Annotated in this window: 50 protein-coding genes, 1 other RNA gene, 1 pseudogene and 2 other annotated features; of the genes and pseudogenes, 46 read left to right on the top strand and 6 right to left on the bottom strand. The window is 38.0% G+C overall.

Translation table 11 applies throughout. The features are described from left to right. The first annotated feature begins 529 nt into the window (after positions 1-529). From ABD814_RS04475 to pheA, 17 genes and pseudogenes are all read left to right on the top strand, one after another. Positions 530-1,606, top strand: coding sequence for a hypothetical protein (locus ABD814_RS04475; protein ID WP_344910755.1), 1,077 nt, complete (start codon positions 530-532; stop codon positions 1,604-1,606). A gap of 106 nt (positions 1,607-1,712) precedes the next feature. Continuing rightward, positions 1,713-1,853, top strand: a pseudogene (locus ABD814_RS04470) (JAB domain-containing protein); the annotation flags it as partial. A gap of 217 nt (positions 1,854-2,070) precedes the next feature. Further along, positions 2,071-3,111 carry a rod shape-determining protein gene (locus ABD814_RS04465; protein ID WP_344910752.1) on the top strand — a complete coding sequence of 347 codons (1,041 nt, stop codon included), beginning with the start codon at positions 2,071-2,073 and terminating at the stop codon, positions 3,109-3,111. 14 nt (positions 3,112-3,125) lie between these two features. Beyond that, the gene (gene mreC, locus ABD814_RS04460; RefSeq protein ID WP_344910750.1) at positions 3,126-4,007 is read left to right on the top strand and encodes a rod shape-determining protein MreC; all 882 of its coding nucleotides are present in this window, start codon (positions 3,126-3,128) and stop codon (positions 4,005-4,007) included. After that, a complete protein-coding gene (gene mreD, locus ABD814_RS04455; protein WP_344910747.1) occupies positions 4,007-4,549 on the top strand; it encodes a rod shape-determining protein MreD in 543 nt (180 codons plus the stop codon). Before mreC ends, mreD begins: the two co-directional genes overlap by 1 nt. A gap of 42 nt (positions 4,550-4,591) precedes the next feature. After that, positions 4,592-5,272 (top strand): septum site-determining protein MinC, encoded by a 681-nt coding sequence (minC, locus tag ABD814_RS04450; RefSeq protein ID WP_425549052.1) that lies wholly within the window; start codon positions 4,592-4,594, stop codon positions 5,270-5,272. Next, on the top strand, positions 5,265-6,062 hold the full coding sequence (gene minD / locus ABD814_RS04445; protein ID WP_344910743.1) for a septum site-determining protein MinD: 798 nt from the start codon (positions 5,265-5,267) through the stop codon (positions 6,060-6,062). Before minC ends, minD begins: the two co-directional genes overlap by 8 nt. A 125-nt stretch (positions 6,063-6,187) precedes the next feature. Next, entirely contained in the window at positions 6,188-6,904 is a 717-nt protein-coding gene (locus ABD814_RS04440) for a peptidoglycan DD-metalloendopeptidase family protein (protein ID WP_344910740.1), read from the top strand. Beyond that, on the top strand, positions 6,891-7,745 hold the full coding sequence (locus ABD814_RS04435) for a site-2 protease family protein (RefSeq protein WP_344910738.1): 855 nt from the start codon (positions 6,891-6,893) through the stop codon (positions 7,743-7,745). Before ABD814_RS04440 ends, ABD814_RS04435 begins: the two co-directional genes overlap by 14 nt. Before the next feature lie 10 nt (positions 7,746-7,755). Then, complete coding sequence (locus tag ABD814_RS04430) at positions 7,756-9,207, top strand: ribonuclease E/G (protein WP_344910734.1); 1,452 nt, start codon at positions 7,756-7,758, stop codon at positions 9,205-9,207. A 40-nt stretch (positions 9,208-9,247) separates the two neighbouring features. Then, positions 9,248-9,317 (top strand) — a sequence feature (ribosomal protein L21 leader region). Positions 9,318-9,332: 15 nt separating this feature from the next. Then, a complete protein-coding gene (rplU, locus tag ABD814_RS04425) occupies positions 9,333-9,641 on the top strand; it encodes a 50S ribosomal protein L21 (protein ID WP_344910731.1) in 309 nt (102 codons plus the stop codon). An 11-nt stretch (positions 9,642-9,652) separates the two neighbouring features. Continuing rightward, the gene (locus ABD814_RS04420; RefSeq protein ID WP_344910728.1) at positions 9,653-9,985 is read left to right on the top strand and encodes a ribosomal-processing cysteine protease Prp; all 333 of its coding nucleotides are present in this window, start codon (positions 9,653-9,655) and stop codon (positions 9,983-9,985) included. A 15-nt stretch (positions 9,986-10,000) separates the two neighbouring features. After that, positions 10,001-10,291: a 50S ribosomal protein L27 gene (gene rpmA / locus ABD814_RS04415; protein ID WP_344910725.1), complete on the top strand. Its 291-nt coding sequence runs from the start codon at positions 10,001-10,003 to the stop codon at positions 10,289-10,291. A 253-nt stretch (positions 10,292-10,544) separates the two neighbouring features. Further along, positions 10,545-11,063 (top strand): Spo0B domain-containing protein, encoded by a 519-nt coding sequence (locus ABD814_RS04410; protein WP_344910722.1) that lies wholly within the window; start codon positions 10,545-10,547, stop codon positions 11,061-11,063. Positions 11,064-11,078: 15 nt separating this feature from the next. Beyond that, complete coding sequence (gene obgE / locus ABD814_RS04405) at positions 11,079-12,359, top strand: GTPase ObgE (protein ID WP_344910719.1); 1,281 nt, start codon at positions 11,079-11,081, stop codon at positions 12,357-12,359. A 34-nt stretch (positions 12,360-12,393) separates the two neighbouring features. Then, the gene (locus tag ABD814_RS04400; RefSeq protein ID WP_344910716.1) at positions 12,394-12,849 is read left to right on the top strand and encodes an ACT domain-containing protein; all 456 of its coding nucleotides are present in this window, start codon (positions 12,394-12,396) and stop codon (positions 12,847-12,849) included. A gap of 21 nt (positions 12,850-12,870) precedes the next feature. Further along, on the top strand, positions 12,871-13,737 hold the full coding sequence (gene pheA, locus ABD814_RS04395) for a prephenate dehydratase (RefSeq protein WP_344910715.1): 867 nt from the start codon (positions 12,871-12,873) through the stop codon (positions 13,735-13,737). Positions 13,738-13,779: 42 nt separating this feature from the next. On the opposite strand, the gene ABD814_RS04390 is transcribed toward pheA, so the two are convergent. Beyond that, positions 13,780-14,319 (bottom strand): transcription repressor NadR, encoded by a 540-nt coding sequence (locus tag ABD814_RS04390; RefSeq protein WP_344910713.1) that lies wholly within the window; start codon positions 14,317-14,319, stop codon positions 13,780-13,782. A gap of 270 nt (positions 14,320-14,589) precedes the next feature. Between ABD814_RS04390 and safA the strand changes: the two genes are divergently transcribed. The 11 genes from safA (at position 14,590) to ABD814_RS04335 (ending at position 25,286) form a co-directional block, all read left to right on the top strand. Continuing rightward, the gene (safA, locus tag ABD814_RS04385; RefSeq protein WP_344910712.1) at positions 14,590-15,423 is read left to right on the top strand and encodes a SafA/ExsA family spore coat assembly protein; all 834 of its coding nucleotides are present in this window, start codon (positions 14,590-14,592) and stop codon (positions 15,421-15,423) included. A 143-nt stretch (positions 15,424-15,566) separates the two neighbouring features. Then, positions 15,567-16,313: an NAD(+) synthase gene (gene nadE / locus ABD814_RS04380; protein WP_344910710.1), complete on the top strand. Its 747-nt coding sequence runs from the start codon at positions 15,567-15,569 to the stop codon at positions 16,311-16,313. A gap of 63 nt (positions 16,314-16,376) precedes the next feature. Then, positions 16,377-17,099 (top strand): YebC/PmpR family DNA-binding transcriptional regulator, encoded by a 723-nt coding sequence (locus tag ABD814_RS04375; protein WP_344910709.1) that lies wholly within the window; start codon positions 16,377-16,379, stop codon positions 17,097-17,099. A 123-nt stretch (positions 17,100-17,222) separates the two neighbouring features. Beyond that, complete coding sequence (locus ABD814_RS04370) at positions 17,223-18,182, top strand: nuclease-related domain-containing protein (protein WP_344910707.1); 960 nt, start codon at positions 17,223-17,225, stop codon at positions 18,180-18,182. Positions 18,183-18,705: 523 nt separating this feature from the next. After that, positions 18,706-19,251, top strand: coding sequence for a BofC C-terminal domain-containing protein (locus ABD814_RS04365; protein ID WP_344910705.1), 546 nt, complete (start codon positions 18,706-18,708; stop codon positions 19,249-19,251). Between the two features lie 105 nt (positions 19,252-19,356). Next, positions 19,357-19,971, top strand: coding sequence for a Holliday junction branch migration protein RuvA (ruvA, locus tag ABD814_RS04360; protein ID WP_344910703.1), 615 nt, complete (start codon positions 19,357-19,359; stop codon positions 19,969-19,971). 14 nt (positions 19,972-19,985) lie between these two features. Further along, complete coding sequence (gene ruvB / locus ABD814_RS04355; protein WP_344910702.1) at positions 19,986-20,993, top strand: Holliday junction branch migration DNA helicase RuvB; 1,008 nt, start codon at positions 19,986-19,988, stop codon at positions 20,991-20,993. Positions 20,994-21,012: 19 nt separating this feature from the next. Beyond that, a complete protein-coding gene (gene queA, locus ABD814_RS04350) occupies positions 21,013-22,041 on the top strand; it encodes a tRNA preQ1(34) S-adenosylmethionine ribosyltransferase-isomerase QueA (protein ID WP_344910700.1) in 1,029 nt (342 codons plus the stop codon). Between the two features lie 25 nt (positions 22,042-22,066). Beyond that, positions 22,067-23,206, top strand: coding sequence for a tRNA guanosine(34) transglycosylase Tgt (gene tgt / locus ABD814_RS04345; protein WP_344910699.1), 1,140 nt, complete (start codon positions 22,067-22,069; stop codon positions 23,204-23,206). Positions 23,207-23,228: 22 nt separating this feature from the next. Further along, the gene (yajC, locus tag ABD814_RS04340; protein WP_344910698.1) at positions 23,229-23,549 is read left to right on the top strand and encodes a preprotein translocase subunit YajC; all 321 of its coding nucleotides are present in this window, start codon (positions 23,229-23,231) and stop codon (positions 23,547-23,549) included. Positions 23,550-23,747: 198 nt separating this feature from the next. After that, on the top strand, positions 23,748-25,286 hold the full coding sequence (locus tag ABD814_RS04335; protein ID WP_344910695.1) for a hypothetical protein: 1,539 nt from the start codon (positions 23,748-23,750) through the stop codon (positions 25,284-25,286). 49 nt (positions 25,287-25,335) lie between these two features. On the opposite strand, the gene ABD814_RS04330 is transcribed toward ABD814_RS04335, so the two are convergent. Next, positions 25,336-25,716: a TIGR04086 family membrane protein gene (locus ABD814_RS04330; protein WP_344910694.1), complete on the bottom strand. Its 381-nt coding sequence runs from the start codon at positions 25,714-25,716 to the stop codon at positions 25,336-25,338. Positions 25,717-25,871: 155 nt separating this feature from the next. Between ABD814_RS04330 and ABD814_RS04325 the strand changes: the two genes are divergently transcribed. Continuing rightward, on the top strand, positions 25,872-26,528 hold the full coding sequence (locus tag ABD814_RS04325; RefSeq protein ID WP_344910692.1) for a DUF421 domain-containing protein: 657 nt from the start codon (positions 25,872-25,874) through the stop codon (positions 26,526-26,528). On the opposite strand, the gene spoVB is transcribed toward ABD814_RS04325, so the two are convergent. Further along, complete coding sequence (gene spoVB, locus ABD814_RS04320) at positions 26,525-28,066, bottom strand: stage V sporulation protein B (RefSeq protein ID WP_344910690.1); 1,542 nt, start codon at positions 28,064-28,066, stop codon at positions 26,525-26,527. The genes ABD814_RS04325 and spoVB overlap by 4 nt on opposite strands. Positions 28,067-28,182: 116 nt before the next feature. On the opposite strand from spoVB, the gene ABD814_RS04315 reads away from it, so the two are divergent. From ABD814_RS04315 to ABD814_RS04270, 10 genes are all read left to right on the top strand, one after another. Then, entirely contained in the window at positions 28,183-28,464 is a 282-nt protein-coding gene (locus ABD814_RS04315) for a post-transcriptional regulator (protein ID WP_344910689.1), read from the top strand. Positions 28,465-28,544: 80 nt separating this feature from the next. Then, positions 28,545-30,800 carry a protein translocase subunit SecD gene (gene secD / locus ABD814_RS04310; RefSeq protein ID WP_344910687.1) on the top strand — a complete coding sequence of 752 codons (2,256 nt, stop codon included), beginning with the start codon at positions 28,545-28,547 and terminating at the stop codon, positions 30,798-30,800. Between the two features lie 84 nt (positions 30,801-30,884). Then, entirely contained in the window at positions 30,885-31,205 is a 321-nt protein-coding gene (locus ABD814_RS04305; protein ID WP_344910686.1) for a LapA family protein, read from the top strand. Between the two features lie 66 nt (positions 31,206-31,271). After that, the gene (gene recJ / locus ABD814_RS04300) at positions 31,272-33,581 is read left to right on the top strand and encodes a single-stranded-DNA-specific exonuclease RecJ (protein WP_344910684.1); all 2,310 of its coding nucleotides are present in this window, start codon (positions 31,272-31,274) and stop codon (positions 33,579-33,581) included. Further along, complete coding sequence (locus tag ABD814_RS04295) at positions 33,571-34,086, top strand: adenine phosphoribosyltransferase (protein WP_344910682.1); 516 nt, start codon at positions 33,571-33,573, stop codon at positions 34,084-34,086. The genes recJ and ABD814_RS04295 overlap by 11 nt, the downstream gene beginning before the upstream one ends. A 263-nt stretch (positions 34,087-34,349) precedes the next feature. Continuing rightward, a complete protein-coding gene (locus tag ABD814_RS04290; RefSeq protein WP_344910679.1) occupies positions 34,350-36,539 on the top strand; it encodes a RelA/SpoT family protein in 2,190 nt (729 codons plus the stop codon). A gap of 15 nt (positions 36,540-36,554) precedes the next feature. Then, positions 36,555-37,001, top strand: coding sequence for a D-aminoacyl-tRNA deacylase (dtd, locus tag ABD814_RS04285; protein ID WP_344910677.1), 447 nt, complete (start codon positions 36,555-36,557; stop codon positions 36,999-37,001). Between the two features lie 169 nt (positions 37,002-37,170). After that, positions 37,171-37,974 carry a phosphate ABC transporter ATP-binding protein PstB gene (gene pstB, locus ABD814_RS04280; protein ID WP_344910675.1) on the top strand — a complete coding sequence of 268 codons (804 nt, stop codon included), beginning with the start codon at positions 37,171-37,173 and terminating at the stop codon, positions 37,972-37,974. Between the two features lie 15 nt (positions 37,975-37,989). Next, positions 37,990-38,649 (top strand): phosphate signaling complex protein PhoU, encoded by a 660-nt coding sequence (phoU, locus tag ABD814_RS04275; RefSeq protein WP_344910672.1) that lies wholly within the window; start codon positions 37,990-37,992, stop codon positions 38,647-38,649. Between the two features lie 219 nt (positions 38,650-38,868). After that, positions 38,869-40,407 carry a glycoside hydrolase family 43 protein gene (locus tag ABD814_RS04270; RefSeq protein WP_344910669.1) on the top strand — a complete coding sequence of 513 codons (1,539 nt, stop codon included), beginning with the start codon at positions 38,869-38,871 and terminating at the stop codon, positions 40,405-40,407. 71 nt (positions 40,408-40,478) lie between these two features. Here ABD814_RS04270 and ABD814_RS04265 read toward each other — a convergent pair whose 3' ends face one another. Next, a complete protein-coding gene (locus tag ABD814_RS04265; RefSeq protein ID WP_344910667.1) occupies positions 40,479-41,567 on the bottom strand; it encodes an N-acetylmuramoyl-L-alanine amidase family protein in 1,089 nt (362 codons plus the stop codon). Between the two features lie 242 nt (positions 41,568-41,809). Then, positions 41,810-42,026, top strand: a binding site (T-box leader). Between the two features lie 70 nt (positions 42,027-42,096). Here ABD814_RS04265 and hisS point away from each other — a divergent pair. The 3 genes from hisS to ssrS all read left to right on the top strand — a co-directional run bounded on the left by hisS (position 42,097) and on the right by ssrS (position 45,405). Continuing rightward, positions 42,097-43,362 (top strand): histidine--tRNA ligase, encoded by a 1,266-nt coding sequence (gene hisS / locus ABD814_RS04260; RefSeq protein ID WP_344910664.1) that lies wholly within the window; start codon positions 42,097-42,099, stop codon positions 43,360-43,362. A gap of 13 nt (positions 43,363-43,375) precedes the next feature. After that, a complete protein-coding gene (aspS, locus tag ABD814_RS04255; RefSeq protein WP_344910662.1) occupies positions 43,376-45,160 on the top strand; it encodes an aspartate--tRNA ligase in 1,785 nt (594 codons plus the stop codon). Positions 45,161-45,221: 61 nt separating this feature from the next. Next, positions 45,222-45,405, top strand: a non-coding RNA gene (gene ssrS / locus ABD814_RS04250) — 6S RNA. A 58-nt stretch (positions 45,406-45,463) separates the two neighbouring features. Here the strand turns inward: ssrS and ABD814_RS04245 are convergent. Together ABD814_RS04245 and ABD814_RS04240 are read right to left on the bottom strand one after the other, a co-directional pair. Next, complete coding sequence (locus ABD814_RS04245) at positions 45,464-46,120, bottom strand: RsfA family transcriptional regulator (protein WP_344910660.1); 657 nt, start codon at positions 46,118-46,120, stop codon at positions 45,464-45,466. A gap of 92 nt (positions 46,121-46,212) precedes the next feature. Then, positions 46,213-47,484, bottom strand: coding sequence for a replication-associated recombination protein A (locus ABD814_RS04240; RefSeq protein WP_344910658.1), 1,272 nt, complete (start codon positions 47,482-47,484; stop codon positions 46,213-46,215). Positions 47,485-47,857: 373 nt separating this feature from the next. Here ABD814_RS04240 and cymR point away from each other — a divergent pair, with 373 nt between their 5' ends. From cymR to ABD814_RS04220, 4 genes are all read left to right on the top strand, one after another. Beyond that, entirely contained in the window at positions 47,858-48,277 is a 420-nt protein-coding gene (gene cymR / locus ABD814_RS04235) for a cysteine metabolism transcriptional regulator CymR (protein ID WP_344910656.1), read from the top strand. Between the two features lie 27 nt (positions 48,278-48,304). Then, positions 48,305-49,450 carry a cysteine desulfurase family protein gene (locus tag ABD814_RS04230; RefSeq protein WP_344910654.1) on the top strand — a complete coding sequence of 382 codons (1,146 nt, stop codon included), beginning with the start codon at positions 48,305-48,307 and terminating at the stop codon, positions 49,448-49,450. Between the two features lie 15 nt (positions 49,451-49,465). Beyond that, the gene (gene mnmA / locus ABD814_RS04225) at positions 49,466-50,575 is read left to right on the top strand and encodes a tRNA 2-thiouridine(34) synthase MnmA (RefSeq protein ID WP_344910652.1); all 1,110 of its coding nucleotides are present in this window, start codon (positions 49,466-49,468) and stop codon (positions 50,573-50,575) included. A gap of 140 nt (positions 50,576-50,715) precedes the next feature. Next, positions 50,716-51,105 (top strand): outer membrane protein assembly factor BamD, encoded by a 390-nt coding sequence (locus ABD814_RS04220; protein ID WP_344910650.1) that lies wholly within the window; start codon positions 50,716-50,718, stop codon positions 51,103-51,105. Positions 51,106-51,191 lie beyond the last annotated feature (86 nt).

Here is a 51,191-nt window from a genome sequence, read left to right as displayed (position 1 = left end):
GATGAAAGTTGCATGCACGGTGTGGAGCAGGGGAAAAGGTGGAGATGACTTCGAAGCCTTACCTATTGCTATCTTCTGGCGTGCGCCTATACTGTGGTTAGTAGGAGTGGTCTTTAATCGACCTAGAATTCCTTATTAAATTCTATGACCAGCATCTGACTTCTAGCGGAAACGTGAGAGAAGGACAATCGCATGATGTGGTTCGGTCAAGTGGTGTATGGTAAAAGCTAAACTGCTTGAATTCTAGACTAATGTTTTTGGGTGGAATTAATCAATAGGATAAAAGTGATCCGCCAGGTTACTTTTATAATAAGGCTTATTCAACAATCCTTAATTTAAGGAAACAGTCGAAAGGAATACCTAACCATCACGCATCTTCTATTAGCTGTAAGGTAGGGATTGCCTAAGTCACTTTTTAAAAGTGATATGGTAACGGAGTCCCCATAGTACTCAACGTTTGCGGTAATTCGTTTAGCATGGGGAAGGGGGACAGGTTGACGAATAGAAACTTAAAAGAGGTGTCATGAATGTGACAAAAAAACCTTTTGATCAATTAGGAATTATGCGTGATCGCATTACAAATCAAAGGCGAATCAAAGATTGCTACAAGTTGCTCAGGCATCAAGAAATCATCAGACATGCTTGTCAGCAATTGACTTGTTCAGAACAAGATCTGATCAACACTTCAACAAAGTTATTTGGCATAATCAACACACCACAACACTCTGCACAGTTAACTTCTACAGAAGACGGGATCCTTCGCGAGACTTGCTTGTTTATGCTCCAAGAGCTATTTATCGCACAACAATTTTTAAAAAATCATCCGCAAACAGTTGGTGATTGTTTAGAGCAAGTGAGGGTGCGGTTTCAAGCTGTAAATTGGGTAGTTGCAATTGAGGTATTGATTGATGATTGGACTGGATTAAAGCATTGTCTTGATTTTTCAATTGCTGATTCACGGTTTAAAGCACTTCTTTTCTATGTATTAGAGAAACTTCAAGTTCAAGATTATCCTCGTTTTCAAAAGCTTTCAAAGGCTGTTTATTTTTCCTACAAATTATTACCTGTCTTAAATTCACGACTTGACTTTAATCTGATTTACGATAATAACCATATTTATTTAGGGTTATCATCGACAAAAGAAACTGTCCGTAGCCTTTCTCATCAATTATACTCCAAGCTAAACAAGCAGGTTGATTGTTACTTCAGTCATTTTTCACAACCACTTCTTTATCAGGGTTACGCGGTTAGACGTGATTTGAAATCGAAAAAAATCTCTATTGATGTACCTCAACAGGCGCTGATTAAGTTGTCGGCACTGTTTCAATATGGTGATTTTCATAATCGTAATCCAAGGGCGAGGGGGGGATTAGTTCATCGACCGATTCCAGCGATTTATTCGATTTATGAGCAGGAACTCAAGCGGGTGGCATTTGATTATCGTTATGCTGATAATTATCGTGTTTTAGGTCATTTGGTTTATTTTGCGCAACTTAGTTTATTAAAGACGGTTGCGTTGAAGCAGGGTTGCACGATGGGACAGGCTAACTATTTATTGAAAACAATGGGTTTTAAACGGCTAATATTAACGAAGAGAAGTGAATGAATTGATCGTGAGACTGTCGTCAACTGTTGAGCCGTATACATCGAAAAGGTGTACGTACGGTTCTGAGGGAGGCTAAAAGTTTAAGCATCTAGGTAGCCGACCCTACGATCCATCACCATCTCAAGAAGATATCCACGTGACAAAAAGGCTTGCGGAGTGTGGGAAAATGATTGGAATCGAACTTTTGGATCATATTATCATCGGTGATAATCGATTTATCTCACTAAAGGAAAAAGGATACGTCTAGCACTATCTATTTTTTCTAAACTCTCGTATAATTAAATGAGCAAGCAATGACAAGTAGCGCCTTACGCTAAGAATTTTCTTGCGTAAGGTGCTTCTTATTATGTTAAACTAATAAAAGAAGTAAAATTAAACAAATTAATTAAAATTCATGATACCTAAGTGAGTCTAAGTATGAATAATGTTGGTGGATTGAGATTCGGATAGAGAGGGCGATCAATATGGCTAAATTTAAGTTTGGGCAAGATTTAGGAATTGATTTAGGAACGGCGAATACCCTAATATACCTCAATGGCAAAGGAATTATTGTCCGAGAACCAACAGTTGTTGCAATCAATCATTCAACTAAAGAAATCGAAGCAGTTGGCAGCCAAGCGCGTAATATGATTGGTCGAACTCCGGGGAATATTTCTGTGATTCGTCCAATGCAAGGTGGCGTGATTGCTGATTATGATACAACGGCAGTGATGATGAAATACTATCTCCGTTTAGCTGATAAGAAACGGTCTGTTTTAGCCCGAAAACCAGATGTGATGGTTTGCGTGCCATCTGGAATTACGATGGTCGAGGGACGAGCAGTAATTGATGCGACAAAGCAAGCTGGGGCAAAAAATGCGTTGCCAATTTCAGAGCCTTTTGCTGCGGCAATTGGCGCTGGTTTACCTGTTTGGGAACCGACGGGTAGTTTAATTGTCGACATTGGTGGTGGAACAACAGAGGTTGCTGTGCTTTCGTTAGGAGGTATTGTCACGAGTCGTTCAATTCGTAAAGCTGGTGATGATATGGATGATGCGATTATTCAGTATGTGCGTAAAAACTATAGTTTAATGATTGGCGCACGAACAGCAGAAGCGATAAAATTGGAAATCGGTTCGGCAAATGGACATCGAGATGTAATGGAAATGGACGTTAGAGGGAGAGATCTTTTAACGGGTCTACCTAAAACGATTACAATGACAGCAACTGAAGTAGCAGAAGCGTTATCTGATACGGTTTACTCGATTGTTAACGCGATTAAAGACGCGTTAGAAAAAACACCTCCAGAACTTGCATCAGATGTCATGGAACGTGGTATTCTGTTATCAGGTGGTGGAGCGTTATTACAAGGATTAGATAAAGTGATTGCTGACCAGACGAATATGCCGACTTTTATTGCGGAACATCCGCTTGAAAATGTCGCAATTGGTACAGGTAAATCACTTGAATATATTGATCATTTTAAATCTCAGTCTAATCGTTTAGCTCAATTTAGTTTTGATTAATTGGAGGATTTGTGATGTCTTTTTTTCGTAGAAAACGTCTGTTTTCAATTCTTTTAGCTTTAATAATATTAGTCGGTCTGATCGGTTTTTCATTAATGAATCGTGATCAGCGAACATCTATTGAAGAGTTTTTTCAGGATTCTTTCGGTTGGGCGCAAATGATTGTTTTAAAACCGATTAATTATCTGACCGATGTTGTCTCAAATATTGATGATATGAAAAATATGTATGATGAAAATCGTGTCCTAAAAGAAAATTTAGGACAATACCAAAAAGTTTTATATGAGGTCCAAGAGCTACGAAAAGAGAATGCAGAGCTTATGCGGGCACTTGAAAAATCTGAAAGTATTCGTGACTACACACCGATCCATGCTACAGTAATTGCAAGAAGTCCTGAGAAATGGTTTAAGCAAGTAACGATTGATAAAGGTATCCAGGATGGTGTGCAAAAGGATATGGCGGTCATTACGGCGGAAGGAATGATTGGGAAGATCCATTCTGCTTCACAGTTTACCTCAAATGTCTTGTTATTAAATGGTTTTGACCGCTCGAATCGGATTGCGGTTAATGTTGATTTAAGTGACAGTGATCAAGATGCTCGGGGGTTTATCCTTGGCTATAGTGAGGAAAGAAATCAGTTGTTGCTTGAATTTACGGAGTATTATGATGAAATTCCTGAAGGTGAATTTGTTTTTTCATCAGGACTTGGTGGTGTTTTTCCAGATGGATTGGAAATTGGTCAAATTGACGAGGTGTCGACTGATCAATATGGATTAACGCAAATTGCTTATGTACAACCTTCGGCAAACCTTGATGATCTTCGTCATGTTATTGTTGTTGATCGTGATATTGAGACGGTCTTTGATGATGATGGGGAAGATGAGGTGGAAAATTGATGTCTAGGATTTATTTGCCCCTCATATTGGCATTATTAATCATACTCCAGGGAGCAACAGCGAATCTGATTCCAGCGAGTTTCGATGCAGCAGGTTGGATTGTTGTTATACATGGATGCTTTTTGTTTTTAGTGCTGATTAAATTGTTTTATGATTTGGAAACAACTTATTACGCTCTTTTGGCAGCTTTATTTGTTGGGCTAATCATTGATATTATTTACACCGACATCATTGGCGTGTATATGTTTAGTTATGCGCTTATGATTTACTTTGTTCATGGTATGCGTAAGATACTGCAAACGAACTTCTACGTCGCCACACTTTTAACAGCTGTCAGTCTCGGTTTGGTCGATTCTTTACTCTATTTCATTTATCACTTTATCGGTGTGACCCAGATGGAGATGTCGGATTATTTTTATTACCGTTTAATGCCGACAGTGGCAATTAATCTGATCTTGTTTTTCGTTTTATATTTATTGTTTAGAAAAACGTTGATCAAATGGTCTGATGAACGATTTGATTTGGAGAAATCAACTAATTAATGCATTCATGGGTGAAGTTATTGGATAGGAGGAACAGACTTGATCGAAAAAAATCATCATATTATAATTAAAGGAACACGAGATGGCTTGACACTTTATCTTGACGATTCCTGTTCTTTTGATCATTTGATCGTTGAGCTTGATCGGGTTCTCTCACAAGATGACTTAGAAGCTGAAGATTCGTTAGTTCGAATCAATATTCAGTTAGGATATCGTCATTTACATACTGATCAAGAAAAAATATTACGTGATTTAATTAGAAAAAAGAAAAAATTAGTCGTCCAAAACATTGAATCAAAAGTCATTCTAAAAGATGAGGCGATTAAATGGAAAGAAGAAAGTGATGTACGGATTTTGGCAAAAACGATTCGATCTGGACAAGAGATCGAGATAACTGGTGATTTATTGTTAGTCGGTGATGTTAATCCAGGTGGAACAGTAAAGGCGACTGGAAATGTGTTTATCATGGGAAATCTGAATGGGATTGCTCATGCTGGCTATCAAGGGAATCGTGATGCTGTTATTATGGCATCATATATGAACCCAGTTCAATTAAGAATTGCGGATCTTTATAGTCGCTCACCAGACTATGAAACTGAAGGTGTCTACATGGAATGTGGCTATATCGATGAATCAAATAAAATCATTATTGATCGATTGCAAGTTGTGGCTAGGAAAAGGCCAGAATTAAATGGTTTTGAGAGGAGTGTTTTAAATGGCTGAGGCAATTGTCATTACGTCAGGAAAAGGTGGCGTTGGGAAAACGACAACGACCGCGAATTTAGGAACAGCACTTGCGCTGATGGATAAAAAGGTTTGCTTATTAGATACGGATATTGGTTTGCGAAATTTGGATGTTGTGATGGGGTTAGAAAATCGGATTATTTACGATATTATTGATGTCTCATTAGGAAGATGTAAGTTAAAGCAAGCACTCATTAAAGATAAACGATTCGACTATTTATTTTTACTACCCGCAGCTCAAACGAGTGATAAACATGATTTAACACCAGAAGCAATGATCGATATTATCGCTGAATTGAAACAAGAATTTGACTATATTTTAATCGATAGTCCTGCTGGAATTGAGCAAGGCTATAAAAATGCTGTTGCTGGTGCGGATCATGCGATTGTTGTCACGACACCTGAAAAGTCAAGTGTTCGTGATGCTGACCGGATTATCGGTCTATTAGAACAAGAAGAGATTGAACCACCTAAATTAGTTGTTAACCGGATTCGAAACCACATGATGAAAACGGGTGATATGTTAGCTGTTGATGAGATCATTCAAGTGTTAGCGATCGATTTATTGGGCATTGTCGCTGATGATGATGAAGTGATTAAAGCATCGAATCATGGTGAACCTGTTGCTTTTCAGCCAAATACGAAAGCGTCGATCTCTTATCGTAACATTGCCCGTCGTATTTTAGGCGAATCAGTACCATTGCAATCATTTGAAGAGGAAAAAGGGATGTTTGCCAAAGTGAAGAAATTTTTCGGCGGAGGCCGTTAGGTTTTTATGGAAAAAATCACACCACAGAACTTAGTTTAAAAGCTGATTCTGTGGTTTTTTAACTCATAATTTTCTTGCGTGTGAATAAACTTGTACAAATGCGTGAGTGAAGGTTGTGAGTATTGATGAAACGAGATGTCAGTCAATTTAGACGATCATTAGCTAAACGAAAAGCAGAAAAGTTAAGAGCGATTCAAAATCGCTCAGCTAGTCGACCAGTTAAACCAATCGTGAGAAAAATAAACCCGAGTCATCAGCAAACAGAGCAAACAACTCCTGTTTTTGTCAGGCAATTGATTGCATCTGGATTTGTTTTTTTGGCTGTCTTGTTTTTTAATCAGTTTAAATCACCGGCAAACGATGTGAGTCAGTGGGTGACGGATCAACTGCGTGAGGATTTTCCATTTGCGACGGTTAATGTTTGGTATCAAGAACAATTTGGCTCACCACTGGGCTTTTTTGTGGAAGAATCCCGACAAGTGGTACCGAACCAACAAGTGATTCCAGTCAATGGTGTGATAAATCAGTCATATGATTTAAATGGACAAGGTTTGATGATTGAAACGGCAGATCAACCCGAAGTATATGCGATTGATCAAGGGGTGGTTTTGTTTGCCGGAAATGATCGAACAACAGGTAAAACGGTTGTGATTCAGCATCCTGATCGGACGAAATCGACATATGGTTTTTTAGCTGATATTGATGTTCGACCGTATCAATTTATTCAGGCGAGTCAACAAATTGGCGCGACATCAAGTGATGCAACGGTCTTTTTTGCTGTGCAAAGAGGGATGGACTATTTAGATCCTAACGAGGTTATTTCCATTGATGGGTTGGAATAAACAGAGATTTATTTATTTGCATCCAACTTTTTGGTTTATTCTCGTGCTTTCAATGATGACGGGGATGTTTTATCATATCTTAATCGTATTTATCATTGTAAGTTGGCATGAATTCGGTCACTATTTAATGGCGAGATATTTCGATTGGGATGTGAGGCGGATTACTTTGTGGGTTTTTGGTGGGGTGATGGAAACAGAGGAGCATCTCAATAAACCATTGGAACAACAACTTCTCGTGACAATTGCTGGTCCAGCACAACATTTGCTAATTTTGTTGCTGTTACTATTTTTGCAACAGAAGAATTTTTTGCTCCCAGAGTATCTTGACTTCGCTTTTCGTTATAATTTATTGATTGTCGCTTTTAATTTACTGCCAATCTGGCCACTAGATGGTGGGAAATTTTTAAATATCGCTTTGAACAAGCTGTCTCCATTTAAGCAAGCCTATCAATCTACACTACTCTTTTCTTTTGTCAGTATTTTTCTGTTTCTTTTTTTTATGATTCAATGGAAGCAAGCTCTATTGAATGGTTTTGTCTTGCTTACTTTTCTATTTTGGGAAAATCGCTTAGAATGGAAGCGACGGATTTATGTTTATCAACGCTTTTTACTGGCTAGAATGAATCGACAGAGTGATAAGCGGAGAATGAAGCCGTTGACGTTTTTAAGTCAAACTGAGTTGAAGGCTGTTTTTGAGCGTTTTTATTTTAATCGATTCCATCCGATTTTGGTTAGGGACAAGCAGACGATAACGAGTGAAACAGATTGCTTAGATTACTATTTTAATCAGGGGCAGTATCAAGCAACCTTAGCAGACTTAACGAAGCAAACAATGAAATGAGGATATCATGATGGTTGAGCTAATTTTATTGACAAGAGCGACAGAAAAAATTGGTGTCGTAAAACAGGGTGATCAAATCATCGAGTTGGCTTTTGATCGACCTGATCAAAAACAACAAGTTGAATCAATTTTTTTAGGTAAAGTAGTTACAGTTGATCAGAGTTTGCAAGCTGCCTTTATTGACATCGGTCAAGCACAACTTGCTTATTTAGAGAAAAAAGAAATCCCTGAATTCAGGAAGGATCAAACAAAATCGATTGAGACGTTACTTTACGAGGGGCAATCGGTTATTGTACAAATTACTAAGGATGCCTATCAAGATAAAGGTGCGCGGTTGACGATGAATTTAACGATTGCTAATCATACTCTCGTCTATTTACCATACGGCAATTACTTAGCTGTTTCAAAAAAGATTGATCAAGAAACAGCTCAGCTCTTTAAGCAGAACTTGGCGCCAGTGTGTGAAGATGATGAAGGATTGATTGTTCGAACATCTGCAGCAAGCTATTCATTCGACCAGCTTGCTGATCAAGTCGATCAACTTCGTAAGATTTGGCAGGCATTATTTAAACGAGCTGAGAAAAGTGAAGCACCTGTTTTGCTTCATCAAGATCAGATTGTTACCGACCGGTTAATTAGACGCTTTCCATTTGGGCAGTTAAAACAAATTTACGTTGATCAAGTGGCTGTCGCTAATCAAATCAAGTCCCGTTATCCTGAGCTAGAGGCAATCGTTAGTTGGGCAAAAGAAATTGAACAATTGTTGCCAGTACCGATTGATGAACTTATTCAGTCTGTGATCCAACCTGAGGTCAGTTGTGATTCTGGTGTGACGCTGATGATTGATCATACTGAGGCGATGACTGTAATTGATGTCAACTCATCCGGCTTTACTGGGAAGATGAATCAGCACAATTTTGCCTACAAGGTGAATCAGATTGCGCTTCGTGAAATTGCCAAGCAAATTCGACTACGGAATTTATCAGGTATGATTGTCGTTGACTTTTTAAGAATGAAAGATCGAAAACATAAAACCGCAATTGTTAAACAATTTGAGCAGGCGGTTCATGCTGATCCAACCCGAACGCAAATTTATGGATTTACTGACTTAGGCTTGTTTGAACTCACGCGTAAACGGGAATCAGCTGCCCACTATTTGAGTCTCGCAGCTAAACCAATTCAAACGAGACCGTTATCGCTTGAGAGCAAAGTTTATGCGCTAGAACGGGAACTGATTGCCACTCGGGATGAAGCGGTCGTTGTTGAAGTTACCAGTCATTTTCGACAAACTTGGGATCAATGGATCGACGCTGATATTTTTAATCAGCTGGTCCAAACTGAGGTGAATTTTTTAGAAACAAAAGGGGTTTCAGGTTATCATATTAAGCGGTCGGGATCGATTGAGTTGATTGCTGAATTTCTGGCTGAAAATAATAAACTTAAAGTTGACAAGCTGAATTAGATCGTGGTATTATCTTAATGTTATACAAGGCAAGTAGCACCCGTTGCTACAACCGCACAGATCAGGTTTTAAGCGAGGTCGCACCTGTGATGGCGAGTCTTAGTTATTTTAGGGAGGTGCATTACATGTACGCAATTATTGAAACTGGTGGTAAGCAAGTTCGTGTAGAAGAGGGCCAAGAGATCTATGTAGAGAAATTGGCTGCTGAAGCTGGCGATTCGGTTACGTTTGACAAGGTTCTTTTTGTAGGTGGTGACGACGTTAAAGTTGGCGCGCCATTTGTTGAAGGGGCAACTGTTACAGGTAAAGTTGACAAACAAGGACGTCAGAAGAAGATTACGGTTTATAAGTTTAAACGTCGTAAGAACTATCTACGTAAACAAGGTCACCGTCAGCCTTACACAAAAGTGACAATTGAAAAAATCAACGCATAAGGTTGATTCGAATGATTAAAGTGAAAATTAATCGAAATGATTCTGGAAATATGATTGCTTTTGAACTGAGTGGTCATGCCAATAGTGGACCTTATGGTTATGATTTGGTCTGTGCAGCTGTTTCGGCGGTTGCGTTTGGGATGACGAATGCAGTGATTGAGCTAACTGAGATCGAGCCTATAATTGATCAAGGCGGTCAAGGTGGTTATTTGAAGGTCGTTCTTCCTGATGAGTTAACGGATGAAACGCTTGGAAAGGCGGGTCTGTTGCTTGAGGGAATGCTCGTCAGTTTGAAAACCATTGAGCGTGATTATGGTCAATATATATCCATCTCTGAAAAATAGGGGAGGTGCAATTCAATGTTACGTTTAGATTTACAATTCTTCGCATCGAAAAAGGGTGCTGGTAGTACGAGAAACGGTCGTGACTCACGCGCTCAGCGTCTTGGCGCAAAGCGTGCAGATGGTCAAGTCGTTACAGGTGGATCAATCCTTTACCGTCAACGTGGAACTAAGGTTTATCCTGGCGCTAACGTAGGTCGCGGTGGAGATGATACATTGTATGCAAAAACTGATGGTATCGTACGTTTTGAGCGTGTAGGGCGTAATCGCAAGCGTGTAAGTGTATACCCAGTTGCACAAGAAGCATAATAGATTAAACAAAAGCTTATCTTAAAAGACTAGATTTTAAGATAGGCTTTTTTTGTTGGCTGATTATGTGTTGCTCGTGTTTTTTTGGGTTGGTTATCCGATCGTAATCTAGCTAATCGTGTCCTGTTGGGCTGAAAGAAGTGTCTAAGAGGTAACGAATAAGCACTAACGCATCAGTGAAATTAAAAATAGTTTTTACGAAACTGGTTTTGTTTGCTATAATTTGCTTATTAAACCGTGGGTGGTGTGGAGAATGAATGAACGTGAAGCGATTAATTTATTAAAACATTATCGACATCGTTACGCGAATTATTTACAGTTAATTATTAGTTATGCTCAGCTTGGCAAGCTAGATGTTGTTCAGGAGAAGGCTGCTGAACTGATTAAAGTAATCAATCAAGATCAGCTGTTTCATAATATGCCTTTGCCAAAAACAATTATTACCTTGATCCAGTTGACTGATATGAAATCAGGTTTAGAATGGACACCGATTATTGATTTGGAACAGAAGCCAGAGATCGATGATCAGCAACTAGCCGAGGTGATTCAGACGATTCATCAACAGATTATTGAACAATCAATGAATTTATCACTTTATCATGGTACAATAACATTTCAACAGAAGAAATCCGAGCCGTTTACGCTTTTGTTAACTTGTAGGGGGAATTTTTCAAGAAAAGATCAATTAAAAGATTCTTTGGCAAAAATTGATCGGATTCAGATTGAGCGTGCGACTGATGAGGAACTAAGTTTTTATTGGGTGGCACAATAATAAAGAGGTGGCAAAATGTTTGTAGATCGAGTAAAAGTATATGTGAAAGCTGGAGATGGTGGGAATGGACTTGTTTCATTTCGTCGAGAGAAGTATATTCCGTTCGGTGGGCCATCTGGTGGTGATGGTGGCAATGGTGCCGATATTATTTTTGAAGTGGATGAAGGGTTAAATACGTTAATGGATTTCCGTTATCAGCGTCATTTTAAAGGAAAACGCGGTGAGAACGGGATGAGTAAGGGGATGCATGGGAAAAATTCTGAACCGATGATTTTACCTGTTCCGCCTGGGACGATTGTCAAGGATGAGGCGACGGGTGAATTTTTGGCAGATTTAACTGAGCATGGTCAGCAAGCGTTAATTGCTAAGGGTGGCCGTGGTGGTCGTGGCAATATCCGTTTCGCAAGTGCAAGAAATGTTGCGCCTGATATCGCTGAAAATGGTGAGCCAGGTGTTGAGCGAGATATAATTATCGAGCTTAAGTTGATTGCTGATGTTGGTTTAGTTGGTTTTCCGAGTGTCGGGAAGTCAACGCTGCTATCGGTAGTTAGCGCAGCGCGGCCAAAAATTGCTGATTATCATTTTACGACACTGGCACCGAATTTGGGTGTTGTTGAAACAGATGATCATCGCAGTTTTGTGATGGCGGATTTACCTGGGTTAATTGAGGGCGCCCACACTGGCGTTGGGCTTGGTCATCAATTTTTACGTCATGTTGAACGGACGCGTGTTGTTGTTCATGTAATTGATATGGCGGCAACTGAAGGACGCGATCCGTATCAAGATTATTTGACAATTAATGAAGAACTGCGAGCATATGATGCGTCAATTTTAGAGCGTCCGCAAATCATTGTTGCCAATAAAATGGACATGCCTGATGCTGAAGCTCAGCTTGAATTATTTAAAGAACAGCTTGAAGAGGCGCATCCGATTTATCCGATTTCGGCATTTACGAGAGATGGCTTGCGTGAATTGCTGTTTGCGGTTGCTGATACATTAGCTAAAATACCGAAAAACACAGAACCGATTGAAGAAATTTCTGATCATGTCATTTATAAGCATCAAGCTGAGGAAGCACCATTTGAAATTACTCGTGATCCTGATGGGGCGTTTGTTTTATATGGAGAAAAAATTGAGAAATTATTTAAGATGACGAATTTTGATCATGATGAGTCGATCCAAAGATTTGCACGTCAAATGCGGGCGATGGGGATTGATCAGGCACTGCGTGAGCGAGGAGCAAAAGACGGTGATACGGTTCGATTATTGAAATATGAATTTGAATTTATCGAGTAGAATGTAGCGATTGATTTCACTATAGTGGAGGAATATGACCGTGGAAAATGAACATAAAACATTTTATTTAGTTCGTGGTGATTTTCTACCTGAAGCGATGCGCAAAACTTTGGATGTCAAAGAACAGTTGGAACGCGGCAAGGTCAAGTCGGTTTATGAAGCGGTTAAAAAAGTAGATTTATCTCGAAGTGCGTTTTACAAATATCGTGATGCTGTTTTTCCGTTACAAACGATCCAGCATACGCAAATCATAACATTGTTTTTTCATTTAGCTGATCAATCAGGCACACTGTCGCGTCTATTAGATATTGTCGCAAAAGCTGGGGGAAATATTTTAACGATTCACCAAACGATTCCAATTCACGGGAAAGCGAATGTAACGTTGTCATTAGATGTTGAACACTTGACGATTGATCTTGATCAATTAATTTTCCGGCTGAAATCTGAAGAGCATATTGAGCGTGTCGATATTTTAAGTTCAGGGATGTAGAGATAAGTTAGGGGGAGAAAGATGCCATATTCGGTTGGTTATTTAGGTCCAAAGGGGACGTTTACGCAAAAAGCCGTTGATGCCTTGTTTCCAGAACAAGCAGCGGTTAGTTATCAAACGATACCTGCTTGTATTGATGCAGTGAAGCAAGGTCATGTACGCTATAGTGTTGTTCCACTTGAAAATACGCTAGAAGGAACGGTTAATTTAACACTTGATTATTTAATTAATGAAAAAAGTTTAAAAATTGTCAGTGAGCTCGTTGTACCTGTTGAACAGCATTTTATGGTCCACCCGAATCATCGAGAGCGATGGACAGAGATGGAAAAAGTTTATTCCCACCCACATGCACTTGCGCAGTGTCATCATTTTTTAAATAATCAAATGCGTGATGCGGTCGTCGAAACATATGCATCAACAGGTGCTGCTGCAAAATATGTGAGTGAAAATCCTGATTTGGAGATCGCTGCAATTGCGAATGACCAAGCAGCAAAGGAATACAATTTAGAGATTGTTAAAGCGAATATTCATGATTTCGTCAATAATGAAACGCGATTTATTGTTCTGAGTAAAAATGGTGCAGAGCTTCGAATGAATGGATTGGTGATGGAAGGCTTTAAAACAAAGGTGATGATTTCACTACCAACGGACCATGCTGGTGCGTTGCATCAAGTCTTGTCTGCATTTGCTTGGCGTCGAATTAACTTATCAAAAATCGAATCACGCCCGATGAAAACAGGTCTAGGGCGTTATTATTTCTTAATTGATATTGATCAAAAAATGGATGATATTCTAATCCCAAATACAATTGCAGAGATTGAGGCGATTGGTTGCCATGTCGAGTTGTTAGGAAGTTATCCGCATTATTCAATTAAGCAGAAGCCGTAATTAAAAAAAACACTGTGTTGCAAGATTGCACACAGTGTTTTTTTAGTCATTGATGATAAATCCTTTGTCTTTTAGTGCTTGGTAAGCGGCATCAAGTTTCGCTTCAGATTCTGCTTCGAGTGTGTGGAGGTGGACGCCGTCTGTCAGCTCTGACAAGTAAGGGGCATTTTTTTCAGTAATATTCTTGATAAATTGCTTGACATCGTGGCGATCGCTAACCATGACTTGTGCTTTTAATTCACCGTAGAGGGGGTGTTCGACAATCACATCCTTAACTGTGACGCCTTGATCAACAATACAATCTAGCTCTTCTTTAGCTTGGTCAGGGCGATGCTTTACGACGACAATTTTTTCGTGTAGTTTTGTATTTGTTGTTTGTTGCATTAATAAATAACCCTGACTTGTTGAGATAATTTGGTTGTTTTTAGCTTTCAACAATGAGACGTCTTGGACGATGACTTGGCGACTTACACCAGCTCGTTCGGCAAGCTCACTGCCTGTCAGAGGTTGCTCACTATTTTCGAGCCATTCAATAATAGCTTCACGCCGATCTTTACCAATCAACTTATTTTTTTTACTCATAAAAACACCTCTAATTTGTTAAGTCATTTAATTATTTTTTAAAAATTGATTTGATTTCATTTTCTCATATTTTGGCACGAATGACTAGTCTTAGTGCGTCTAATTATCTCTTCGGGTGAATTTTTTCAAAAAAACGATCAACATTTCTGGGTGATTGCATATGTTGTTAAGGAATAAGACTGTTGATGGACAAAAATTTCTGTTCAACATGTGTGACTGACAGCCGTTGATTGGTTGCGGTCCACTTCACTATAGAAAGGGGTCAAGCAAGTGAAAATTCATATTGTTCAAAAAGGAGATACGCTTTGGAATTTGTCAAAGCAATACAATGTTGATTTTCAAGCATTAAAAGCAGCGAATTCACAGCTCGCCAATCCAGATATGATCATGCCGGGAATGAAGATAAAAATTCCGGTTGATCAGAAACATGTCGGTCATTCTAAAATGATGCCTGCACCTAAAGAAAAAACAATGACACCGTACAAACAATTGCCAACAAAAGCTCAGCCAGTTATTAAAGAGGATGATCAAAAACCGAAGCAAAAGGTAGAAAAGAAAATTCCATATCCTAAATTACCGCCTGTTTCGATTCAAATGCCTAAGTTGCCAAATATTTATGCAAATCAATATCATATTGATGTTGATATTGATGATCATGATACGATGATCAAAACGAATCAGACAACACATCAACATCATCATCCAGTCCAGCAGGCGCAGCCAATTGAGAAGCAGGAGCCTGTAAAAACTGAACCGGTTGAACAACAATATGTACCTAACATGATGTGGGTGCCGTGTTTACCATGTTCGATGATGCCATGTCCACCACAAATGCCGTTGAATCCTTGTGATGCGTATCAAAATCCAGCAGCATTAAATCCATATTACGGTTATCAAAATTATCAATGGCAGCCGGGAGCCGTTCAACCATCTAATCAGAAGTGGGGCGAATTAGATTTAAATGATCAGCCAGATGATAACGCCAATCAGCAATTCGCTTACAATCCATACTACCAGATGCAATGGCCAATGCAACAATCATATCCGTACAATTATAACTATGCGACATATGCGCCGAGAGACGATCAATCTGAGGAAAATTGAATGATGAGCTGACTGAGTAACGTAGATCATTTTGCGTTGCTCATTTTTTTTGATTTGATTTTGCGAGGTGATTGCAACTTTAGTTTATTTAAGTAATAATATTGGTAGCAGACAATTATTTTTTTAACTAAAGGAGCTTATTTATGGAGCGCAAAGTAAACTATTTGGTTAATTGGCTTCGCGAACAATTCAAGCAAGCGAACGTGAAAGGATTAGTCGTTGGCTTGAGTGGTGGGCTTGATTCGGCGCTTGTCGCAAATTTAATTAAGCAAGCTGTTCCGGATCATTCACTTGCTGTTATTATGCCGTGTGAAAGCCAGACAGAAGACCTTGAGCATGCCCGTGCCCTCGTCGAACAGGCGCAAATTGCTGATCTAACAATTGACTTAACCGACAGCTATCAGCAACTCTATCAAACGATTCATGATACTGTAAAAGTTCACTCGACTTTTAATCAGGAGCACGATCAGTTGGCGCGTGCTAACTTAAAAGCGCGTTTACGAATGGCGACATTATACACGATTGCAACGAATCATCAATATTTGGTTGTTGGGACGGATAATGCTGCTGAGTGGTATACGGGTTATTTTACAAAATACGGTGATGGTGGTGTTGATATTAATCCACTTGTTCATTTAACAAAAAATGAAGTGAAACAGATGGCTGAGTTTGTCGGGGTTCCGAGTGCGATTACGGAAAAGCAACCAAGTGCTGGTTTGTGGGAAGGTCAAACAGATGAAGACGAGATGGGGACAAGTTATGATTATATCGATCGCTATTTAAAGGGCGAGTCTGTTCCAGAACGTGATCGGGAAATTATTGAGCGCATGCATCATCGTTCGGCGCATAAGCGAAAAATTGCCGCAACGCCTGATAAATTTAATGGTTGACTTACTGTGATAAAATATAAATGAAACAATGTTTATTTTTAATGTGAAAGGAGTTTTTTAACAATGGCTGGACATTCAAAATGGAAGAACATTCAACGACGTAAAAATGCTCAGGATGCAAAGCGTGGAAAAGCTTTTATGAAGGCAGCGAAGGATATTTACGTAGCGGCTAAGGAAGGTGGCGCAGATCCTGAAACAAATGCAGCCTTACGTTTAGCGATAGATAAAGCGAAAGCAGAAAATATGCCGAACGAAAATATTGAACGTAATATTAAAAAAGCAACGGGCACACTTGATGGTGTCAGTTACGAAGAAATCACATACGAGGGCTACGGTCCAGGCGGAACCGCTGTAATGGTTGAGTTATTAACTGACAACAAAAACCGTTCAGCCGCTGAGGTTCGCCATGCTTTCTCTAAAAGTGGTGGAAATCTAGGTGAAAACGGCTGTGTTGCTTTCATGTTTAATCGCAAAGGCTACATTGTGATTGACCGCTCAACGACTGATGCTGATGAAGATACAGTCATGCTTGCTGCGATTGAAGCGGGAGCAGATGAAATGGAAACATCAGACGAGGTTTTTGAAATTTATACAGAAACCGAAAGCTTTAAAGACGTTCGTGATGCTTTAGTCGCCGAAGGATTTGAGCTCGATACAGCTGAAGTGACATTCGTCCCAACCACATATACAGGGCTAGACGAAGACAATCAAGCGAAGATGGAACGTCTGATCGAACGCCTCGAAGATTTGGATGACGTTCAAGATGTGCACCACAACGCTGAATAACGGACATGAATTTTTTATAAAAAATTCACCTAACGAAGTAGTGTTAGATAATAATTATCGAACTCTCAACCTGTTTGCGGGTTGAGAGTTTTTAATAAAATTTATTTTGAAAGGAATGAACGTATGACTTACCAATTAGTAAGAAAAACAGAGCGGTTGCTGCAATTAGAAGTGATTGTGCCACGACTCAAAATGACGTTCCCAGCTTATCGAGAATTAGCGGCCCAGTTAGGAAAAGATTTTGCCGGCTACCTCGGTGAGAAAAATCTCCGCTATCATTTTGAATTCATCCGAACGCGAAAAGTTATGCATCTTGCGGGATTGCGACTCAAAGGGAGCACATTTTTTACCCAATCTGACCACCTCATTGCGACACCAGAAATCTTGTTCATTATTGAAGCGAAGCACCGCAAAGGATTAATTTCTAAAAACCAACACGGTCAATATCTCCAACAGTACTCGAATCAATTAGTCACCTTTGACAACCCAGAAAATCAAGTTGAGATCCAAAAACAGCAACTTGAGTATATCCTCAGACAGCATGGATTCCCTAGCGCGCCAATCGTTCCGCTCGTCGCATTCACACACAATACTACCCAACTCGACACATCAATTACATCGGCAAACGTTATGGTCGCCCAAGAAGTCTCGTTTTATATCAATAATATCTTGGAAAAGTCCCGCCAGCAGTGCTACAACAATCACCAATTAAAACAAATGAAAACATTACTAACGAAATTGCATCAACCGATGGCAGTCGATTTGGTTACAGAATATCAGATTCAACCTTCTGACTTAAATCCAGGGGTCCTCTGTCGCGATTGTCGAAAAGTTTTTATGCGACGTCATTACGCTACTTGGACATGCCCACAATGTGGATTGTCCGACCGAACCGCACATCACTTGGCCCTCCGCGACTACACTCGTTTATTTGGCACCACAATTAACAACCGAACCGCACGATGGTGGCTGGGGGTGGAGTGTCCTACCTTAACTCACCGTATTTTATCGGTTTTTCCAGTGGTTAACCAAGTCGGACGCAAGGCAATAGAATATAACTTATCAACTTTAACAAAAACTTAAATTTACAGACAGTTTCGCCGAAATACATTCAACTTTCTTAAAATGCATTCAAGTTCGCTGAAATGCATTCAACTTTCTTAAAATGCATTCAAGTTTGCTGAAATGCATTCAACTTTCTTAAAATGCATTCAAGTTCGCTGAAATGCATTCAACTTTCTCGAAATGCATTCAAGTTCGCCGAAATGCATTCAACTTTCTCGAAATGCATTCAAGTTCGCCGAAATCCATTCAACTTTCTTAAAATGCATTCAAGTTCGCTGAAATGCATTCAACTTTCTCGAAATGCATTCAAGTTCGCCGAAATACATTCAACTTTCTCAAAATGCATTCAAGTTCGCTGAAATGCATTCAACTTTCACAAAATGTATTCAACCTCACCAAAATATTCTTAAATCGTTTCGCTGCAAACCACAAATTCGTTCACTTTATTTTCGTACAGAGCTATTTTTCCTTAAAAAATGTGTAAAAATATTTTTTCTGTCTATCCTATGAAGTAAATACTCTCTTATATGAGGTGGATAAGATGAAATATTTAATAGCATTAAATATTTTACTAATGTTGGGGATTTATTTTTATACTCAACAGGCTGAACCAGTTGAGGAAGAGGCTGTTGTTGTGAATAAGGCGGAGAATTATCCTGATGATCTGGCACAGATTGAAATTGTTTTGCAAAAACAATATTTGGATGGTCGTAGGGATACGGAAACATATACCGAGACGATTACAGCGATGGAGGATTTTTGGTATGCTTATGAAAACTATCAATTGATTGATCAGAAGGTTGGTCAAATGGTTTTTCGTGAGTATGTTAATGATATTTCGCCGTATTTAAAAGAGGTTGGTTACTTTGGGTTAGCGGGAAAGCAGCTTGCGATCTTTGAAGGTGAGCCGCAATACAATCAGAATATCCAAACGGTTTATGAGTTAGATATAGAAAGATTGTCAGAAGTAGAGCAAGAGCAACTGAAAAAGGGAATTAAAATTGATTCGAAGCAGACGTATGAAGAAGTGATTGATGTATTTCGTCATCAAGTTCCTAGCGAAGAGGTGCATGGAGAGTCCGATTAATTCGGCGCTCTTTTTTATTTTAATTCGGAAATCTGGGCGAACATACGATTGTGTGGTAAAATAGGTGCTAAGCAAGTATAGTGAAATGTTAGGAGCGGATTTATTGTGATTGCATATATAAAGGGAGAACTCGTTGAAATAACAGATTCGGCTGTGACTGTCGATGTGAATGGTGTCGGGTATCAGATCATTTGTGCCAACCCATTTTATTTTCAAGATAAATTAAACGAAACAGTTAAAATAAATACATATCATCATGTTCGGGAAGATGCACAATTATTGTACGGATTTAGAAACCATGATGAAAAAACATTATTTACTCATGTGATTACTGTCTCGGGAATTGGACCGAAAAGTGGTTTGTCGATTGTAGGACACATTTCAGTCGACGAATTTGTCATCGCAATTGAAGAAGAGGATGAAAAGTTTTTAACACAATTTCCTGGTGTTGGGAAAAAAACAGCTCGGCAAATGATTTTAGACTTAAAAGGGAAATTACCGTTTGAAATTAGACAACAGTCTGATCAGACAAGTGGACAAGCAAATCAAGCGAACCAATCAATCGATCAGCAAGTCGTAGCTGAAACGATCGAGGCCCTGAAAACATTAGGCTATAGTGATCGCGAACTCAAAGCGATTACACCACAGCTGAAACAATCTGGATCGGTAAATACAGATGAGTTAATTAAACTTGGCTTAGCACTGTTAATGAAATCGTAATTGAGGTGAGAGACTTGGAAGAACGCATGGTGACTGGGGAACAATTTGATGATGAAGAAGAAGTGGAATTTAGCTTAAGGCCACAGCGACTAGCTCAATATATTGGTCAGACGACGGCTAAAGAAAACTTAGCGATTTTTATTGAAGCTGCGAAATTAAGAAATGAGCCACTTGATCATGTTTTGCTCTATGGACCTCCGGGACTCGGCAAAACGACGATGGCTTCGATTATTGCCAACGAAATGAACGTTGAATTTAGGACGACTTCAGGTCCTGCAATTGAGCGTGCAGGCGATTTAGCGGCAATTCTATCCTCACTTGAAGTTGGCGATGTTTTATTTATTGATGAGATCCACCGTCTACCAAGAGTGGTAGAGGAAATTCTCTATCCTGCGATGGAAGATTTTTGTTTAGATATTGTTATTGGACAAGGCCCATCAGCAAGGTCTGTGCGGATTGATTTACCACCGTTTACTTTAATTGGAGCAACAACGAGAGCAGGACTATTAACGGCACCACTTAGAGATCGGTTTGGCGTGCTTAGTCGCTTGGAATATTATGAAATTGATGATTTACGTGAAATTGTCGAGCGAACCGCAACGATTTTTGACATGGCAATCGATCAAGAAGCAGCACTTGAAATTGCTCGTCGCTCCCGAGGGACACCAAGGATTGCGAATCGATTGTTTAAGCGAGTTCGTGATATTTCTCAAGTTAAAGGTGAAGTGGAAATTTCCTTAGCGACAACACAACATGCATTACAAATGCTTCAAGTCGATAAAATTGGCTTGGATCACATTGACCATAAATTATTGATCTCGATTATCGACGCCTTTCAAGGTGGACCGGTCGGTTTAGACACGTTATCCGCGACAATCGGTGAAGAATCGCAAACGATTGAAGACGTTTATGAACCCTTTTTATTGCAAAAAGGTTTTATTCAACGAACGCCACGTGGTAGAATTGCAACAGAGAAAACATATCAACATTTTAATCGACCATTACCAAAAGCAAATGATTAATTTAGTTTAGGAGATAAATATGAAGATAGAAGATTTTGATTTTGACCTACCTGAGCAGCTAATTGCTCAAACCCCACTTGAAAATAGAACGGCATCAAAAATGCTCGTCCTAAATCGTAAAAATGAAAGCCTTGAGCACCGTCATTTTAGTGATTTATTGGATTACCTTAAGCCTGGCGATTGCCTCGTTTTGAATAATACGAAGGTTTTGCCAGCAAGATTATACGGGATTAAAGCAGATACAGGGGCAAAAATTGAACTACTGTTGTTACATCAACAAGAAGATGACCACTGGGAAGTCTTGATTAAGCCTGCCAAAAAAATTAAAGTCGGTACACAAATTAATTTTGGTGACGGCAAGTTAGTTGCGACATGTACGGAACTGCTTGACCACGGCGGTCGAATTGTTCGCTTTGACTATGAAGGGATCTTTCTCGAAGTATTAACTGAACTAGGTGAAATGCCACTACCACCTTATATTAAGGAACAATTGGCAGACCAAGACCGCTACCAAACGGTTTACGCAGAAGCAGAAGGCTCAGCAGCGGCACCAACAGCAGGCTTACATTTCACTAAAGAGCTTTTAGAAAAAACTACTGCCAAAGGGATAGAGATTGCGTTTGTCACACTTCATGTTGGATTAGGTACATTTCGCCCTGTTAGCGTAGAGTCGATTGAAGATCACGATATGCACAGTGAATATTATCATTTATCAGCAACTGAAGCAGCAAAAATAAATCAAGCGAAACAAAAAAATGGGCGAATTATTGCAGTAGGCACGACGTCAACTCGATCACTTGAGGCGATCGCAAGTGAAAATGATGGTGAGATTGTTGCGACGAGTGGGTGGACATCGATTTTCATTTATCCACCTTATCAATTTAAAGCAATCGATGGGATGATTACGAATTTCCATTTGCCAAAATCAACATTAATCATGTTGATTAGTGCGTTAGCTGGTCGTGAGTTTGTGATGAAAGCTTATCAAACAGCAATTGAGCGAGAATATCGATTTTTTAGTTTTGGCGATGCGATGCTGATTTTATAATTTTTCAAAAGAAAGAAGTGAGAGAATGACTGCAATCAGATATGAATTAATTAAAACATGTAAACAAACAGGTGCACGATTGGGCCGGGTCCATACACCACACGGCTCATTTGAGACACCGATTTTCATGCCGGTGGGAACACTTGCGACAGTGAAGACGATGACACCTGAAGAATTAAAGGCTATTAACGCAGAAATTATTTTGTCAAATACGTATCATTTATGGCTTAGACCTGGTGAGGATATTGTACAAGAAGCTGGTGGGTTACATCAGTTCATGAATTGGGATCGCCCAATCTTAACAGATTCTGGTGGTTTTCAGGTATTCAGTCTGAGCGACCTACGTGAGATTGAAGAAAAAGGTGTCCATTTTAGAAATCACATCAGTGGTGAAAAATTGTTCTTAACACCCGAGAAAGCGACTCAGATTCAAAATGCGCTCGGTTCAGATATAATGATGGCTTTTGATGAATGTCCACCATTTCCAGCTGAACATAAGTATATGAAGGACTCTGTTGAACGAACGAGTCGTTGGGCTGAACGTTGTTTGGCAGCTCATCAACGTCCTGAAGATCAAGGATTATTTGGAATCGTTCAAGGTGGAGAATATAAAGATCTTCGTAAACAAAGTGCACAAGACCTAACCTCTCTTGATTTCCCGGGTTATGCAATTGGTGGACTGTCGGTTGGTGAGCCGAAAGAGATTATGAATGAGATGGTTGAGTATACGACACAGTTCTTACCAACAGACAAACCACGCTACTTAATGGGTGTTGGTTCTGCCGATTCACTAATTGATGGTGCAATTCGCGGAATTGATATGTTTGATTGTGTTTTACCGACAAGAATTGCCCGAAATGGGACATTGATGACGTCTCAAGGTCGTTTAGTTGTCCGAAATGCAAAATTTGCTCGTGATTTTTCACCGCTAGATCCAAACTGTGATTGCTATACGTGTAAAAATTATACTCGTGCATATATTAGACACCTAATTAAAACAGATGAAATTCTTGGTTTGCGACTTACGACTTATCATAATCTATATTTTCTGTTAAACTTAATGGAGCAAGTACGTGAAGCAATCAAAGCAGATCGACTTGGTGATTTCAGGGAAGAATTCTTTGAAAACTATGGGTTTAATAAACCTGATGCAAAAAACTTCTAATTGAAAGGTAGGTGAAATAATAATGGAACATCTCATTTTACTGAATAATGCTGAAGCAGCTCCATCAATTATCGGGTTACTTCTACCATTTGTTTTAATGGCGGTTGTGTTTTACTTCTTATTGATTCGTCCACAACAAAAACGACAAAAAGCAGTCAATCAAATGCAATCTGATTTGAAAAAAGGCGATAAAATTGTTACAATTGGCGGACTTCATGGTGTGATTCATTCACTTGATGAAGGATCAATTCAAATTGACGTAGGTGGCGGTCGTAAACTTACATACGAACGATCAGCTATTAAAAATGTCGTTGAAGCTGAAGAACCAACAACAGAAGACTAATCAAAAAAGTAGTTAGCAGACTGATGCTGACTACTTTTTTATTTGATTACTTCCACTAAGCAAAAATTCTCCTACTTAACTTACATGTAATATTGTGAACAATTTCTGAACAAGCTGCTAACTGTATTTACTCTCAAGCTAAAACAAAGTATTATTGGACGGAATACGTTTTCAAAAATTTTAGAGAGGGGTAATACGGTGGATCAACTTATTCAACAGGTTGAAAGTTTACAATTACTAAATCACTTTGTATTGACATTATTATTATTAATTCCAATGATTTTAATTGCTAGGACAGTTGTCGCTGGCACGCGTTATTCGCCAATTTTAATTATCGTTATTTTTGGATTATTAATGGGCTTTTTACTCGTCGTTAGTGACATTGCAACACCAGGACTAAAGGAGTTCCCAGTACTTGAATTAGTTTCACAAACGACTAATATTGCATTAATTGTCACATTCTTTGTTGGTGGACAGGAAATCAGGAAAATATTTGGTAATAAAACGGGTGCAGTAAAAGAACTACTGATACATAATGAAGAGGAAGCAGTTTTAGGGACAACAAGAACACAACTCGTTCTTACCGTTCGTTCATTTTTCTTACTAATTGGGATTGAGGCGACAAGTCGCTTAATTTTAGGATTAAATCAAAGTGATTTAAGTAATTATTATCCGATCATGGCTTACTTAGGACTAGTTGGAGCGATTATATTAATCGATAATAAAGCAAAAATTTTAGAGAAACCTTTGTATATTCGTAAAGGCTTACTTGAAATTATCGTTATTATCGGGATTCTAGTTATGTCTTTCCACTTATCACAATTTATTAAAGAACTGATCTCATTGCCATCAATATTTTTTGCAATGGTTATTGCGACAGCACTAGGCGCAATCTTTTATAAATATGTTTTTGGTCCGACAATCAAAGCACTTCTATTTGCAGGTATTCCTGCAGTACTAGCAGGTACATTTACTGTTGGTGGATCACGGATTATGGAAGTGTTTGAAATGGAAGGTACTGGTGCTGTACTAGGTTATGGATTCTTTGGTCAACTATTTTGGATGTTCGGAGGAATGGCACTATTAATTTACATCGGTAAAACAAGAGCCGTTCGTAATTTAGCACCAGGGATGGCAGGAGCATTATCACATACTGGTCTAACGGGCGCTTGTACAGCGGGTGACTTAGGGAAGCGTGCTGCAAATCGTGCCCCTATGCTCGTTAATATTCCCTTTGCCATGCACGCTTTTGTTTTTTCAATCCTAGGTTTGAGTATGGATCGTGGCTCACTTTTAATGATCCCTTCAATTATTATGCTAGTGATTGGTTTTATTTTATTAGTCATTGGGCTGCAAAACATTAGAAAGCCCAACAAAGATGATCGCATGGAAATGAAGTCATTATTACAATTTGGCTTCGGCTGGCAAATTATCGCTATATTCGGCGGGTTGATCTTATTAAGCCTCAGTCAAATGGCGCTCGATTACAGCGTGATGGCTAAAGCGTCGGCAATCTCGCACTTTGGTTTATTTGCTGGAGTTCAAGAAGGAATGTTTGGTGCGGAAGTAGCAGGACTAATCACATTTACTTTTTCAATGACTTTCCTTGTTCATCCATTTGTATTTTTCATGTTTGGTAAAGCAATGGAAAATGATGAACAAATGCCGAAGTTACCTGTGCTAATTTTAGCACTTATCGGCGCACTAGGGATTATAGCCTCAATTTTCATAATTTAAACGATAACAAAACACAAGCCATAAGGTATCAACCTTATGGCTTGTGTTATTAATTCACTTCTTTTGAGCCAGTTAAATTGACGCCGAATATAGACCCGACGATTGTAATCATTAAAAAACCTAAATGATAAAGCAGTTGTGTGAATGTAAAATGCTCACCATAGCCTAAAAAGTGAAACAGATAAATGACTAGACTATAGCTCAAACTTAACATCATTCCAATAATCCAACCCTTTTGCTTTGCTTTAATCCCACTAATTAAACCACTGATAAATAAAATTAGAAAACTCGCCATCACTGCTAGTTGATTCAACAAAGGATTTGTTAACGATGTAAAACGTAAAAATAAAGCAAGTGTCATACTTGTGAGTAGTAGCAAAATCACAATCGATAGCCAGCCATACATAACTGCCGTTAAACGTTGTTTCAATAATGTCTCCTCCCTAGATCTTGTCCAAATCTTTGTTATTAATATATGATTGGAAAAATTAAAATAGACTTTGCCAGATAAGGTGGGTTACATAAATTCAGCTAAATTGGGAAATTTAATGGTCACGATTATTTAATTAAAGTGGGTGATCATCAATGTGGTTGATTGTTAGTCGCACTTTCTTAACCTATGGCATTATCGTTTTATTTTTTCGTTTGATGGGTAAGCGTGAAATTGGTGAGTTAAGCTTATTAGATATTGTGATCTCGATTATGATGGCAGAGTTGGCTGTCGTTGTAATTGAAGATACGTCAAAGCCAATGTATGCTTCGATCGCTCCCATGTTCGTCCTCGTTGTCATTCAACGTGTAACCGCTCGAATTTCATTAAAAAGCAAAAAATTCCGTGACTGGTTTGAAGGCAAGCCATCTGTTCTTATTTTGAATGGAAAAATTGACAAAAAAGAGATGCAAAGTCACCGCTATAATTTTGATGATCTCATGCTTCAACTGCATGAAAAAGGGATCAAATGTGTTCAGGATGTTGAATATGCCATTTTAGAACCATCTGGAAAGTTATCTGTGTTTGCAAAAGAAAAACCAGAATCAACTGGCTATGTTCATTTGCTTATAGCTGATGGTGAAATTATGGAAGATGCACTTAAAATGATTGACAAGTCTAAACAATGGTTAAAAGCTGAATTAAGTAGGCAGGGTTATGATCAAATTGATCAGATTTTTTATTGCACATTAGATAGCGCCAACCATTGGTTTATTAACTTAGATACAGAAAAAGCTGTTCAAACTGATTAGCGTTTTCTAAATAATGGTTTTAATTCCTCAAAGCTAATGATTTTCAATAAAAAAACATAGCCTAGATAAATCGTAGTTAGGATAATAATTAGAGCTAATAAATTGACGGGATTCACTTGATAATTTGGGATCAAAAGCATCAACCCTTTTCCGGTCAAGTATGTCATCGTAAACAAACAGATCATTTTAACCAGATTGATCAGCCCAAAATGATAATCGATTAATTTCTTTAAACTCGTGTAATGAAGCAGTGTCGTTAAAATTGCAGTAACAGCTAATGCGAGAACGGTTCCGTAGAGTCCGAATTTGACTTGACTTGTAAAGATAACTAAAATGATGTACTTCACAATTGTTGCAATCAATGTATTCCACATCGCGACTTTAGCATAATCCAATGCTTGTAAAGCTGAATTCAACGGGAATTGAAGATAAACAAATAAATAAAATGGTGCTAAAAACCTGATTAAATCACTCGCTTGGCTATTACTATACATTAACTCAAGAATTGGTTCACTAAAAAGCAATAAGATGACAGTAGCAATTGCACCAGATACGAACGAAATTCGAATCGCCTGATTAATCCGGTAATGGATCGTCACATGCGCATTTCTAGCATCTGCCTCACTAATGTTTGGAATCAATGCAATTGCCAATGCATGGGTAATGAATGTTGGGAAAAATAATAATGGCATTGCATAACCTGTTAATAGGCCATATTGCTTTGTGATCACAGCTGTTGTAAAACCTGCAAAGGCGAGACTTTGAGCAACCAAAATAGGTTCTAAAAAACTAGATAATGAGCTGATTAATCGACTCCCTGTACTTGGAATTGCAATTGAAAAGAGTGATTTAATCGTCTCTTGTCCTTTTTTAAATGAGAGCAGAAAACGGCTTCTTAACTGGGTTGCTTTTTTAAGTTTAAAATAGCTCAACAGATAAAGAAATGAAATCAATTCCCCTGCTATACCAGACAACATTGCCCCAACAACGGCAAATTCTATACCGTAAGGGATTAATAAATTCACAAACAATGAGATCGTTGCAATTCTCACGATTTGTTCAATCACTTGGGCATAGCTTTGTGGTTTCATATTTTGCATACCCTGAAAGTAACCACGTAAAACTGAGGTGAGCCCGGTAATTGGAATCATTGGCGTCATCGCAAGTAATGGATAGACCGTTCTCGTATCGGTGAGTAAATATTTTGCCAAATAAGGAGCCGTGACAATAATTAGTGCGACGAATAGTAAACTTAAGCCAGCAGTTAAAATTAACGAGCCGATTAAAATCCTTTTGACTTGATGATGATTATTTTGTGCATTCGCTTCGGCAACTCGTTTGGCGATTGCTGTTGGTAAGCCGATTTGAGACAATGTATAAACTAAAAATAATGTTGGAATCGCCATGTTGTACAAGCCAATTCCTTCCTCACCGATCAACCTTACCATAATAATTCGATTGAAAAAGCCAATGATTCTTGTGACTAGCCCTGCTCCGATTAGAATGACTGTTCCTTTTAAAAAAGATTGCTTCGTCATAATTCTAAAATCCTACCTTCTCAAAGTTATAAAATTCATATACAATGGAGTATATGCACAGTGACTGTACAAGCATGACAAGTTGATGGATTTATCTGAATTAAGGAGGGCATAACATGATTGAAAAACACGTTGAAGATTGGAAGCCTATAATACATAGGGTGATTGAAAGTAAGGCAGAAGAATTCCGTCTGTTTGGTTACGGTGATGTCACAGCTGAAACTGTATGGAACTGTCTGTTAGTTAAAGTTTGGCGTAAAGAAAAAATCATGAAGCTTCACGAAGTCGTTGAGGATGTGTTTCATCTAAGTGGCCACCTTTATATGTCTTATATAACAATGGAAACATACCAATCAGATGATTTAATGGCATCAATCGCTGCAGTTACCGATCTGTAAGTGTTCAGTGAAAATTGCTAAAACATAAAGAAAGCGCTATGATTTAGAGTTTATCGGTCATTTAGGAGGAAAAGAGGATTATGATTAAGAAAAATCGTTTGATTAGTTTTGCGATTATTTTAGTAACATTAGCGGTTGTAATTGGATTAACCGTGTTTGATGCAGCTGGAAATTTAAAATTAGGTTTAGACTTACAAGGTGGCGTCGAAATTTTATATGAAGTTGAGCCAATTGATGAAGAACAAGAAATAAATTTAACCGTTCTTGAAGCAACTGTTCAATCACTACGCCAACGTGTTGATGTATTAGGTGTGAACGAACCGAATTTCACAATTGAAGAGCCAAACCGAATCCGCGTTCAACTCGCTGGCATTAACAATGAAGAGGAAGCACGTGAATTATTGGCGACGTCAGCTCGACTTTCGTTTCGTGACACCGAAGGAACAGAATATTTAGATGGATCTGATTTAGTAGAAGGTGGGGCAAGACAAGATTATGACCCAACATCAAATCAAGCGATTGTTTCCTTGCAATTAAAAAGTGGACAACAATTTGGTGACGTGACTCGGACGATTTTAGAAGACCCAGATTTACCGAATATTTTAGTTATTTGGTTAGATTATGAAGAAGGCGATGACTTTTATCTAGAAGCTGAAAAAAGTAACCCTAAATTTATTTCAGCACCAATGATTCGCCAAGTCCTTAATGAAACGAATGTTCAAATTGACGGAAACTTCACGGTTCAGTCTGCTCAACAACTAGCAGATATATTAAATGCAGGTTCATTACCAGTGAATTTAATCGAAGAATATTCTACATCTGTCAGTGCCCAATTTGGCCTCGATGCTCTAAGTGAAACGGTTATTGCCGGTGCGATTGGGATTTTATTAGTTTTTATATTCATGATTATTGTTTATCGATTCCCAGGCTTTATTTCTGTCATTACATTGAGTTTATATGTTTATTTAGTGATTCTCGTCTTTGGCTGGATGAATGGCGTACTCACACTTCCTGGAATTGCGGCTTTGATTTTAGGTGTTGGGATGGCTGTCGATGCCAACATTATCACCTATGAACGAATGAAAGAAGAGCTAATTTTAGGGAAAAGTGTTACGTCTGCATTTGAAGCAGCGAATAAAAACTCACTCACGTCAATTATTGATGCGAACTTAACGACGCTAATCGCTGCCGGTGTGTTATTTGTTTTTGGAACAAGTTCAGTAAAAGGTTTTGCGACATTACTTATTGTTAGTATTGTGCTTAGTTTATTTACATCAGTTTTCGTTTCTCGCTTTTTATTAGGTCTGTGGGTGAAAAGTCGCTTCTTAAACGATCGCTATTCATGGTTTGGTCTGAAAGCATCTTTGATTCGAGCGATTAGTGATTCATCACCAGTCACACCGAAGATATTTGGTAAACATGTTAATTTCGTTAATCATTGGAAAAAATATAGTTCTGTTAGTCTTGGACTAGCTATTGTTGGTCTTTTGTCATTCTTGATTTTTGGTTTAAACTTAAGTGTTGATTTCACCTCTGGAACGAGGATTGATATCACATCTACTGAAAGCTTGTCAGAAGAAACGATTCAAAATGAATTCGAGCAGTTGAACCTAGAATATCATTCGTTATCCTATTCAGGTAATCAAAATGAAATTGCGGTTGTTCGTTTTAGTGATCCATTAGATCAAGAAACGGTTTCGAACATAAGAGCTCAATTTAGTGACCATCATGAGGCTGAAATCAATGCAAGTACCGTATCACCAGTAGTCGGTCGAGAACTCGTTCGTAATGCGTTGCTATCATTAGGCATTGCAGCAGTCTTTATTGTTATTTATATCGCGATTCGATTTGAATTTTACTCTGCGGTTACAGCTATTGCAGCATTATTATTTGACGTGATCGTGATGATTTTAGTCTTTAGTATTTTCCAAATAGAATTTGATGCGACAATTATTGCTGCAATTTTAACGATCATCGGGTATTCTATTAATGCTACGATCGTTGTCTTCGACCGTATTAGGGAAAATATGAAGGCACAAAAACGGGTTCGCTCATATGAACAATTAAAAGCGATTGTTAACGATAGCCTGTTGCAAACATTTTATAGAAGTATGAACACAAGTTTAACGATTATTTTCACTGTCGTATTGATCCTGTTTTTTGGAGCGAGTGCAATTACAAACTTTTCAATCGCTTTACTTGTCGGTTTAGTTGCAGGGATGTTTTCTTCGATGTTCATTGCTGGACCATTATGGGCCGCTTGGCGTGGTAAAACAATTAAAGAAAAGCCGATTGTTTATGAAGAAAAGAAACGGATCCAAGGGCCACAAGTTTAGTCTGGATCAGTTTGTGGAAGGAATAATTAAGTCGTGTTTTAAGGGGAAATCAATCGCATAAAATAAGTTATTGAGGTGATCAGAATGAAAAGCCAAATTTATATAATTTCTGCTTTAGTATTTGCGCTAATTATTGCAGTCTTTGCAGTTATTAATGTTGCTCCCGTTGAAGTGAATTATTTATTTGTTACAACAGAATCACCACTGATTTTAGTTATTTTGAGTTCGGCGTTATTTGGTAGCTTAATGACGGGTGGTTTCAGTATTTATCAATTTATTAAATTAAGAAAGAAAATGCGAGCATTAGAAACGGAAAATCAAAACTTGCGCATGAATAAGGTCTATCATGCAGACGCTGAAGTTGAAGAGATAACCGAAGTGGAATTAATTGATGAACAAAAATAATAAATAGTTATCATGATTGAACCCCCTGACTTACTTTAGTATACTAGTTAAGTCAGGGGTGAATTTATGTTAGAGAGTCAAATGAGTTGGAATTTTACATATAAGCAGAGTGAAGTTGAGGAACTTGATCTGATTGATCAGTTGCTTCGTAATCGTGGTTTGACAGAAGAAAATTCAATTAAACAATTTTTAAATCCACAATTAGCAGACATTCATCAACCGAAATTATTAGCTGGTTTAGTTGAAAGTAAGCAAAGAATCGAACAAGCAATTGAACAGGGCGAAAGTATTCTTGTGTTTGGTGATTACGATGCTGATGGTGTGACTGCGACAACGATTTTAGTTGAAGCCTTAAATGAGTTAGGAGCGATGTGTGACTACTATATTCCTAATCGCTTCACTGAAGGTTATGGTCCGAATTCCGAGGCTTTTAGACAAGCTAAAAATCAAGGATTCAGTTTAATCATTACTGTCGATACTGGAATTGCTGCCTTTGAAGCAGCGGAAACTGCCAAGGAACTTGGTCTTGATCTGATTATTACGGATCACCATGAGGTTCAAGAAGAATTACCAGTCGCACATGCGATTGTCCATCCAAAAGTATCAGATGATTACCCATTTAAAGAGTTGGCCGGTGTTGGTGTTGCTTTTAAACTAGCTCATTTTTTACTTGGTTATTTTCCTAAGCAATTTCTTGATTTAGTCGCGATTGGTACGATTGCTGACTTAGTCCCACTAATCGATGAAAATCGAATTTTGGTTAAACACGGTCTCGATCATTTGTCTAAAACTGACCGACCAGGTCTGCGCGCTTTAAAAGAGGTGGCCTCAATTAATGGCGAAGTAGATGAACAGCATGTTGGGTTTGCGCTTGCCCCACGTTTAAACGCGGTCGGGCGATTAGAGAGTGCCTATCCAGCTGTACAATTACTCTTAACTCGTGATCCAGAGGAAGCCCAATCATTAGCGACTGAAATCAACTTAATTAATCAAGAACGCCAAGAAATTGTGAGTCAAATTGCCGAAGAAGCGATCACTATCGTTGAGCAAACAAAAGACATCAATCATTCAGTCATCATCGTCGCTAAAGAAGGTTGGAATGAAGGCGTGTTAGGAATCGTTGCCTCAAAACTTGTTCGAACTTATCAGCGTCCGGCAATTTGTTTAACGTTGAAATCTGATGAAGGCATTGCAAAAGGATCTGGGCGAAGTATTGCCGCTTTTGATCTGTTCGAAAATGGGATGGAGATTCACGAGCAAATGATTCGCTTTGGTGGGCATGCTCAAGCAATTGGTCTGACAACAGAGATTGATCAAGTTGATCAACTGAGAAGATCATTTAATCAGCTAGCTAGTCAAAAACTGAAACCTGAAGACTTTAAAGAACAACTTGAGGTTGAATTGTCGCTTAATATCGAACAATTATCACTTGAAACAGTTAATCAAATCAATCAACTGTCACCATTTGGGATGGCAAACCCTAAACCGTACTTTCATTTAACAGGTCAGCCACAGGAATTAAAACAAATAGGTGCTAAAAAAAATCATTTAAAATTTGCATTAGAGCAAGATAATCAAAAGCTTTCATCAATTGCATTTGGACTCGGTGATTATTTACCAAGAATCTCACCAAATGACGAACTTGAAGTTGTTGGTGAATTGCAAATTAATGAGTGGAACGGCACGCGCTCGTTGCAATTACTCGTGAAAGATTTGCAAGTAAAAGATCGCCAATTATTTGACTACCGTGGTTCGAAATTTTGGCACAATCAGTTACAACACTTAAATGATCAGGATTATTTGTGTCTTAGTTTTCAAAAACAATTACTCGAAACAAATTTAAAAGTTACGCCATTAGATCAACTTGATTTGGAAAATCTAGAGCAAGTCACTGATCTAGTCTTAATTGATTTACCAAATGAATTAAATGAACTGTCACAAATATTGTCGAAAATTAAACCAAACAATATTTATACGTGCTATAATTTAGATGGACAAAAGGATTGGACTGCTTTTCCTTCACGTGATGATTTTAAATGGTTTTATGGCTTTTTAATGAAACGGAAAAAGTATAATCATCAACTTGAACAAAAGCAAGTTGCCAACTATAGAGGTTGGAGTCATGAAAAAATTGAATTTATCTTAAATGTGTTTTATGAGCTAAAGTTTGTTAAAATAGATAATGAAGTCTTTTCATTAAATGATTCGGTAGAGAAGCAGCAATTAACAGAATCAAATTTTTATCAAAAGGGTTTAAGACAAAAGGAAAAACAAGATTTGCTTTATTATTCAAATTACCAACAATTAAAAACGTGGTTAATGGAACAAATTGAGCAAGATGCAAGGATCAAGGAGGAAGAAGTAGATGGATTATAAACAATTTATTACATTGGTCGAGGATTGGCCAAAAGAAGGCGTGCAATTTAAAGATATTACAACATTAATGGATAATGGGACTGCTTATAAATCAGCTGTTGATGAGATTGTTCAGTATGCAAAGGATAAGCAGGTTGATCTAATCGTGGGGCCAGAAGCAAGAGGCTTTATTGTTGGTTGTCCAGTCGCATATGCTCTAGAGATTGGTTTTGCACCAGTTCGTAAAGAAGGTAAGTTACCACGTGAAGTCATTAAAGTGGATTACGGTTTGGAATATGGACAAGATGTGTTGACGATTCATAAGGATGCGATCACTCCGGGACAGCGTGTGCTGATTACTGATGATTTATTAGCGACAGGTGGAACGATCGAAGCGACAGTTAAGCTTGTAGAAGCACTCGGCGGAATTGTTGTTGGTTGTGCATTCTTTATTGAACTTGGCTATTTAAATGGTCGAGACAAATTAGATGGCTATGATGTGTTGACTTTAATGGAATATAATTAATCTTTAAACATAGCGTACCTCAACTAGGTGCGCTTTCCTTATATGGATTAACAAATTCTGAGTTTAATTGGAAAAGTACTCACACAATCGCTATCAGATCGGTTTATAGAAATACAATTTAATCATTTTAAAAAAAGTTGCTTGAAATGTTTTTCTTAAATGCGATAGAATATAAGGAACGAATGTGTTTGCTATGAATAAAATAGGGAACACCGAATAAGTAATAAGCAAAATATATCAAACAAGAATTAGGGTGATCATAAATGTCAAGAGAAAAGATATTGACACTGGAGGACGTTATCGAAATTGCATCATATCTCAAAGATGATGATATTAATTTAATTCGTCATGCTTTTGAGTATGCCTATAAAGCCCATGAAAATCAATACCGGCGCTCTGGCGAACCATACATTATTCACCCTGTTCAAGTAGCAAGCATATTAGCAAAACTAGGTTTAGATGCTGAGACAATTGCTAGTGGTTTTTTACATGACGTTGTCGAGGACACTGACAAAACGATTATAGATATCGAAGAAGAATTTAACGAAGAAATTGCAATGCTTGTAGATGGGGTAACGAAATTAGGGAAAATTCAATATAAATCACAAGAAGAACAGCAAGCAGAAAACCACCGAAAAATGTTTATTGCGATGTCGAAAGATATCCGGGTTATTTTAATCAAATTAGCTGACCGAGTCCATAATATGCGGACATTGAAATATTTACCACCGGAAAAACAGCGCAGAATTGCGAATGAAACGCTAGAAATCTTCGCGCCGCTCGCACATCGCTTAGGAATCTCTGCAATTAAATGGGAATTAGAGGATGTCGCGCTCAGATATTTGAATCCTCAACAATACTATCGAATCGTCAATTTAATGCAACAAAAGCGTGAAGAGCGTGAAAGCTATATTGAAGAAGTTATGGTTGAGGTTCAAAATCAACTTGAGAACGTTGGAATTAAAGCGGACTTTTCGGGAAGACCAAAACATATTTATAGTATTTATCGTAAGATGATGCTCCAAAATAAACAGTTTAATGAAATTTATGATTTATTAGCTGTTCGGATCATCGTTGATAGCATTAAAGATTGCTATGCTGTGCTCGGGATTATTCATACCTGTTGGAAACCGATGCCTGGTCGCTTTAAAGATTATATTGCGATGCCGAAACCAAACCTTTATCAATCGCTTCATACAACAGTAATTGGACCAAAAGGTGCACCATTAGAAGTGCAAATTCGGACGAAAGATATGCACGAAATTGCTGAATATGGGATTGCAGCGCATTGGGCGTATAAAGAAGGGAAATCAGCTAAGCCAGGTAAGGATAATCCAGAAGAAAAACTTGCGTGGTTTAGAGAAATTCTTGAATCGCAAAGTGAAACAAACGATGCTGAAGAATTTATGGAGTCACTTAAAGTTGAGTTATTCGCGGATATGGTTTATGTCTTTACACCAAATGGGGACGTCATTGAGTTGCCTAAAGGTTCAATTCCGATTGACTTCGCTTACAAAATTCATACTGAGGTTGGGAATCATACGATTGGAACACGTGTCAATGGAAAGATGGAACCGTTAGATTACCAATTGAAAAATGGTGACATCATTGAAGTACTAACCTCAAAACATTCTTATGGACCATCGCGAGATTGGTTAAACATGACCCAAACATCACAAGCGCGAAACAAGATCAAACAATTTTTCAAAAAACAACAGCGTGAAGAGAATGTGGTCAAAGGGAAAGAAATGATTGAAAAGGAAATCCGAAATATGGGTTATGAGTTAAAGGATGTCCTTACTGAAGAGAATATGCAACGAGTAACCGAGCGGTTCAACTTTATAAGTATTGATGATATGTGGGCTGCTGTTGGTTATCAAGGGATCACAGCATCTCAAATTGCGACACGCTTGACGGATAAATTGCGTGAGCAAAAGAAAGATTTAAGTTCTTCACTAGATCAAGTTAAGAAGAAAACAGTTGCGAAAAGCAGTCGCCGAAAGGAAACGGGTATTATTGTAGAAGGTGTTGATAATCTACTCGTAAGGCTGGCTAAGTGTTGTAATCCGGTTCCAGGTGACGAGGTTATTGGCTACATTACCAAAGGACGAGGCGTATCTGTTCATAGAAAAAACTGTCCAAATTTAAATGACGATGATATTAGAGATCGGCTCTTGGAAGTTAGATGGGAAACTGGTGAGTCAGAGACGAAGCAATATCAGGTTGATTTAGAAATATCAGCTTATGACCGACGCGGTTTATTAAATGATATTTTGCAAACCGTGAATGAACACGGGACAAATATTGTTGGTGTTCAAGGAAAAACAGATCGAAACAAGATTGCGATGATTCATTTGTCGATTTTAATTAATGATATTAATCACTTGAAACAAGCTGTTGGGCAAATTAAACAGATTAAAGATGTATACACGGTTGAGCGTGTCGTCCAGTAAAAGGGGTCTAGTTAAATGCGAGTTGTGATTCAAAAAGTAAATCAAGCTAGTGTAACAGTCGCTGATCAAACGATCGGTCAAATTGATCATGGTTTAGTCATATTATTAGGTATCACACATAATGACACTGAAGCGGATGCTGACTATTTGGCAAAGAAAATTGTTCATCTGAGAATTTTTGAAGATGAAGCGAGCAAAATGAATCAATCATTGTTAGATGTTGATGGATCAGTGTTGTCAATTTCCCAATTTACTTTATACAGTGATACCCGAAAAGGTAGACGTCCAAGTTTTATTGAAGCAGCAAGACCAGAACAAGCGGATTGCTTATATCGCTATTTTAATCAACAAATCGAATCATTTGGTGTAAAAGTTGAAACAGGTGAATTTGGTGCAATGATGGATGTCTCCTTAACGAATCAAGGCCCTGTCACAATCGTCATCGACAGCAACCAACGTTAGACAATTTTTTCATCCGGTTTGTAAATTTACACAAAGTTAACAGACGCTTAATATTTACTTTAAACTCTGACGTTATAATGTGTATGATAAAGATAACTACTAAAAATGACTTTTTTCAAATATAAAATAGTCATTTCTTTTCTTATTGTTAAAAAAAGGGAGTGGAGTCATGCGGTATAGCTCAGCGATGACGGTAAATAAAGATAGACATATAGAAAAGCCTAAAGTGTACGAAACGATTGATTTAAATTTATGGTATCACGAAACCCAAGCATTAAGAAACGTCAACTTACCGATTTATGAAAAAAAAGTAACGGCAATTATTGGCCCTTCTGGTTGCGGTAAATCAACATTGCTAAAAACATTAAATCGAATGGTCGAGCTTGTCCCATCTGTACGAATTTCAGGAGAAGTTCACTATCGTGGTCGCTCGATCCTTGAAAAGGACTTTCAAGTTGAGCAACTCAGAACAAATGTTGGGATGGTTTTTCAAAAGCCAACACCATTTCCTAAATCGATTTATGCAAATGTCGCTTATGGACCAAAAATTCATGGCATGAAAGATAAGAAGCAGATTGATGAAATTGTCGAACGAAGCTTGCGTGGTGCCGCTATTTGGGACGAGGTTAAAGATCGCCTAAAAGACAGCGCGCTAAGTCTTTCAGGAGGACAGCAACAACGTCTTTGTATTGCTAGGGCATTAGCGATTGAGCCAGACGTCATTTTAATGGATGAGCCAACTTCTGCTTTAGACCCTAAGTCAACACTAAAAGTTGAAGAGCTAATCAATGAATTAAAAGAGAAGTATTCAATTGTAATTGTCACACATAATATGCAACAAGCTGCCCGAATTTCTGATCGAACAGCATTTATGTTAAATGGTGAATTAATTGAGTATGACGAGACGAACACATTATTTTCAACACCATCTGATCAGCGGACTGAAGATTACATTACTGGGCGATTCGGATAATAGGAGGAAGTTATCATGACAATACGTAAACAATTTGATTTCGAACTTGAAAAATTACAAGGTAAAATTGTTGAGATGGCCAAAGGTTCGCGTTCTCAACTTGAAAGAGCAGTGCAATCGATTTATGAAAAAGACTTAGCATTAGCAACTGATGTCATTGAAGCAGATGCGAAAATTGACCAACTTGATCTCGATATTAATGATGCTGCAATTCTATTAATTGCAAAACAACAACCTGTTGCATCTGATTTGCGTCGATTAATTGTTGCACTCCGTGTTTCAACGGATCTTGAGAGAATGGCAGATAATGCTCGGAATATTGCACGATCAACACTTGTTTTAGGTGATGATCATGAGCTTGAAATTGATCTTGCCTTGAAGGATATGTGTGAGGTCGCTTATGAAATGTTAGATTTGGCGATAGAGAGCTATAAAAATGAAGATTATAAGTTAGCGAAGCAATTATCAGAACTTGATGATTCAATTGATCGCATGTTTGATCAAGTATTAGAGCGAATGTTAGATTTATCAGCTAACAACCCGCAAAAAATTCAGCATGTTATGCATATCGCCTATACAGCTAGATATATCGAACGTTTTGGTGACCATTTAACGAACATCGCTGAGAGTATTCTTTATTTAGTAAAAGGTGAAACGTTAGATCTGAATGAATAAGGCTAATGCTATTTAAAAGAGTAATATAAATGAAGTATGTTAAACAATTCGCATAATCCAAAGCAGCTGGTTAGTTGTTTTGGATTTTTTGTTGTATTTTTGGTAATGTAGACTTTGAGGGGTGTTAAAGCTTGACTATCACATGTTGATAATTATGAATGGAAACGCTATTGTTACAGTAATCACTCAAGATAAAAAAGCTGAAGGGGATAAAAGATTATGAAGACGACTGTTACAAACCCAATTTTTTGGGCTGATGTACCTGATGTTGATGTTATTAGGGTAGGTTCATCTTTTTATATGATTAGTACAAGTATGCATACAATGCCAGGATGTCCAATTATGAAATCAGAAAACTTAGCTAATTGGGAAATCATTGGCTATGTATATGATCAAATTGAAAGCAATGATGCATATCACTTAGTAGATGGAAAAAACAATTACGGCCAAGGACAATGGGCAACAAGCTTACGTTACCATAATGGCATTTTCTACTTATGTTTTTCCTGCAATGATACCCAAAAATTTTATGTTTACCGAACAACAGATATAGAAAGTGGAGATTGGCAACGTTCGACTATTGATGGGCTCTATCATGATCCGGCACTTTTATTTGATAATGACCGTGTATTTGTTATTTCTGGTTGTGGTGACATTCGAATCACTGAATTAACTAAAGATTTAACAGCAGTAAAGTCAGATGGTGTTAATCAGTTATTATTAGAAACGGAAAGACAAGGAATTGGTCTACGTTGTGAGGGATGCCATGCCTATAAGATCGACGGATACTACTATCTAATCTTTATCGAGTGGCCAACTGAAGGTAAACAGCGTAGAAGACAAATCGCCTATCGTTCAAAAGATCTATTTGGTGATTATGAACGTAAAATTATTTTTGATGATGATATGGGTTATCAAAATCAAGGGATTGCTCAAGGAGCGATTTTTGATACAGCTGCTGGGGATTGGTATGCTATGCTATTTCAAGATCATGGGGCTGTCGGTAGGATTCCTTACGTCTTACCCGTGCAATGGATTGATGGCTGGCCAATGGTTGGGAATGATGGAAAAGCACCTAAGTCATTTAGTGTCAACCTCCCAGAAACGAAAGATAAGCCATTGGTCGTTAGTGATGAATTCAATTATCAAGAGAATGTGATTGGTGAAAGTTGGCAATGGAATCACAATCCAGATCATACGTTATGGTCATTTACAGAGAGACCGGGATACTTACGATTAACAACAGGTCAGTTAACAGATCATGTTTTACAAGCACGTAATACATTAACACAAAGAACAGAAGGACCAACGTGTACTGCGATTACACGAATGGATACAACCGATATGAAATCTGGTGATCATGCTGGGCTGATTGCTTTACAGAGCAACTTTGGTACAGTTGGTGTGCAAGTAAATCCAGATGGAGAGAAATCTTTGACGATGACAACAAAGGATGGCGTAATTGAGACAATCATCGAGGAAAAATTAAATGCAACAAATATAATCGATCTTAAAATTGAATTTAATTTTGTTGATAGCATTGATTTGGCAAGATTTTATTATTCGACAACTGGTGATGAATGGATCGAGATTGGTGAAGCGTTACAAATGAAATACACATTGGATCACTTTATGGGTTATCGAGTAGGTTTGTTTAACTATGCAACGACTGAAACCGGTGGATCTGTTGATTTTGATTATTTTAGATATCTAAAAGCTAACAAACTGATTCAACCAAATGCAGACAATACGTTTTAACTTGAGTCGATTTTATAATTAACTTCCTAAATGCGTAAAAGATAGGCCTCCGATTAATTGGAGGCCTATTTTTAATGATATTTAAAGTAATTTTCTAACCCAAGGATAATCCCTCGGCTAATTTCATCTTGATAAGCTGGTGTTTGAATTAATTTTTCCTCAGCTTGATTTGATAAAAAGCCGAGTTCTAAAAGTAAGCTTGGCTGTTTTGAAACACGTAAGACACGATAGTCACCAGATAAGACACCACGGTCATTGGCATTTGTTTTCTCAACTAGACCTTGATGAACGGCATCAGCTAAGCCTTGATCAGCATCTTTACGGTAGTAAGTATTTAATCCATTGGCTGATGGGTACTGTGGTTCACTATTATAATGAATGCTTAGGAAAACATCTGCAGCGTGATAGTTAGCTAACACAGCACGTGGAGTTAAGGCATAGTAGTAATCATCACTTCTCGTTAAATACACAGTCGCACCGAGCATTTCAAGTTGATACTCCAAATGTTTTGCCGTATTAAGCGCGTAATCCTTTTCATAACGATCAGTAATACTAATCGCCCCAACATCAGCACCACCATGACCAGGATCAATTACAATCACTTTATTTTTTAAATTTGTTTGCCCTTCAATGACTGGTTCTTGAAAATTTAATAACCATGCTGGGATAAAACCTTCACCATCTTGTGCTAAAACTTTGATCCAATCTTGATCTTGTTCAACAATTGTGACTGTTTCACCTTCTGTTAAAACAGCTAATATTTCAGATTGTGTCGTCGCTTGTGCACGTAAATGTAAACGATCAACAGGAATCTTAAAATCTTGACTTGCCAGGTCAGCTTGATCATTTGAGTCGGTTTGGCTCGATGAAGTTTCAGGTTCGTCGCTGATCTGATCAGTGATTGTGGCATACTGGCGACTAACCCAGCCAGTTTCCCCGTTAAAATCAATCGCTAGCCAGTCATCTGTTTGCTCAACTAAAGCATAATCTTCACCTTGATTAACGTGGCCAATCAATTCGTATTCCGTACCAGGTCCACTTCGGACGAGTAAGTCATCTGTTTCAATCTGAACTGTATTCGCATAACTTGTTGATTGAAAGAGTAGCGAAGCTAAAAGAAGTAGCATTGTGTAAGTAATAATTCGAGTTGTTTTTTTCATTTTTATGTACTGGCCCGTCGCAATGACTGTTGACCATCTCTCCTTTCAGACGTATGGTTATTTTTATAAAATAGAATTAATCCTATCGTACCATAAACAATGTTACGAATTAAAGTTAAATTGAATTATATTTAGGACAAATTACGACTAAACATTCTACATAAATAATATTATGCATGTTCAACTTGACATTACATTAGCCAAACAGTAATATTATAAACAATTCAAATAATTTAACTTAACTAAAATCAATGAAAGAAAAAGTAATTAAAAGAGGCAGGTAAAAGAGAGGAGATCTACTAGCTGTGAGGATCTCTACCAGGCACTTTAATGAAAGACGATCTGGAGATGCTTTGTTGAATAAAAGTAAGCAAAGCCGTGTACAAGCGTTAATTGTTCAAGTGGAATTATTTTTTAATTCAACTAGGGTGGCAACACGGGTATACGCTCGTCCCTTATTTGGGAGGCGTATTTTTTGTTGCCTATTTTTATAGAAAAAATTAAATTGCTAATAATGGAGGAAAGCATAATGATTAATTTACCGAGAGGAACACAGGATATTTTACCTGGAGAATCTGAGAAGTGGCAGTATCTTGAACAAAAATTCATTGAACTTTGTTCCCGTTATAACTATAAGGAGATTCGCACACCGATTTTTGAGCATACTGAAGTTTTCCAACGAGGTGTTGGTGATACAACGGATATTGTTCAAAAAGAAATGTATACCTTCACCGATCGTGGTGATCGCCAGTTAACACTCAGACCTGAGGGAACGGCATCTGTTGCGAGAGCCTATGTTCAGCACAAGTTACATGGACAAGTTAAGCAACCGCAAAAATTATTTTACCATGGACCAATGTTTCGTTATGAGCGACCGCAAGCAGGAAGAATGCGCCAATTTGTTCAATTTGGAATTGAAGCATTAGGTAGTGCAGATCCAGCGATTGATGCTGAAGTCATTGATTTTGCCATGACACTTTATCAAAGCCTTGGCTTGAAGTCGCTACGTCTTGTGATTAATACATTAGGTGATCAAGAGAGTCGAACAGCCCATCGTGAAGCATTAATTAATCACTTTACACCGGTTAAGGATGAGCTTTGCTCTGATTGTCAGGTTCGTCTTGATAAGAACCCATTGCGTGTACTTGATTGTAAAAGAGATCATGACCACCCGTCGATGGCATCTGCACCTAAAATTCTTGATTTCTTAACGGAAGATTCACGTATCTATTTCGAACAAGTGAAAAAATATTTAGACGAGCTGGGGATTGAATATGTCGTCGATCCAAATCTTGTTCGAGGTTTAGATTATTATAACCATACAGCTTTTGAGATTATGAGTGAGGCAGAGGGTTTTGGCGCGATTACGACATTGTCTGGTGGGGGCCGCTTTAATGGTCTGATTGAAGAGTTAGATGGACCAGCTACACCTGGTATTGGTTTTGCTTTAAGTGTTGAACGCTTTCTATTGGCTCTTGATGCTGAAGGAATTGAGTTGCCTGTGGAACAGTCACTCGATGCTTATATTGTAGCACTTGGGGAAGAAGCGGAACTAAAAGCAAGTGGGTTAATGAAAAACTTACGTGCGGCTGGCTTACAAGCCGATAAAGACTTTTTAGCTAAAAAGATGAAAGCTCAGTTTAAAGCAGCGGATCGTGAAAATGCAAAATTTGTTCTAATTATTGGTGATCAAGAGTTGGAAGAAGAGGTTGTCTTAATTAAGGAAATGGCAAGTGGGACACAGGAAGCAGTGCCATTTGATTCAATAATAAACTATATAAAAGAACGTCTATAAGGGGGTAATAATCATGTTTGAAGCACGTCATTTGGCGGGAGAATTAACGAAGGCTAATATTGACAATCAAGTTACGTTAAAAGGTTGGGTGCAAAAGCGTCGTGATTTAGGTGGATTAATCTTTATTGATTTAAGAGATCGGACAGGCATTGTTCAAGTTGTTTTTAACCCGACCCTATCTGAAGAAGCACTTGCGATTGCTGAAACTGTTCGTAATGAGTATGTTTTACACGTTGAAGGAACCGTTGTTGAGCGTGATCCAGCTACGGTCAATAGCAAAATAAAAACTGGGGATATAGAAGTAACTGCGGACAAAATTTCAATATTAAATGTTGCAAAGACACCGCCGATAAATGTTTTTGAAGAGAAAGAAATTTCAGAAGATACACGACTGAAATACCGCTATATTGATTTACGTCGTGAATCGATGCAAAAGACGATTAAATTACGTCATCAAACGGCACAAGTGATTCGACAATTTTTAAATCAAGAAAGCTTTTTAGAGATGGAAACACCAATGTTGACAAAAAGTACACCAGAGGGTGCGCGAGATTATTTAGTTCCTAGTCGTGTTCATCCAGGACACTTTTATGCATTACCACAATCACCACAATTGTTTAAGCAATTGATTATGGTTGCTGGTTTTGAGCGCTACTATCAGTTTGCGCGTTGTTTCCGTGATGAAGATTTACGGGCTGACCGTCAACCAGAGTTTACACAAATCGATATTGAAACATCATTTATGACAATTGATGAAATCATCGATATGTCAGAACGAATGATGCAACTAGTGATGAAAGAAATTAAAGGTGTCGAACTTGAGCTACCATTACCTCGGATGACATACACTGAGGCAATGTCACGTTACGGTTCAGACAAGCCAGATACTCGATTTGGTTTAGAACTTGTTGATCTGTCTGAGCAAGTGAAAGACTCTGATTTCAAAGTTTTTTCAGGTGCTGTTAGCGGTGGTGGTAAGGTTAACGCGATCAATGTAAAAGGACAAGCCACATCATTCTCTCGAAAAGATATCGACAAGTTAACTGATTTTGTTAAAATTTACGGTGCGAAAGGCTTAGCATGGGTTAAAGTTGATCAGAATGGTTTTACTGGTCCAATTGCGAAGTTCTTTAATGAGGAAGCTCAAGGACAAATTAGTAATCACTTGGAAGCAACTGATGGAGACTTACTGTTGTTTGTCGCTGATCAGACGCAAGTTGTCTATGACAGCTTAGGTGCACTTAGACAAAAACTCGCCAAAGAATTAGGGTTAATTGACGACAATCAATTTAACTTCCTCTGGGTAACGGACTGGCCATTACTTGAGTATGATGAGGATAATGAACGCTATGTCGCTGCGCACCATCCATTTACGTTACCAATTCAGGAGGATATTGAAAAGCTGACAACAAATCCAGAACAAGTTCTAGCTTCTGCATATGATCTTGTCTTAAACGGCTTTGAATTAGGTGGAGGATCATTGCGAATTTATCAACGTGACCTTCAAGAAAAAATGTTTAAAGTATTAGGTTTTTCAAAAGAAGAAGCAGAGAGTCAATTCGGCTTTTTATTACAAGCACTTGAGTACGGCACACCTCCTCATGGTGGAATTGCTTTAGGATTTGATCGTCTAGTGATGCTTTTAGCTGGAAAAACAAATCTACGCGATACGATTCTGTTTCCAAAAACAGCTTCAGCATCAGATCCATTAACGGAAGCACCAAGTTCAGTGAGTGACACGCAATTAGGTGATTTACATTTAAAGGTTTTTGAACCAAGAAATAAGCAGGAACAATAGGTGAAAACCCTTTCAAAAACCTTGCTTCTAAATATGAGATATGCTAAGATAAATGCATAAGTTAATCCTGATGTGTACGTTGAATTTATTATGTTTTGACCGAACATTTTAAATTTGGGAGTCTGACTTTTTTGTTATGGATTACATGCCTATTTAATAGGACTTAAAAAGTAACAAATAAGACACCCACCTGCTTAGGAGCGGGTTCAAAACTTTTTTTAGGAGACGGCACGATCGGGATTGATACATATTTGCAAAAAAAATACGCATTCACTTAATTAGGTGAATGCGTTTTTTAATTGTTTAGCGGGCAACTTGTTCAAGGTTTCCGTTTTTGTCCATAACGAAAGTTGGCAATTTCTTATCATCATCGTCTTCAAAGACGACCATTTTGCGAGCACGATCCATAATTTGAAGAAATGCTTGGTAATCTTCCTGAATCGTCTCAACTTGTTTTTCCAATGAAGTCACTTGCTTTTTTAGTTGTTCATTTTCTTTTAATAAGTTTTGATGATCCGTTTCTAGCTGATGGTATTTTGCTGTTTGATGGGTTGATTGAATACTTTGATGTTTAAACTCAACCAAAAAATTAATGACTTGATCTAAATCTAGTGATGCTTCAGCAGGATTCATAATTTCTTGACTAGTATTCTGCTCATCTTCAAGCAACATTTCCGGCTGATAGAGTGGTGTTTTTGTCACCTTATTTTTTTGCGTTAAAAGTTGTTTACGTTTATTTTGTTTTCGTTGCCTTTTAGCAATCTCAACAGCTTGTTCATAATTTTGTCGGACTTCGGCATTCCACCTAAATCCACAAGCGGCTGATGTTCGATTTAATTTATCACCCACTTCTTCAAACGCGTTAAGTTGCGTACTACCTTGACGGATATGTCTTAGAACCGTCTCTGCCAATAAAAGATCGTCTTCGTGTGACCACGCATCTTGTCTTACTTTTGCCATACTTTTCACTCCTGACTGCTATTGTTTAGAATTAATGATTTAAAAGATCAATAGGCTATCTATAATGAAAGTATGGTCAAAGATTGCTAAAATTATTCACGCTGGTTAATTTGATCATACATTTGTTTCATCGCACGCTCAAATTTCCCAGTTTCAACGGGTTGATAGTATCTTTTGTTTTTTAATGGATCGGGTAAGTAATCTTGTTTTACCCAAGCACCAGGATAATTATGTGGATATTTATAGTCAACGCCCCGCCCTAACTTATTCGCACCATAATAATGACTATCTTTCAAATGAAGTGGAATCTCACCAATGTCACTATTTCTGACATCATAGATCGCTTGATCAAGAGCTTTATAGGCTGAATTTGATTTTGGTGATAAACATAACTCAACTAAAGCAACCGATAACGGAATCCGTGCTTCTGGAAAACCAACTCGCTCAGCCGCTTCGATCGCAGCTAGAGTTCGCATACCTGCCGAAGGGTTTCCAAGCCCAATATCTTCATAAGCAATCACTGTCATTCTTCGAGCGATGCTCTCTAAGTCACCAGCTTCGATGAGTCGCGCAAGATAATGGAGTGCGGCATTCACATCACTTCCACGAATCGATTTTTGAAAAGCAGATAAGACATCATAATGGGCATCGCCACCTTTGTCGTGGCTAAAGCTTTTTTTCTGCATACATGCTTCAGCTACTTCAAGGTTAATTTTTATCATGCCGTCTTGCGTTTGCTTTGTTGAAAAAGCAGCAAGTTCCAAGCCGTTTAGGGCCGCACGTAAATCACCACCAGAAGAGTTAGAAAAGTGTTCAAGTGCTTCTTTTGTCATATCGATTTTTAAATGACCTAAGCCATCCTCTTGATCATTGATTGCACGAACTAGGGCTTGTTCAACTTCTGTTGCCGTTAATTTATAGAGTTCGAATAAATGAACACGACTTCGGATCGCAGGATTGATCGAGTGATAAGGATTACTTGTTGTACAACCAATCAATGTGATTAAATTACTCTCTAAATGTGGTAAGAGAAAATCTTGCTTTGCTTTGTCTAAACGATGCACCTCATCTAAAATGATCACAAGTGAGCCAGACATTTTTGCCTCTTCAACAGCAATTTCCATATCTTTCTTTTTATCGATTACTGCATTTAATATTTTATATCTCAAACCGATTGAATTCGCTAAAGCGATTGCCATCGATGTTTTCCCCGTTCCAGGTGGTCCAAATAAGATCATTGAGGCCAACCGCTCAGCACTGACCATTCGTTCAATCATCTTTCCCTCACCGACAAGGTGTGTTTGTCCAATAATATCATCAATATGTTTAGGTCTTAACCGAAAAGCAAGTGGTTGTTTTGCCATTATTAAAAACTCCTTTTTACATTTAATCAAGATTGTCGAAGTGATCTCTAATAAATAACGCTTAATCGTTGTAGATCGGTTAAAAGTTCAAAGTGATCTCTAACGAATAGCCTCTAACCATCATCTTGTTGTCTCGAAACACAACTAAACGATCAGAATCGCTGCCCATAAGTTGTCTAGCTTGACTTTCATTGATCAAATCATTTAAAATAACAAACATTTGCTAAAACAAATTTAATTGACTTAATTGTATTAATCGTACGGAGTTTAATCTCGAAATGCAAGTGATATTGAATATTCATGTTATAATATAAGAAAGAGTCGAATGATCGATTTATTTGTTTGATTATGCGAGAAGAGGGAGCGTATTTTTATGAAAATATCAACAAAAGGACGTTATGGTTTGACGATCATGATAGATCTTGCGAAGAATAAAGATCAAAAACCAATTTCATTGAAAAGCATTGCCAAAAGCCATGATTTATCTGAGCACTATTTAGAACAGTTAGTACCATCCTTACGTAATGCAGGCCTAGTTAGAAGCATTAGAGGTGCGTATGGAGGCTATAAATTGGCAAAGCCAGCTAATGAAATTACTGCAGGAGATATCATTCGAACATTAGAAGGCCCGATTACGCCTGTTGAAGGAATTGAAGATGAAGCCCCTGCACAACAATCATTATGGATAAGAATTCGTGATGCGGTAAAAGATGTACTTGATACGACAACATTAGAGGACTTATCAAATTATGATGAGGCACAAGAAAACGAACCTTATATGTTTTATATTTAAGTTAGAAAGAGAAAGAAGGGACAATGAGTGGAACCAATTTACCTAGACCATGCAGCTACAACACCGATGCATCCTGCTGTGATTGAAAAGATGTCTGAGACAATGAAAGAAATCTATGGAAATCCTTCTAGTATCCATCAATTTGGACGCCGTGCACGAGCAATTCTTGATGAAAATAGACGCTATATTGCTGGAACAATCGGAGCTGACGAAAAAGAACTTTATTTTACAAGTGGTGGAACTGAGGCAGATAACCTTGCTCTAATCGGAGTCGCCTTAGCCAATCAAAAAAAGGGAAAGCACATTATTACGACAAAAATTGAACATCACGCGAATCTGCATGCAGCTGAACATTTGGAATCACTTGGATTTGAGTTGACCTATTTGCCTGTTAGTGAGGCAGGTTATGTTACACCAGCTGATGTCGAAAAACATTTACGTGATGAGACGATTTTAGTCTCGATTATGATGATCAATAATGAAGTGGGTGCGATTCAACCGATTAAGGAAATTGCTGAACTTCTAAAAGATCACCAAGCTTACCTCCATACAGATGCTGTTCAAGCGTATGGTTTAATTAAAATAAATGTGAAAGCACTCGGCATCGATTTAATGTCAGCCTCTGCTCATAAACTCAATGGTCCAAAAGGGGTTGGCTTCTTATATGCTGGACAGGAGATTAAATTTAACGCACTCCAGCATGGTGGAAATCAAGAACGTTTGAAACGTCCAGGAACAGAAAGTCTTCCTGGTATTGTCGGTATGCGGACAGCGATTCAACAAATCGAAGCAGATAATTACAAAAATTTTAATCAATATAAATCTTATCGTGATCTATTTTATCAGGAACTTAAACAATCAGATATTGATTTTACCGTGAATGGTGTATTCGATGAGCTTGCACCAACAATTTTAAACTTAAGTTTTGCCAATACAAAAGTCGAGCCGATGCTGATGAGCTTAGATCTTGAAGGAATTGCTGTCTCAAGCGGAAGTGCTTGTACGGCTGGATCTATTGAGCCATCACATGTATTAACAGCAATGTATGGCGCGGATCATCCAAGAACAAGCAATTCAATTCGGTTTAGTTTTGGTTCTACCAACAACGAAAAACAAGTGATTGATGCAGCGAGCCGTGTGATCAAAGTAGTGAAACGATTGGCAGGAAAGTGAAGGGAATGAATTAAAGTGAAAGAAAACAAAGATATCCGTGTTGTTGTCGGAATGAGTGGAGGTGTGGATTCATCAGTCACCGCATTATTACTCAAACAACAAGGTTATGAAGTGATCGGGATTTTTATGAAAAATTGGGACGACACAGATGAAGACGGTTTTTGTACCGCAACTGAAGACTATGATGATGTGATTCGTGTCTCTAACCAACTTGATATCCCGTACTTTGCCGTTAATTTTGAAAAACAATATTGGGACAAAGTTTTCAGCTATTTTCTTGAAGAATATAAAGCAGGGCGCACACCAAATCCTGACGTAATGTGTAATAAAGAAATTAAATTTAAAGCCTTTTTAGATCATGCCTTATCATTAGGAGCAGATTATGTGGCAACAGGTCACTATGCTCAAACGCGTGTGACTGGCGATAAGGTCGAGCTATTACGTGGGGTCGATCAAAATAAAGATCAAACATATTTTTTAAATCAACTCTCAAGTGATGTGTTGAAAAAAGTCATGTTCCCACTTGGTCATTTAGATAAAAGTGAAGTCCGCAAAATTGCTCAAGAACATGGCTTAGTAACAGCTAATAAAAAAGATAGTACTGGTATTTGTTTTATTGGCGAACGTGATTTCAAAACATTCCTCAGTGAATATCTCCCAGCTCAACCTGGACGAATGGAAACGATGGCAGGCGTTGATAAGGGTGCACATGATGGTTTAATGTACCATACGATTGGTCAACGCCAAGGTCTAGGTATCGGTGGTGCAGGTGGTCCATGGTTTGTCGTCGGTAAAGATTTAGAACGCAATGTGCTCTTAGTTGAAAATGAGGATAATATTCATTATTTACAATCAGATCAACTTGTAGCAGACGATGTCAACTGGATTAATGAACCAGAAAGTCAAACATTCGAATGTACAGCAAAGTTTCGTTACCGCCAAAAAGATAGCAACGTGAAAGTAACGATTCTCGACGATCAAAGAGTACATGTCGATTTTGCAGAAAAAGAAACAGCGATTACGCCAGGTCAATCAGTCGTTTTCTATGATGGCGATGTCTGTCTTGGTGGTGCAACAATTAGTGAAATTTATCGTGACGGAAAACAATTAGATTATGTAGGATAAGTGATACTGTAAAAGGATAACAGTCACTTATCCTTTTTTGTTGGAAATTTTTAAAGATCTATTTTCAAAAATCTAATGAAATTAATAACAGTAAATGTTAAACTGAGTGCAATAGGTTAAATAATTTAAGAGGTGATAATTTGAAAAAAATATTGTACTTATTGTTGATGATTGTATTAGTTAGTTTATTATTTGCTTGTAGCTCTACAAATGACAAAGGTACAGTTGATAAGGATAACGAAGCCTCTTCCTTAGAACTGAGTAGAGAAATTGATGGTAACAAGAGTAAAGAGGCTTTTGAAGAAATAACTTTCATAGGAACGATTGACGAGTTAAATGGTGATCAAGCCCTTGTTTCTATTGAGGAAGGTGAAATTCTTAGGTCAGGAAGCAAAGTAGATGTAAATCTTTCAGTTGCAAGTGAGACATCTTTTAAAATTGGCGACAAAGTTAAAGTTGGGTTTGATGGAGATATAAGAGAAACATTTCCACTAGGTATTAACACAACTTTTGTAGAATTGGTAAAATAGTTTAATTCAATAACGGTAACGTCAAAAGTTCTATGAAAAGAACTGAAAAATCGAGATCCCAAAAGTTTAATGGCAAAAAAACGACC

The organism is Amphibacillus indicireducens, assembly GCF_039539605.1.
GTDB classification, from domain to species: Bacteria; Bacillota; Bacilli; order Bacillales; family Amphibacillaceae; genus Amphibacillus; species Amphibacillus indicireducens.
The sequence above is the reverse complement of the archived record's forward strand: the minus strand, read 5'-3'. Positions and strand labels throughout refer to the sequence as shown.

Bases quoted from the DNA above. Each gene is read 5' to 3' on its own strand.
- ABD814_RS04465 (WP_344910752.1), top strand. From the start codon at position 2,071: ATGGCTAAATTTAAGTTTGGGCAAGATTTAGGAATTGATTTAGGAACG.
- mreC (WP_344910750.1), top strand. From the start codon at position 3,126: ATGTCTTTTTTTCGTAGAAAACGTCTGTTTTCAATTCTTTTAGCTTTA.
- mreD (WP_344910747.1), top strand. From the start codon at position 4,007: ATGTCTAGGATTTATTTGCCCCTCATATTGGCATTATTAATCATACTC.
- minD (WP_344910743.1), top strand. From the start codon at position 5,265: ATGGCTGAGGCAATTGTCATTACGTCAGGAAAAGGTGGCGTTGGGAAA.
- ABD814_RS04440 (WP_344910740.1), top strand. From the start codon at position 6,188: ATGAAACGAGATGTCAGTCAATTTAGACGATCATTAGCTAAACGAAAA.
- ABD814_RS04435 (WP_344910738.1), top strand. From the start codon at position 6,891: ATGGGTTGGAATAAACAGAGATTTATTTATTTGCATCCAACTTTTTGG.
- ABD814_RS04430 (WP_344910734.1), top strand. From the start codon at position 7,756: ATGGTTGAGCTAATTTTATTGACAAGAGCGACAGAAAAAATTGGTGTC.
- rplU (WP_344910731.1), top strand. From the start codon at position 9,333: ATGTACGCAATTATTGAAACTGGTGGTAAGCAAGTTCGTGTAGAAGAG.
- ABD814_RS04420 (WP_344910728.1), top strand. From the start codon at position 9,653: ATGATTAAAGTGAAAATTAATCGAAATGATTCTGGAAATATGATTGCT.
- rpmA (WP_344910725.1), top strand. From the start codon at position 10,001: ATGTTACGTTTAGATTTACAATTCTTCGCATCGAAAAAGGGTGCTGGT.
- ABD814_RS04410 (WP_344910722.1), top strand. From the start codon at position 10,545: ATGAATGAACGTGAAGCGATTAATTTATTAAAACATTATCGACATCGT.
- obgE (WP_344910719.1), top strand. From the start codon at position 11,079: ATGTTTGTAGATCGAGTAAAAGTATATGTGAAAGCTGGAGATGGTGGG.
- ABD814_RS04400 (WP_344910716.1), top strand. From the start codon at position 12,394: ATGACCGTGGAAAATGAACATAAAACATTTTATTTAGTTCGTGGTGAT.
- pheA (WP_344910715.1), top strand. From the start codon at position 12,871: ATGCCATATTCGGTTGGTTATTTAGGTCCAAAGGGGACGTTTACGCAA.
- ABD814_RS04390 (WP_344910713.1), bottom strand. From the start codon at position 14,319: ATGAGTAAAAAAAATAAGTTGATTGGTAAAGATCGGCGTGAAGCTATT.
- nadE (WP_344910710.1), top strand. From the start codon at position 15,567: ATGGAGCGCAAAGTAAACTATTTGGTTAATTGGCTTCGCGAACAATTC.
- ABD814_RS04375 (WP_344910709.1), top strand. From the start codon at position 16,377: ATGGCTGGACATTCAAAATGGAAGAACATTCAACGACGTAAAAATGCT.
- ABD814_RS04370 (WP_344910707.1), top strand. From the start codon at position 17,223: ATGACTTACCAATTAGTAAGAAAAACAGAGCGGTTGCTGCAATTAGAA.
- ABD814_RS04365 (WP_344910705.1), top strand. From the start codon at position 18,706: ATGAAATATTTAATAGCATTAAATATTTTACTAATGTTGGGGATTTAT.
- queA (WP_344910700.1), top strand. From the start codon at position 21,013: ATGAAGATAGAAGATTTTGATTTTGACCTACCTGAGCAGCTAATTGCT.
- tgt (WP_344910699.1), top strand. From the start codon at position 22,067: ATGACTGCAATCAGATATGAATTAATTAAAACATGTAAACAAACAGGT.
- yajC (WP_344910698.1), top strand. From the start codon at position 23,229: ATGGAACATCTCATTTTACTGAATAATGCTGAAGCAGCTCCATCAATT.
- ABD814_RS04325 (WP_344910692.1), top strand. From the start codon at position 25,872: ATGTGGTTGATTGTTAGTCGCACTTTCTTAACCTATGGCATTATCGTT.
- spoVB (WP_344910690.1), bottom strand. From the start codon at position 28,066: ATGACGAAGCAATCTTTTTTAAAAGGAACAGTCATTCTAATCGGAGCA.
- ABD814_RS04315 (WP_344910689.1), top strand. From the start codon at position 28,183: ATGATTGAAAAACACGTTGAAGATTGGAAGCCTATAATACATAGGGTG.
- secD (WP_344910687.1), top strand. From the start codon at position 28,545: ATGATTAAGAAAAATCGTTTGATTAGTTTTGCGATTATTTTAGTAACA.
- ABD814_RS04305 (WP_344910686.1), top strand. From the start codon at position 30,885: ATGAAAAGCCAAATTTATATAATTTCTGCTTTAGTATTTGCGCTAATT.
- recJ (WP_344910684.1), top strand. From the start codon at position 31,272: ATGTTAGAGAGTCAAATGAGTTGGAATTTTACATATAAGCAGAGTGAA.
- ABD814_RS04295 (WP_344910682.1), top strand. From the start codon at position 33,571: ATGGATTATAAACAATTTATTACATTGGTCGAGGATTGGCCAAAAGAA.
- ABD814_RS04290 (WP_344910679.1), top strand. From the start codon at position 34,350: ATGTCAAGAGAAAAGATATTGACACTGGAGGACGTTATCGAAATTGCA.
- dtd (WP_344910677.1), top strand. From the start codon at position 36,555: ATGCGAGTTGTGATTCAAAAAGTAAATCAAGCTAGTGTAACAGTCGCT.
- pstB (WP_344910675.1), top strand. From the start codon at position 37,171: ATGCGGTATAGCTCAGCGATGACGGTAAATAAAGATAGACATATAGAA.
- phoU (WP_344910672.1), top strand. From the start codon at position 37,990: ATGACAATACGTAAACAATTTGATTTCGAACTTGAAAAATTACAAGGT.
- ABD814_RS04270 (WP_344910669.1), top strand. From the start codon at position 38,869: ATGAAGACGACTGTTACAAACCCAATTTTTTGGGCTGATGTACCTGAT.
- ABD814_RS04265 (WP_344910667.1), bottom strand. From the start codon at position 41,567: ATGAAAAAAACAACTCGAATTATTACTTACACAATGCTACTTCTTTTA.
- hisS (WP_344910664.1), top strand. From the start codon at position 42,097: ATGATTAATTTACCGAGAGGAACACAGGATATTTTACCTGGAGAATCT.
- aspS (WP_344910662.1), top strand. From the start codon at position 43,376: ATGTTTGAAGCACGTCATTTGGCGGGAGAATTAACGAAGGCTAATATT.
- ABD814_RS04245 (WP_344910660.1), bottom strand. From the start codon at position 46,120: ATGGCAAAAGTAAGACAAGATGCGTGGTCACACGAAGACGATCTTTTA.
- ABD814_RS04240 (WP_344910658.1), bottom strand. From the start codon at position 47,484: ATGGCAAAACAACCACTTGCTTTTCGGTTAAGACCTAAACATATTGAT.
- cymR (WP_344910656.1), top strand. From the start codon at position 47,858: ATGAAAATATCAACAAAAGGACGTTATGGTTTGACGATCATGATAGAT.